The following is a 57,671-nucleotide window of genomic DNA, read 5'->3' on the forward strand; positions in this document are numbered from 1 at the left end:
CGCGTTTTTCCTGTGTGTGATCCAGGGCGCCGGCCCCGGCTTCGACCTGACGATCGCGCGCGATCGCACGATCGGCATCCTGCTCGGCAACGTCGTCGTGTATCTCGTGTTCACGCGCATCTGGCCCGTCAGCATCGGCAAGCAGATCGACGCCGGGCTCGCCGCGCTGATCGACCAGTGGCGGCGCCTCGTGCAGGTCGCGCAGCCGGCCGAGCGGCGCGCGCTCGCGGCTGAGGCGTTCGCGCGCCACGGCGCGATCACGCAGGAGCTCGGGCTCGTCCACTACGAACCGTCGTGGGTACGGCCGGCCGCGTCGTGGCTCGCCAGCCGACGCCGTGCGCTCGCGGAACTCGGCGCGCTCGAAGGGCCGCTGTTCCTGCTCGCCGAACGCAAGCCCGGCGACGCAGCGATCGGCGCGCAGCTCGCCCGCGTGACCGAACCGCGCGACGACGCCGCCGCGCCTCATCGAGAACCCTCCGCGCCGCCGGCCACCCCGCCGCGCGCAGCCCCCACCGACCCCGCGCGCGACGCGCTGCTGAACCTGATCGACACGCGGCTCGCGCACATCGCCGATGCCGCCCGTCAAGCCACACCGAAGGAGCCTGTTCCCCATGCGCCTACCTGAACCGCCGGCCGCCTCGATCGCCGCCGCCGCCGTCGCGACCGCCGTCGCGCTGGCCGGCTGCGCGACGTCGTCGATCGATCTGGCGCCGGAGGCGTCCGACCGCCCGTGGCAGCCGCAAACGTCCGCCGCAGGCGATATCGTGCCGGGCCCGCCGCGCGCGTCCGCGCAAGGTTCGCACGACTACACGCTGCCCGCCTCGCCGGCGCTCGCGTCGGTCTCGCCGCCGGCCGCGCTCGATGCCGCGCACGCGTACACGCTGCCCGAGCTGATCGATCTCGCCGAATCGGCGAACCCGTTGACCCGTATCGCGTGGAACGACGCGCGCAACGCGGCGCTCGCGGTCGGCCTGGCCAAGACGGCCTACCTGCCGAAGCTGTCCGCGACGGCCATGGGCGGGTACCAGGCAAACCACGGGTCGACGTCGTCGTTCCTCGGCGACTCGTCGAGCAACTCCACCGTGCACGGCACCGTCTCGGCGCTGTCGCTGCAATGGCTGCTGTTCGATTTCGGCGGCCGCGCGGCGCGCGTCGAAGCGGCCGAACAGGCGTCGATCGCGTCGAACGTCGCGTTTACGGCCGTCCACCAGCAGGTGATCCACGACGTGACCGTCGCGTACTACCGCTACGAAGCCGCACGCTCGCGCGCGCTCAGCGCCCAGCAGGGCCTCGCGAACGCGGACGCGATCCTCGCGGCCTCCCGCGCGCGGCTCAAGCACGGCGTCGGCACGGTCGTCGAACTCGCGCAGGCGACGCAGAACCGCGCGCAGGCCAACCTCGCGCTCGTGCAGGCGAACGGCACGGAGAGCGACGGCTATCTCGCCCTCGTCTCCGCGCTCGGCATCTCGCCGCTGTCGAAGCCGACCGTCGCCGCGCTGCCGAAGCGGCCGCTGCCACCCTCGCTCGGCTCGTCGGTCGACGCGATCGTGTCGGACGCGATCGCGCGCCGGCCCGACCTGCAGGGCGCGTTCGCGCTCGAAAAGGCCAATCGCGCGAAGATCAAGGCCGCGGAAGCCGCGTTCATGCCGAAGATTTTCCTGTCCGCGTCGACGTCGTACGCGAGCGGCGGCACGTCCATCTCCACGCTGCCCGCGATCGGCGACCAGGCGCCGACCGTCAACCTGAACGGCAGCCGCTACGGCGGCGGCGTGTTCCTCGGCGTGACGATTCCGTTGTACGACGGCGGCCTGCGCTCGGCGGTGCTGATGCAGGCGCGCAACGACGCGGAAAGCGCCTCCGCGCGCCTCACGCGAACCAAGGAGGAAGCGGTCCGCCAGGTGGTCGCCGCGCAGAACGCGGTACAGACGAGCCTGGCGTCGCACGACGCCGCACAGGCGCTCGTCGACGCCGCGCAGACGAGTTACGACGCGGCGCTGACCGCGTACCGGAACGGCGTCGGTTCGGTCACCGATGCGACGATCGCGCAAAGCCAGTTGCTCGCCGCCCGCAACGCGGAGGTCGACAGCTATGCCGGTGCGCTGTCGGCCGCTGCCGCGCTCGCGCTTGCGACGGGAACGATCGGCTCGGCGCAATAGCGCGGCCGCCGCGAGGCGGTTGACGCATGCGCTCGCCGCCTACTAGAATGCCGCCCATTCTTCCTTCAGGAACCATCGTGGACAGTTGCAGCACTCCGTTGCGTGCGCCGCTTGCCGCCTGAACGCCTGTCCGACGCAGTTCTCCTGCCCGGCTCGCGTTCCGCGAGCCGCACGCCACCCGTTTCACACTGAATGACGCATTCGCGCGGTACAGTACCGCGCGATGACGGCTATCTTCGTGTCGCCCTCGGCCTTGCGCCGCCGCGACGCGAAACGGCACGCGCTCCTTGCACGGCAGGACAACCATGACTTTCGATTTCGCACTTCGTCTTTTCACCGCGTTCGCCTGCGGCGTCGCCATCGGCATCGAACGCCAGATGCGCCAGCGCACGGCCGGCCTGCGCACCATCACGCTCGTCGCGAGCGGCGCGTGCCTGTTCGTCACGCTCGGCGTGCTGACCGGCAACGGCGTCGCGGGCGTCACGCAGATCGCCGCCTACGTCGTGTCGGGCGTCGGCTTCCTCGGCGGCGGCGTGATCATGCGCGACAAGGGCTCGATCCAGGGCATCAATACCGCCGCGACGCTGTGGTGCTCGGCCGCCGTCGGCGTGCTGTCCGGTTCCGGTCATTACGTGCCGGCGCTCGCCGGCACCGGCGTCGTGCTGCTCACCAATACGCTGTTGCGCAGCGTCAGCCAGGCGATCAACGCGACGCCGGTATCGAACGCCGATCTCGTGCGCGAATACCAGATCACCGTGATCTGTCTGGCCTCCGATGAAGTGCACATCCGCACGCTGCTGTCGAACTCGATGTATGCGAAGCCGCTGTCGTTCCAGAGCCTCACGAGCGAGGACGTGCCCGACCAGCCGGACCGGCTGAAGGTGACCGCGACACTGAAGCTGCATCCGAAGGATCAGCAGAAGCTCGAGCAGATCGCGAGCCGGATGAGCATGGAGAAGAGCATTTCCAGCGTGAGCTGGACCGCGAAGGAAGCGGAGCCGATGATGGAGTGAGCGGGCGGGCGGCAGCCGCAGGTCGCGCTGCCGCCTTCACGCCCTGTCAGGGCGTCTCGATCAGCCCGGCCGAGATGGCCTTGACGACCGCCTGGACCTTGTTCGTCGCGCCCAGCTTCTCGAGGATGTTGTTGACGTGGAAGTTGACCGTCCGCTCCGAGATGCTGAGGATCTGGCCGATTTCGCACGCGGTCTTGCCCTCGGCCGTCCAGCACAGCACCTCGCGCTCGCGCGCGGTCAGCGTGACGCCCGCCGCCGGCGCCAGCTTCGGCACCATGAAGCGGCTCATCAGCGAATGCGACAGGTTCGCGAGCCAGTTGGTCTGCAACGTCAGCATGTTGATCTCGGCCGGCGTCAGCCGGTCGGCATGGCGGGCGATGCTCAGCAGGCCGAACGCGCCGCGCGGCGCCCAGCTCGACTGCGCGACGCCCACCGACAACCCGCAATCACGTGCGTCCTGCCACAGCGGGCACGGCTCGATCTGGTCGACGTCCGGCCAGACGATCATGTTGGTGCTGAGCGCGCCGTCGCGAACCGTCGAGTCGATCTCGATGTAGTTCTGCGCCTGGTAGTGCGCCATCCAGCCGTCCGGATAGGTATCGAAGATCGCGACCGCGGGCTTCGAAACGGGCAGCGGGACACGAATGCCGTAACAGCAGTATTCGAATCCCAGCCGCTTGGAATAGGCGGCGATCCGCTGGAAGAGCTGCTGCTCGTCTTCCGCGGCGCTGAATTGTTGATAGGCATCCTGCCAGCGCAGTTCCATTCATTCTCCGACAACGTCACGCTGTCATACTTGTCAGGTTCCAGACCCGTTCGAGGCTGATACATTCCGCGCATGACTTCACCTTTGCTGCACTCGGTCCCCGGCCCGTCCCCGGACGGCTACGTACGCCTGTCAGAAAGCGCACTGGCCGTGCTTGCGCTCGACCATGTCGCAAGCGGCCTCGACGCATCGCTGCTCGAGGAATTGCGCGACAGCGCCATCGACGCACGCCTCGCCGGCTACACCGAATGGCATCGCCCGGCCAGTGCCGGCGTCGCTTACGTGACGATCGGCTGGGACTGGTACCTCGAACGCGCGACGGGCGCGTTCGTGATCGCGGGCGGCGACGTCCGCAGCAACGTGATGGTCACCGACGCCACGGGCGCCGACATCGGCATGCTCCGCACGGCCGCCGCGCTCGCCGCTCGGCTCGCGTGCACCGACTGGTCCGCCGCGGTCGCGTCGGCCCTGCTCGGGCACAACGACGCCTATCATGCCGGTCCGACGCTCCAGTGACAACTGGCTGCGCCTCTATTCCTCTGACTATTTCCGCCAAGCTGGCGCTCTTTATAAGCAAAAGCGCCACGGTTTTCAATCCCGTTGATCAAGAAACCGTTACCACGTCCTAAATGACGTCTTTCCGACGTCATCCTGTAAGAGTTACCAGTTACCGCCCCCTCGTGCTGCGCGATGTAATGCACGCATACAAAAGCACAGATCCGAGGACACCATGCGGACCTTCGTTCACGAGGAAGGGCGGTTGCCACACGAACTTGCGGCGGATCTCGGGCGCTATCGGCGCCGTGTGTTCGTCGAGCAGCTCGGCTGGGCACTCCCGTCGGCGAACGAAAGCTTCGAGCGCGACCAGTTCGATCGCGACGATACCGTGTACGTGTTCGCGCGGAACGCCGGCGGCGACATGTGCGGATGTGCGCGCCTGCTGCCGACGACGCGTCCGTATCTGCTGAAGTCGCTGTTCGCCGACCTGATCGCCGAAGACATGCCGTTGCCGCATTCGGCTGCCGTCTGGGAGTTGTCCCGGTTTGCGGCAACCGATGACGAAGGCGGGCCGGGCAATGCCGAATGGGCCGTGCGCCCGATGCTCGCGGCCGTCGTCGAATGCGCGGCACAGCTTGGCGCGCGGCAGTTGATCGGCGTGACGTTCGCGAGCATGGAGCGGCTGTTCCGCCGGATCGGCATACACGCGCACCGCGCCGGCCGGCCGAAACAGGTAGACGGACGTCTGGTGGTCGCATGTTGGATCGACATCGATCCGCAAACGTTTGCTGCGCTAGGAATCGAGCCGGGGCAGGCCGCCCGGCAAGCCATCGCCGCCTGAACCGGAACGCACGTTTCTGTCCGGGCGGTATCGTAACGAAGGAGAATCAACGTGGACCAGTCTCAGGTCTTTCGCGCGATGATGCCCGGGTTGACGAGCGCCAACGGCGCCCGCATCGCGGTCGCCTACCCGTCGTTTCCCCGGCCGCTGCCGCTCGTGCGGCTCGACCGTCGCGGGCTCGTGTTTCGTGCGGCCGGCGCCGCGCCGCTCGTCTGCGGGCTGCCGCGCGCGGCGACGCTGCTGGTCGCGGACGAGCCGCTCTGCTCGCTGCGCCTCGTGATCCGCGACATCGCGCCGGCCGGCGAAGGCCGGCATGACCTGACGATGCAGCCGTCCGGCGCCGCCGGCGACGAATTGCTGTGGCATGCGTTGCGTGATCGCGAGCCGTACCGCCAGATTCAGCAGCCGCTTGCGCCCGTCGACGCGTCCATCGCCACCGACGGCGACCCGCACGCGTCGGCCGGCGAAGCCGGGCCGCGCCCGTCGCGCAGCGCGGCCTTCCGGCTGCCGTGCCCCAGCGACGCGCTGTTCTTTGCCGACTGGCTCGAATATCACTTCGACGAACTGCGTGCGCTGTCGCAACAGCATGGGCCGCAACTGCAGCTCAACCAGCTCGAGCGGCAGGTGGCCGACGACGAGGTCGGCGTGCGCTTCGTCTACGACATCGATGGCCATGCGACGCGGCACGCGCTGACCGACTGCGCGCGCGAGGCCTGTGCATGGATCGAGACGGAGATGCGCGACAAGTACGCGCTACCGGTTGCGCAGGAGCGTTTCAGCGCGTTTGCGGCGCACGCGCGGGCAGGCGGCATGTGAGTGCGATGCAACACGAAGTTGTATCGATACAACTAGGGCTTGCCATGCCTCGGGTTTTCCCTTAAATTTACGTCTGTCTCCTCCATGTCTCCAAACATGGATTCAGCCCGCTCAATGTAGCGGGCTTTTTCTTGCCCGCGCGAATTACGGGGACAGACCATCTTCCGCTCGCTCAACCTCCCCGGCGCACACCAGACGGCCACGGCCAGAAGTGGTGCAGCGCAAATATCAGCACCACCACCCCGATCACGACCAGCAGCAGGTACAACCAGCCCTTTTTGGTCGTTGGCAGATCCGCCAGCGCGCTCACGTCGCCCGTCAGGGCCGCCAGCGCGACCATGCCGAGTCCGACCAGCACCATCGTTCCCTTGGCCACCCATCCAAAGGCTGTCTCCAACGCGCCCGCCCATCGCGACTGGCGATAAGGGCCGGTAACCGGCCGACGGAGATCGGGCTTACTCATTTGCGCCCTCTCGTATGGGATATGTGCATCCACTCATCGATCGACAGACTGAGGCGAAAACAGCACGTCGAAGGTTGTCCTGACAAGCACCGGATGCAACGGGTGCGCGCATTTGATCGGGAGCGTCATGTTTTTTCTTTCACGAGACGAGGGTCGACGGTTCGATTCGTTTGGCCGGAAGGAGCCCATATCGTTCGATACGATGGATCACGCCGAAACGCGCCTCGTTCGTCACACGCAATCCGGATCGGCCGGCTTATCATTGACCGGCCCGCCACTCGCCCCCGAGGCCATCTTGCACGCCCATCTGCGCATTGCCCGCCCGGTCAGCAACCTCGCCCGCACCGAGCGCATGTATCGCGACGCTCTCGAACTCTCCGTTCTTGCGCGCTTTGAAGATCACGACGGGTTTTCCGGCGTGATGCTCGGGCGCGACGGCCTCGACTATCACTTCGAATTCACGTACTGCCCCGACCACCCGATCGCGCCGTCACCGACGCCCGAAGACCTGATCGTGTTCTACCTGCCCGATCGGCCGGAATGGGAAGCTGCATGCGCGCGCGCCACGGAGCATGGCTTCATGCCGGTGACGTCGTTCAATCCGTACTGGGAAATATCCGGCCAGACTTTCGAGGATGCCGACGGCTACCGGATCGTGCTGCAGAACGGCACGTGGCGCTGACAGGCGAACACGCGTGAATCGTTACGCGCCGGCCACGCCGGCGGTGCGGGCGACATACACGACGTGCCGACGCAGCGCATGCCCTTCCGGCAACGCAGGATGGTCGAAATCGTGCGCGGGCTGACGCTGCATGCCGAGCCGCTGCATCACGTGCCGTGATCGCAGGTTGGTGTCGGCCGTCCACGCGAAGATCTCGCCGAGCCCGATCCGGTCGAACCCGTCGGCCAATGCGGCGGCGGCCGCTTCGACAACGTAGCCATGCACCCAGGCGTGACGCGCCTGCCGCCACACGATCTCGACGCACGGTGCCATCGGATGCGTTGCACGCGCTTCGTGCGACAGGCCGCACACCCCGATCAGCATCGCGTCGGCGCGGCGCTCGATGGCCCACGGGCCGAAACCGTGTGCATCGAAATGCGCGTCGAAGCGCGCGATGACGTCGCTCGCCTCGTCAACGGACATCGGGCCGCGCGCGAGCCATGCGGTCACGTCTGGATCCTCATGCATCGCCGATAGCGCACCCGCATCCGTCGGCCGCCAGCGACGCAGCGTCAAACGCTCGGTTTCGATCTTCGACGGTGTGGGCATAGGGGGCGATGGATCGTTCTGGCGGCGTAACGCGAGCGCCGTCACACACTCGAAAGCGGAACGGACGGAAGAGAGACGGAGGGTAAATGGAAATCGTCACCATTGCCGGCGACGATCCAGGGAACAGATGACGAAAAACGGGCGCCGGCGCGCTCGCTGCGATTACTCGTTTTCCTCGAAGTAATGCCCAAACTTCGTCTGCTTCGTGCGGATATAACGCTCGTTTTCCTCTCGCACGGGCACCGCAAGCGCCACGCGTTCGCAAACCGGAATACCGTGCTTCGCGAGCGTATCGAACTTCGCCGGGTTGTTGCTCATCAGCCGCACCGACGTCACACCGAGGATCCGGAGAATCGCGGCAGCCGAGTCGTATTCACGAGCGTCATCGGGCAGGCCGAGGTCGAGGTTTGCCTCGACGGTGTCGCGCCCCTGCTCCTGCAGCGCATACGCGCGGATCTTGTTGCTCAGGCCGATCCCGCGCCCTTCATGGCCGCGCAGATACAGCAGCACGCCGCGGTCTTCCGCCGCGATGTAACGCAACGCGAGATCGAGCTGCTCGCCGCAGTCGCAGCGGTACGAGCCGAATACATCGCCGGTCAGGCACTCGGAATGAAGGCGCGTCAGCACGGACTGCTCGCCGGCCACGTCGCCCATCACGAGCGCGAGATGTTCGGCATCGCTGCCCGATACGCGAAACGCGTATGACTTGAACGTACCGTAGCGCGTAGGCAGCGACGCGGTGGCGACGAGTGTCACGCATTCGTCGGCCTGGTCGTTGCCCGGCGTGGGCGATTGGGGACGCGAAGACATCATGAATTCAATCGAAACGTTCAGGAATGTAGGAGTTGTGTGGATAGTGCGTGACCGGAGTTTACCGCTAATCTGGAATCGTCACGCGACTGCCGCCACCTGCGCGGCTATACTGGGCTCATCGGGTGACAAGCATCACACCCTGCCTGCCCAGCATCGACCTGCACACGGAGAAAGCGAATGAGTACGACTGTCGCGCAACTTCTCAAGGCCAAGCCGGATTCGGGCCGCACCATCTACACCGTCACGAAGAGCGACCTCGTCTACGACGCCATCAAGCTGATGGCCGAAAAAGGCATCGGCGCGCTCCTGGTCGTGGACGGCGACGACATCGCGGGCATCGTCACCGAGCGTGACTACGCGCGCAAGGTGGTCCTGCAGGACCGCTCGTCGAAAGCCACCCGCGTCGAGGAAATCATGACGGCGAAGGTGCGCTACGTCGAACCGTCGCAATCCACCGACGAGTGCATGGCGCTGATGACCGAGCACCGGATGCGCCACCTGCCCGTCCTCGACGGCGGCAAGCTGGTCGGCCTCATCTCGATCGGCGACCTCGTCAAGAGCGTAATTGCCGATCAGCAGTTCACGATCAGCCAGCTCGAACACTATATCCACGGCACGCCCGCGGTCACGTCCGCCTGACCCGCCCAGCAAAAAAGGCCCAAACGCGCGAGCGTCTGGGCGGAAAGCCGCCGGAATGCGGCGACGGAGGTTCTGCTCCTGCGGGCGAATGACGCGCACAACGGATGCGCGTCTCGTCAATTAAGCGGTGCGCTCGGGCAGACCCGGGGACGTTCAGTTGCCGAAATAGACCGAGTTCACGGGATTCGGTGCTTCGCGCGTCATGCGGCGGCCGGCTTGGCCTGCACCCGTCGCCACGGCACCGTAGCCGCTCGTATCGGCTTGCGCGAGCGTCGGCTGGTTCGGTTGAATGCGTTGTTCAGCGGCCTGGATGTTGTCCGGATATTGCGAATCGCTCGCGAGCGGCTTGTAGCCGTTCTGTTCGAGTTGCACGAGCTCGGCCTTGACCTGGTCGCGCGTCAGCCCCTGCTCGGACTGTGCAAACGACGCGATCGGGGCGGCAAGGACGGATGCGGCGATAGCTGCGTAGATGACCGACTTCATGATTTACCTCCGGTATATGTTCTCGTTTGGCGTCGCCTCGGCAGGACTGTCTGAAGCGATTGAATTCAGTGTAGTTCTCGCCAATCCAAGGGGAAAACCTTAGTTTGAACATACAGCGTTGCGATTTTGACAAAAATCACTCGCACATCCCGGACGATATCGCGGCGACTTGCTTCACTCGCACAACAATCCCTGACAAAATGCCGACAACCGAATCACATATCCCGAAGGTTGTGTTGTAGAATCGTAAGGTTATATTCGCCTGTCGATCTTCCATCCACCATGTACGCGCTCACGCCCCTTTCGGTTTCGCCGTCCGGCCCGGCCGGCGTGTGCGCGCGCGCCGGTCATCCGGCGCATCCCCTCGCTCGACGCACGGCCCAGGCGCCGCTCGCCCCTGCCCGGCGCCTGATCTGACGGCTCGGTCTCCTCCCGGAGCCAGGTCAGACAGGCTCCGGGCGATCCCATAGGCACGCCACGCCTGCCCCTGCCGATCATTTGGAGAACTGCCATGAAACAACGCCTTTACCAGTTGACCGAACTCGACGTTGCTCGCCTAGAGAAGCACGCCGAACACAACCCGCGCTTCCAGACGATGCTCGATACGCTTCTCGAGCGCGCCGACATCGTCCAGGCCGATGCCATCAAGGCGAACGTCGTCACGATGAACTCGCAGATCACGCTGCTCGACGAAGCGACCCAGGAACAAGCCACCTGGACGATTGTTTATCCGGACGCCGCCAATCTCGAGCTCGGCCGCCTGAACGTCTTCTCGCCCGTCGGCATGGCATTGCTGGGCACCCAGCGCGGCCAGATGGTCAAGGTGATGCAGCCGAGCGGCGCCGAAAAGCAGATGAAGGTGGCCGCGATCGTGTTCCAGCCCGAAGCCAACGGCGAATACACGCGCTGAGCCCCCTGCCGTCGGCACCGCGCCGTAGCGGCGCACAGCAAAAAAGCGAGGCACCGGCCTCGCTTTTTTGCATCCGGACGACATGAATCGCCGACATCGCATTCCGCACACGAAAAAAAAGGCGCCCGAAGGCGCCTTTTTCGATGCTGCGTAGCGGGTTACCCCGCCGTCACGCTTAGAAGCGGTGACGCAGACCAACCGTTGCTGCGGTTTGGTTGATCGACGAGCTCGGCAGGTTGTCGCTGAAGTTGCTGCCGTTGTAGATCGATGCGCCGATGCCGTTCTTCGCTGCACGCTGGTACACAGCTTGTGCGTAGACGTCCGTGCGCTTCGACAGAGCGTAGTCAGCTTGCAGGCCGAACTGGTTCCAGTGCGTGCTGCCGTTGTTGATCTTCGCGTTCGTGTACGTGTAAGCAGCACCCAGGCCGAGAGCCGGCGTCAGGTTGTACTTTGCGTTGACTTCGTAGTTGTCGGTGCGCAGCGTGCCGACGCCAACTGCGTTGTTGTCGAGGCGAGCTTGCGTCCATGCAGCGCCGACTTGTGCCGGGCCGAATGCGTAGCCAGCAGCAGCACCGTACGTGCGGACGCGGCCTTGGCTAGCGATGCCACCGATTGCCGACGACGTTGCGCCGTTTGCGTTCGTACCGTCACCCAGGTTCGCTTGCGAGTATGCACCCGCCAGCTTCAGGCCTTGGAACTGGTATGCAACGCCTGCGCTGTACGCACGGTTGTTGCCGAAGTTCGTGTTGTTCGAGAACGAGTACGTGCCGCCGAATTGCAGGCCAGCGTAGTTAGCGCTCGTGAACTTGATCGTGTTGTTCTGAGCGACATCACCGTTCGTGCTCAGACGATCCAGGTTCAGCGGGTGCGCGAAGTACGTGCCGCCCCACGAGCCCGTTGCCGTCAGCGGCGCCAGGTAGTCTTGCGTTGCGTCATACTGCTTACCCAGCGTGACCGTGCCGTACTGGCTCGACAGGCCGACGAAAGCTTGGCGGTTGAACATGCCGTTGCTGTTCGCGAACTTGCCGTTACCGATGTTGAAGCCGCTTTCCAACGTGAAGATTGCCTTCAGGCCGCCACCCAGGTCTTCCGAGCCACGCAGGCCGAAACGGCTCTGGTCAATGCCCGAACCCATCGCCCAACGCGACTTGCCAGCTTGGCCGAGTGCCGGCTGGACGTTACTCGTGTAGGTGATGCCTGCGTCCAGCACGCCGTACAGCGTGACGCTGCTTTGTGCGTGAGCGACGGTAGCAAACGATGCTGCAGCTGCTGCAACGATCAGAGTCTTGTTCATTCGTGGAGCTCCCTTCTAAAAAGAGGCAGGTCTCGCGACCTTGTTCATAAACGGTCTGCAACCGCCCGGGAGCGCCATCGATCCTGCTGGCCGCGCCCGGATAGTTGCCCGTTTGGGAACCGTGAGTTTAGGGGTGTACCCTAGGGGAGCGATCCGCAAATAAAGAAATAAGCTTTTCCAGAACTAGAAATAATGAAAGTGGGGCCGAGTTATAAGTATTTGTTTTGACGTTTGTTTTTGACTTCTTGACGGAGGCTTTTTGGAGCCTTTCATCGCACCATTCTTACATGTCATCGTCTTGACGGTTGCATAGAAACAACAAACGAATTCGGCGCCACCCTCCGGAATCGGTAAATTTTACCCAATTTGATCTCGAATTTCTGGCCTCGGGCACCTAAAACGCATTCGTCGGCCAGTAAACAGGGCTCGACAATCGTTCAGCGGGTCACGTCCACCGGCAACATCCATATAGAAAGGCCGGCTTCCACCTGCCGACGGTTCACCCCACCTGCCGTGACACACGGTAACAGCGCTAACCGCTCGTGTAACCCGGCCGGCCGACTGGCAGGCTAATGTAAGGCAGCCTCGAATACAGAACAGGACACGCCATGAATCGACGCTCGTTGTTACGCGCCATCGGATTGACCGCCGCCTTCGTCGGCACCGGCGGCTGGCTCCGCGCCGCCTCGGCCCAGCCCGCGCCGCCCGTGTACCGGCCGTCCGGCCCGAATCGCGTGCCCGGCGGCCCGCCCTATCCGGACCGCCCGGGCTTCGCACCGCCGGCCGCCCGGCACGACCGCCGTCCGCCGCCGCCACGGCCGCATGGCTATATATGGACCGACGGCTACTGGCGCTGGCAGCGTGGCCGCTATATATGGATGCCGGGGCGCTGGGTCGCACGGCGCCCCGGGCGTCGGTGGGTGCCCGGCTACTGGCGCCGCCAGGGACGGGTATGGATCTACGTCGACGGTACGTGGCGATAGGCAGCCACCGGGCTGCCCGGCCGGTAGCACGCCCGGGGCGGGCAGCGCGAGCGAACCCGTGCCGTTCTGCCGCGACATCATCATCACGATGCCCGGCTGGCGCTCCCACGAATCCTGCCCGCCGCCCCAATGCCGACGGGCAAACCGGGGGATGCTTCCGGTCACGCAACCTCGACCTTCGACGTTACTCGCCGGTCTACCGCACACCATCCCGCCTCTACCGAACCCTGCCACGCCCTTCGCCGCCGTCTCGGTCGCCCCGTACCTGCCCTTGTTGAACGGAGCATCGCCAGCGCATTGCCGCATACGGGACGAATGGAGCGCACCGCAGCATCGGCGCCCTCGCTCAATCCGACGAAATCATTCGGACGACGAAATCATGCAATGGCGATGCACCGGCAACTACGCCACGCCTCGTCGCATCGCACCGAACACAGCACAACGCCCAGCGACAAGGCGGCGCAAGCGCCCCGCTCAGCACCCGCCGCCCTCCATTTCCCGCGCACGGCGTCGCGCGACGCAGATCGCGCGATGATGTTCGTCGGCCCACCGGATCATCGCCTGCATCGGCGTCAGGAACGAACGCCCGAGGTCGGTCAGCGCATATTCGACACGCGGCGGCACTTCGGCGTACAGCGTGCGACTGACGAAGCCGTCCTGCTCGAGCCGCTTGAGCGTGCGCGACAGCATCTGGTTCGACACATCGCCGATCGTACGGCCGAGCTCGTTGAAACGCATCGTCCCGCCGGACAACGTTTCGAGCACGAGCAGGCTCCACTGATCACCGATGCGGTCGAGCACATCGCGAATCGGGCATGGCTGATCGAGTTCGACGGATTCATCGGCGGGCGGGAACGGCATGACTGGATTCTCTTTCAAGGGCAACGCATGGTCAGCGCGGTGTGACCTGTTCACACCGCGCTGACTTCTTGTGACGGGTTCGCGGCAACTGTACCATTCGATCGGCCCGACAGCCGCGCGGATTCGCCAGTTCAACGAAGTATGACGAAGGCGCGCGGCTTCTACCGGCCCGTGTCGTCACGATACGGGCCGGGCGGAAAACCCCTCGCGGCGGCAACGCGCGTGTATCCGCAACCATGCACCGTCGCCCGCCGATCGCCGCGGCAGGCTCGACCCGCCGTCGCGCACCGCGCACCCACCCACGCTTCGTCAGACAAGGAACCCGCTACATGTCATCGCTCCGCTCCCCCGTTCGCGCCGTGGCCGCGCTCGTCCTGCTGGCCGCGTCGACGGCCGCGCTGGCCACTGGCCCGGCCACGCGCGACCTGGCCGCCGAGGAAGCCAACCGCCAGCTCGTGCTGACGTTCTACGACCGCTTCTTCAACAAGCACGAAGCCGTCGAAGCCGCCGCCGTCGTCGCGGACGACTACAAGCAGCACAACCCGCACGTGCCGGACGGCAAGAAGCCGTTCGTGTCGTACTTCGTCGGCGCGTTCCAGAAGAACCCGGCATCGCGCGCGCGCATCGTGCGCAGCGCAACCGACGGCGACCTCGTCTACCTGCACGTGCATGCGACCGAGCGTCCGGGCGACCGCGGCGAAGCGGTCGTCGACATCTTCCGCGTCAAGGACGGCAAGATCGTCGAACACTGGGACGTGATCCAGCCGGTGCCGGAACAGTCCGCGAACGCGAACACGATGTTCTGACGCGCAGGCCGACACGTGGTGCGCCACGATGCGCACCACCCGTCGACGGACGATCGGGCGCCCGCCGCGCAAGCGCGCATGCCTCGCGGCGGCGAACTCCCCTACAATCGAGCTTCGCCGCCGCGCCGGCCTCCGTCCCGCATGACCGCACCGCCAGCCGCCGCGCCGCCGGCGCGTCGTCATCCGCGAAGCACGGCCGGCACGGGCGGCCGTTCGCGCAGACGGTGTCAACGATGAGCCCCGCCCATATTTCCCTCAGCAATGCCGGCGACCTGATCGCCAGCCTCGGCAGTCCGCAGTTTCCCGCCCGGCTCTGGGCATGGCTGCGCGAAACCGTCGATCCGCAGTCCCATTACAGCGTCGCGACGCGCTACCGCCGCGATGCGCCGTCGCAGTCGGTCGACAGTGTCGACGTGCTGTTCTTCGCGGGCGGCGACGATCCCGACGGCACGCGCCACGCGCTCGATCTCTATACCCAGGGCGACTGGCGCACCGACACACTGCTCCCGCATATCGAGCGCGCCACCGATTCGCAGCTCGTGTTCTCGTGCAACGAGGACATCGATACGGCAACCGAATACGGCCGCCATTTCGCGCTCGGCGATCTCGGCGAAGACTGCACGCTGCTCGGCAGCGAGCGCGACTATGTCTATGCGTTCTCGTTGTTCCGCCGGCGCGGCCAGCCGTCCTATACGCTGGCCGAGCTGGCGCTGCTGCGGCAGCTCGGCGATTTCGTGCTGCCGCTCCTGATTCAGCATGCACGGCTCGCCCGCCTGACGCCGCGTTCGGACGACGGCGCGTTGCTGCAGCGGTTCGAACAGCGCCTGTCGGCCAGCGGCGCGGTGCTGTCGCAGCGCGAACGGCTCGTGTGCCGCGCGGTACTGCAAGGCCAGCCTGTCCCGCAGATCGCCGATACCCTCGCACTCAAGCCCAGCAGCGTGCGCACCTATCTCGGGCGCGCGCTCGCGAAGCTCGGCGTGGCGAACCGGGCCGGACTGTTCGCGTGGTGCGTGACCGAAGAGGAACCGCCGGGGGACCGCGGTCAATAGATGACACCTCCGCATCGCTGCACGCCTACTCACCGCCGCGTTCTTTGTCGCGTCTTGTCCTCAAAACGATGACAGACAGCCGCCCGCCCCGCTCCTAGTATCTGACTCACCCGACGACCGGAACGCGTCGGATATCACGGAGACACGGCATGCCGAATACCGGATGGACGCCGGCCCGCACGGCCGCGCGCGCGTCGCCCATCGATTCGCCGATTCAGACCTGGCGGCGCGATCGGCATGACGCTCCGGCGACAGCCGGCCTTCACCACGACGCATCGCCGCGCCCGCCGCGCAACACCGGCACCTAGCCGACCCGCATCTCATTCCAACCCGACCGGGTTCACGCGACCGGACGAGCCAGACGGCCCGCCCGCCGGACACGTGCGCCCGTCGAACCTTCCCCATCCGGAGGAGACACATGCAACACGCCGATACCGTCTATCTGAACGGCCTGCTTTACACGGGCGATGCGCAACGCCGCTTCGCTCGGGCGCTCGCCGCCAAAGACGGCAAGATCGTCGCCGTCGGCCGCGACGACGACATCCGCCCGCTGGCCGGCCCCGCGACGCGCATCGTCGACCTGGCCGGCAGGCTGATGCTGCCGGGCCTCATCGACGGCCACGTGCACCCGCTCGAAGGCCACCAGATCCTCGGTGACTTCGACCTGTCCGGCATCAACGATCCCGACACGATCCTGCAGCGCATTCGCGCATGCGCCGATGCGACGCCGAACGAACCGTGGGTCTATCTCGGCGGCGCCAACCTGGCCGCATTCGGCGCGTATCCGACCCGCGAGCTGCTCGACCGGATCGTGCCCGACCGGCCGCTGCTCGTGGTCGGCTTCGACGTGCACAGCGGCTGCCTCAACACGAAAGGGCTCGAAGCGGCCGGCATTTACGCCGATACGCCGGACCCGGCCGGCGGCGTGTACGAGCGCGACGCGTCCGGCGCGCCGAATGGCGTCGTGCACGAAGCGGCGTTCTACCGCGTGTGCCCGATCATTCCGCAACTGAGCCCGGCCGGCTACCCGAAGTCGCTTGCGAAAGCGCACGCGATGGCGCACGGTTACGGCATCACCGGCTGGTTCGACGCGCGCGTCGAGGAGGCTGAACTCAAGGCGTATGCCGACGCGCAACGCGCGGGCACGCTGAAGGTGTACATGAGCGCGGGCCTCTATGCGAACCCGCGCCGCGATCCGCGCGAGCAGATCGAGCGCTTCGCCAGATGGCGTCGCGAATACGAATGCGACAACCTGCGCCTGCATACGGTGAAGATCTTCGTCGACGGCGTGCCCGAATCGAAGACGGCCGCGCTGCTCGAGCCGTACGCCGGCACCGACGATTGCGGCCTCGCGCTGTGGAGCCAGGATGCGCTGAACGAGATCTGCATGCTCGCCGATACGGCCGGCTTCGACCTGCACTTCCACACGCTCGCCGATCGCGCGGTGCGCATGACGCTCGACGCGCTCGAATACGTCCAGATCCGCAACGGCATGCGCGACCGGCGCGCGCAGCTCGCGCACCTGCAGCTCGTCGATCCGGCCGACATGAGCCGCTTCAACCGGCTCGGCGCGATCGCCAGCGTCCAGACGCTGTGGACGGCCGCCCGCGAGGAGCAGCAGCAGCTCTATCGCGACCTGCTCGGCGCCGAGCGCACCGCCCGCAACTATCCGTTCCGCAGCCTGCGCAACGCGGGCGCGATGCTCGCGGCCGGCTCCGACTGGTCAGTCAGCACGATGGACCCGATGCAGATCATCCAGACCGGCGTCACGCACTTGCTGATCGACCAGCCCGACAGCCCGCCGTGGAATCCGCACGAACGCCTCGACCTGCTCACGATGCTCGAGGCCTATACGGTGAACACCGCGTATGCGCTGCGCTTCGACGACTGCACGGGTTCGCTCGAAGCGGGCAAGGACGCGAGCTTCGCGATCCTCGACCGCAATCCGTTCGCGCACCCGGTCGAGACGTTCGCGCAAACCCACGTGATCGAGACGTGCTTCCGCGGCGAAGTCGTATACGCCGCGCCAGGCTGGGCGGACTGAAGCACGCATCCGGCGGCGTGCCGTCAGGCGACGGCCAGCGCCAGCACCTGCTCGGTCGTCAGCACGTCGCCGAACGTGTCCGACAGCGCGGCCAGCGTCGCGCGATGGAGGTCGCGGTGCGATACCGTGCCGCCATTCGCGAGGTCGAGGTCGCGCGTCGCGCATGCGTCGTCGACGACGATCACCGCGTAGCCGAGCGGCACCGCATCGCGTGCCGCGCCGGCGACGCATGCATGCGTCATCAGCCCCGTGACGATCAGCGTGTCGACACCGGCCGCCTTCAGGCGCGCGTCGATGTCCGTCGTCGGGAACACGCTCACCGACGTCTTCTTCACGACCGTGTGATGCGCCGCCGGCTGCAGGTCCGCGTGAAAGCGGAAGCCGTCGCTGCCGTCGGCGAAGATCGGGCCGTCGGCCACATCGACGTGCTGCACGTGAAACACCGGCATGCCCGCGCGGTCGGCGAACGCGATCACGCGCTGCGCGTTGCCCAGCGCGCGCGGCCCGTCCGGAATCGGCAGGCGGCCGCTGAAATATTCATTCTGGAAATCGATCACCAGCAGCGCGGTGCGGGCGGCGGCGATCGATGTCGGCGCGCTCGCGCCCGCCAGGGTACGGATGGTCGGATGTTGCATGGGTAGCTCTCTCGGTTGGCATGTCGAAGGAACGGCGCGCCGGGCCAGCCGGCGCCGCCGGACGCGGCCCGGATGCTCCCGGGACGCGAGGCGCCAGTGTCGGGCCGCGCGGCCTGGCGCGACAGCGGTGCGCGGGACAACGTCCGACAGGATCGGGCCAACGTGCAAACCGCCTACGACAGCGCGGCTGTTCGCGCGCCCGGCTGCGTGCGGCCATACGCGACCATCATCGCGAAGCTGAGCAGGAAGCCCGCACCACCGATCAGTAGCAGGCCGATCTCGCCGAACACCGGCAGCAGGTTCGTGAGCGCGCCCGTCACGACCCACGCGACGGCCATCACCGAGCCCGCGACGCCGAGCGCCCAGCCTTGACGGCCCTCGCTGACCGCGTCGGAGAACGCCGTATACATCGTCGTGTACGCAACCATGTCGAAGCAGCCGACAACCATCGCGAGCGACCACAGCACCGGCTCGTGCGGGAACAGCGCGGACAGGACCTGGCCGACGCCCGCGACAAGCAGGCCCGTCTTCGCGATATCGACCACGCGCCACACGCGCAGCATTCGCCGCACGACGAACAGCAGCCCGAACACGAAGCAAAGGCCGATCACGCCGCTGAACAGCCCGAGCCGCGCGCTCGTGTAGCCGAATCTCGCCTGCAGCAGCAGCATGATGGTCTGCAGGTAGAGCCCGTAGCCGACCTGCATCAGGAAGAACACCACCGACAGGAACGCGACGTTGCGCTGGCGCACGGCCTCCCCGATGATCCGCAGCGGCAGCAGCGGATCGATGCGCGTGTCGCCGCGCGGTGCGGCCGAATCGCGGTACGACGCCCAGGTCCAGCACGCGCAGGCCAGCGACAGCGCGGCGACCAGCACGAACGGCGTGCCGTAGTCGAACAGCGGCGAAATCGTGCGATCGGACGTCACGCCGCCGAGCACGGGGCCGACGATCACGCCCGCGCTGAACGCGAGCGACATGACGCTCATGTTGTGCGCCTTGTTCTCCGGCGTGCTCAGGTCGGTGATCGCCGCCTGCGCGATGCCCTGGCAGCCCGCCATCAGCCCGGTGAGCCCGCGGCCCGTCAGCAGCAGCGCGACGCTCGCATGCCAGGCACCGGCCGCCATCATCGCGTAGCCGGCCGCGAGGCCGAGCACACACAGCAGCAGGATCCTGCGGCGGCCGTAGCGATCGGACAGGTCGCCCATCAGCGACGAGCCGAAGAACATGCACAACGGGTAGATCCCGTAGCCGAGACCGAGGTAGAAATTGCGCGCATGCGCGCCGGCGTCGGCCGGCAGGATGCCCGCGTGCGGATCGCTGAAGATCGCGGACATCATCGGATAGACGAGCCCGAAGCCCATCGCGTCGATCGCGATGGCGAGCAGGCAGGGGCCGAGCAGCGTGTAGTCGAGCCGGGACATGGCGACCTTCCGGACAGAGTGGATGATCGCCCAAGCGTAACGATGGGGCGGCGGCCGCGGTAGGCCGCTGCCCGCGATGCTAAGCATCGGCTCGCCCGATACCCGAACCGACGCGGCAACCGATCGATCGCGTCGACGCCCGGCTCCGGGCGCCCGGGGCCGGGCCGATCAGCCCCGCAGGGCGGCCTCGGAACCTGCCCGGAGACCCGCGTCGTCCTTCACGTCGACAGCCGGACGATCCCGTACGGATTGAACTTGAAGTCATCCTCGTCGTGAGCTCCGTCGTCGACCAGCCACGCATCGCGCGCGTGCAACGTCGCATCGATCCCCTCTTGCACCATTTCGTCGGCCACGGCATCCATGACGGCCACGGAGTCGCGATCGGTTCCGCGCGAGCGCGGCACCTGCACGTCCGGCAGCCCGACCAGATGAAAGCCCACGCTGTCGAAGTAACCGTCCGATCCCAGCGGGCGCCGCGCGAACGCCAGCCGGCATACCCGGTTCTGCGCAAGCGTGTCGTCGCGATCAGTCGCGACCGCGGCCATCCGGATCAGCTCCCGCCAGCGGTGCAGCCCGTGCGCCACGCCCGCGCTCTCGCCCTTGACCGCCACGGCACCGGCATCGATCAGCCGATCGACCAGGAACAGCGCACCGATCGACGCACGCACGGCGTTGTCCCGCGTCATGCGCGGGCCGAGCATATACAGCACCGACTGATGCGCGCCGACGGCTTCGGCGTCCGCCCGCGTCCATGCATCCGGTTCGACGCGGTCGCGGCAGATATCGAACGAAGGGCCCATCCGCTCGTCCGGCGCGGCGGCGGAATACGCGTCGTCGACGCCGAACCCCGTCGCGAATTCGGCAATTGCCGCGTGCGTCGCGTCGCGCAGGCGCTGCAGTTCGCGTTCCGCGCCGAGAAAGCACAGCACGTGCCGCGGCTGCACCGGCGATTCGCCCGACCAGGCGGCCCGCCGGTCCGTTTGCGGCACGGCGGCCTCTCGCGCCGCCCCGCCGCCGAGCCGTTTCTTCAACCTTGAAAACATCCGCCATCTCCCATGCCGACCTTGCGTGCCGCCATGATAGCGACCTGCGAAGTCACGGGAGCGACGGCGTCGACGCGTTCGACCACGGCATCCGTATCGGGCGGTGCCTGCCTGCGTGCCGGAATCGAACGGCAGCCGCCCGCGGGACAGCCGCATCCGCCGCTACTTGGCGCTCAACGGCTCGCCCCGAAACTGCCGGCGCGCGAGCACGCACGGCGCGCCGTCGTGCATGAACACGCTCGCGAGCAGCCCGATCGACGCCGCGAACAACACGTACCATGCGGGCGCGACGGGCGACCCGCTCGCGTGCGTCAGCCACGTGACGATGAACGGCGCGAAGCCGCCGAACACCATCACCGCGACGTTGTACGCGAGTGCGATGCCCGTGGAGCGCGAACGCGTCGCGAACTGCTCGGCGAGCGTGGTCGGCGCGGGCCCGTAGCAGATGCCGATGATCGTGCAGATCACGAGCTGCATCACGAGCAGTCGCCCGATGCCCGGCGCGGCAGCCAGCCACGTGAACAGCGGATACGTGACCGTCAGCAGCGCCAGCGAACCGGCGATCAGCACGGGACGCCGGCCGATGCGGTCGGACACGAGCGCCGCGAACGGAATCGTCACCGTCAGCAGCGCAACCGCCGCCATCTGCACCTTGAAGACCTGGTCGAGCGGCAGTCCGAAGGTCTTGTGCACGAACGTCGGCATGTTGACGAGCATCACGTAGAACACGGCCGTGCCGGTGATCGTCTGCCCCATCGACACCAGCACGCCGCGCAGGTTGTCACGCAGCACGCCCGACACGCTCGCCGGCGGCTCGATGGTCGACTTGCTCGCGGCAACGAACGCCTCGGTCTCCTCCATGTGCCGGCGGATCCACAGGCCGACCGGCCCGATCAGCAGCCCGAGCGCGAACGGCACGCGCCAGCCCCAGCTATGCAGCGCGGCGTCCGACAGCGACTGCGTGGCCCACGCGCCCATCGCGGCACCCGAGAACACCGCGAGACACTGGCCGATCAGTTGCCACGATCCGTACAGCCCGCGCCGGTTCTCCGGCGCGCTTTCCACGAGGAAAGCGGTCGCGCTCGCGTATTCGCCGCCCGTCGCGAAGCCCTGCAGCAACCGCGCGACGACGATCAGGATCGGTGCTGCCGGACCGATCACGGCGTACGACGGCGCGAACGTAATCAGCGCGATCGACAGCGTCATCAGGAAGATGATGAGCTGCATCGCGGCCTTGCGGCCCTTGCGGTCCGCATACAGCCCGAGCAGGATGCCGCCCACCGGGCGCATGAAGAAGCCGACGCCGAAGGTCGCGAGCGACATCAGCAGCGACGCGTACTGGCTCTCGGCGGGAAAGAACAGCCGCGCGATGATGCCGGAGAAGAAACCGTAAACGATGAAGTCGTACCACTCGAGGGTGTTGCCGACGACAGCGGCAACCACCTGCCGATGCCGCGAGTTCCGACGTGAGTCGCGCATGCTTGTCTCTCCTGCAGTCTCATGGCGCCGCGCCGCATGTGTGCCGTGTTGCTTGGCACGCATGGGCGAACCGGGTGTTCGTATCGCCGGCCGGCAAGGCGCGGGCACGGACCCGCACCATCGGAACCTCGCGGCCTGCCCGTACGGCCGGCGTGAAACGATCATAGGGACGCCGAAAACCCGCATCAATTAACGCCCGCGGCGGATGATTAGCCGGAGATTAAATGTTGCCGCGCCGGGGGCCACCACGCGGAAACCCCGGAAATCCGCGCATTGTTGCAGCCCCTGTTCTGCGGCAGAATCGTCGGCCGCCCTTCCCCTCGCCCGGACCATGCGCAACCGCATCAACGAAGAGATCACGTTCCGCAAGCTCGAGGTGCTGCTCGCCTTCTTGACGTCCTCCTCCGCCTAAAGGCGGAGGATTCCCACACCTGGCGATGCACGTCCGCATCGGAGAATGTTCAACGCAGCGTTGGTATCTCGATTATGCTCGGCACCACAGTCACTGCAGGTCCACTCTCTTATTCTCAGTCCCGCGATACCTTTCGGCCGCGTCGTGCTGTCTTTCGATCCGCACGCCGAACAGGACTGGGTCGAACCGCTTTCGTCGACTTCCTCGAACGTGACTCCGTGCGCGATCGCTTTGTAGCGGAGCCTGTTTCGGAAGGACGACCAGGATGCGTCGTAGACGCTCTTCGCCATCCTGGTTCTGGCGAGTTTGGCGGCCGGTACGTTGCCGACCGCGATGTAGTCAAAGCGTCGCACCAAATCGAGCGCGAGCTTGTGCTGGAAATCCGCACGGGCATTCGCCACCTTGGCGTGCAGCTTCGCGATATGTCGCTTGTGCTTTCGCGCCCGTTGCGCTTTCGCCAGCTTTTCCGCCGCGCGTCGGCCGAACCGATCGTTAGGCAGCTTCTCGCCCGTCGAAAGTGTGGCGAAGTCTTTCAGGCCGAGATCGATGCCCACACCGGAACGGACCGGGCGAGCCTGAACATCCAGCATCTCGATCACGATGTTCAGAAACCAGTTGCCGCGCGCATCCTGCGCAAAGTTGGTCCCGTCCTTGATCTTGCCTTCGGGAAGCGGTCGGCTGTTAAACACGCGAACCGTGTTGCCGGCGAAACGAAACGCGTCGCCCTCGCGCTTCAGGTCACGCCCCTTCAGCGGCACCCAGCCCAGCGATTTCCTGCCGCGATAGCGCAGGTAGGGCCGACGGTGCTGACTACGCGACTTCGCATATTGCTCGCACGTCGCGTTGATCGTGCCGGAGTGAATACCGAGTGCCTTGCTGCTGCCGGTCGTCAGCACGTTCAGGTCGAATCCTGTAGGCCACTTCTTGCCCCACTTGAGCGCGTGCTTCTGCGTGTCGTTGCAGAAGTTCCAGACGTAGTTCACCTCGCGGCTCTGCTTGTTAAGCAGTCCGTTGAGCGACTTCACGCGGTAGCGGTAGACAAGGATCATGCCGGTGATCCTAACCGGTGGAAGAAGCTGTCTGTCAACAGCATTCCTTTCGTTCCCGCCATCCGCCCCGAAGGAAGTCCCCTTGGGGGAAATGGCGGGGTTTCTCGGCGCAAATTCTGATGAAACGACTCGAAGGCAAGGTGGCGCTGATCACGGGCGGTGCCCGCGGCCAGGGCGAAGCGGAAGCGCGCAGGTTCGTCGCCGAAGGCGCGCGCGTAGTGATCGCCGACGTGCTGGACGAAGCCGGCCAGCGCGTCGCCGCCGAACTCGGCGACGCCGCACGTTTCCAGCATCTCGACGTGACCCGCGAAGCCGACTGGCAGGCTGCCGTCGATGCGACGCTCGCGCAGTTCGGCCGCCTCGACATCCTCGTGAACAACGCGGCGATCCTGAAGCTCGTGCCGATCGAAGCGTGCTCGCTCGACGACTATCGCAAGGTGATCGACGTGAACCAGGTCGGCTGCTGGCTCGGCATGAAGTCGGCGCTGGGCGCGCTGAAGGCGGCGGGTGGCGGCTCGATCGTCAATGTATCGTCGACGGCCGGGATGGAAGGCGTCGCGGGCGGCAGCGCGTACGTATCGAGCAAGTTCGCGGTGCGTGGGATGACGAAGGCCGCCGCGCTCGAATTCGGCCGCTACGGCATTCGCGTGAACTCGGTGCATCCCGGTGGCATCGATACGGTGATGGCGCGCCCGCCCGAGTTCGCGGACTTCGATCCGTCGTCGATCTACAGTGGCCTGCCGATCGCGCGCATCGGCAAGCCCGAAGAGGTGGCCAATCTCGTGCTTTTCCTCGCGTCCGACGAATCCGCGTATTGCACCGGGTCGGAATTCATCGTCGACGGCGGGATGCTCGCCGGCAGTTCGTTCCACTGAACCGCATTCAGGTCGACGCGCGCCCGCCAATCCGGCGGGCGTTTTCGTTTTTACGGCGCTGCGTGGAGCGTACAGCCGCTCCCTCTGGCAACCACACGCCCGAAAACGACAATGCCGCCGGCGGCTGTCCCGCGCGGCGGCATCGTCATGGGCGGCGCTACGCACCACGCGCCGCGCTTACCCCCTCGACTGGATCGCCGGCGCGCCATTGCCGCGCGCCGCCTGCCTGCCGCCGCCACGCACGAAGCGTCGCCCGTGCGGACCGTACACGCCATCCGGCTCCGGATACAACATCAGCAGCACGAAATACAGTACGCCGCCCACCACCAGCGACACCGGCACGCTCAGATCGAGCCCGCCCGCGAGGTTGCCGAGCGGCCCGACGAACTGCCCCGGCAGGTTCACGAACGACAACCCGACGAACGCGGCCGGCAGCCACGCGCCCATCGCGCGCACGTTCCAGCCGTGCGTGAACCAGTAGTGGCCGCCGCGCAGCCCGCGGTTGAACACCTGCAGGTCGTCCGCGAGATAGTAGCCGCGCCGCGTCACGTAGCCGATCACCATGATCGCCATCCATGGGCAGCTGAACGTATCGATCAGCGTCGAGAACGTCGCGACGCTTTCGACGAGGTTGAACCAGAAGCGCCCGACGAAGATGAACGCGATCGCGATCGTGCCGATCAGCAGCGTCGCACGCACGCGGTTCAGCAGGCGCGGGAACATGCTCGACACGTCGAGGCCGGTGCCGTACAGCGCGGTCGTGCCGGTCGACATCCCGCCGATGATCGCGATCAGGCACATCGGCAGCAGGAACCAGCGCGGCGAGATCGCGAGCAGCCCGCCGACGTAGTCGTTCGACGCGATGAACGCGGGCGCCTTCGTCGCGATGATCGTCGCGGTCGCGAGGCCGAAGAAGAACGGTACGAAGGTCGCGATCTGCGCGGCGAACACGGCGCCCATCACGCGATGCTTCGGTGTGCGCTGCGGGATGTAACGCGCCCAGTCGCCGAGCGTCGACGCGAACGACACCGGGTTGCTGAGCGCCACCAGCACCGCGCCGACGAACGCGGCCCAGAAGCCCGCGCTGCCCTGCTGCACCGTGCCGGCATAGCTCACGTCGAACAGGCCGGCGAACGCGAACAGGCCCGCGACGAACAGCACGCTCGCGGCCCACACGGCGATCTTGTTGACCCACAGCATGAAGCGGAAGCCGTAGATACAGACGATCAGCACGAGCACCGCGAACACCATGTACGCCGCGCCGAGCGTGAAGCCGTTGACCGGCACGCCGACCATGTCGTGCGCGCCGCCGACGAGCGCGTCGCCCGAGCTCCACACCGCGAGCGAGAAGAACGCGATCGACGTGAGCAGCGCGAGGAACGAGCCGACGATCCGGCCGTGGATGCCGAAATGCGCACCGGACGACACCGGGTCGCTCGTCCCGTTGCGCGGGCCGAACAGGCTCATCGGCGCGAGGATGCAGGTGCCGGCGAGCACGCCGAGCACGATCGCGCAGACCCCCGCCTTGAACGATAGCCCGACCAGCACGGGAAAACTGCCGAGCACCGACGTGGAAAAGGTATTGCAGCCGCCGAACAGCAACCTGAACAGATCGATCGGCCGCGCGTAGCGCGATGCATCGGGAATGCGCTCGAAACCGAACGACTCGACCTGCGTAATCCTGCCTTCACTCATTTGTCTCCTACTCCTCTGGTGCGTCTGTACCGCCCGGGACTGCGGCGATACGACACATCGTCATCGATTCGCGGCCACTCTAAACCGTATCGCGCGGCGCAAATATCACGCATTCGAGACGTTTACGACGAAGGAGAACAATGTTTCCCGGCAGGCCGGCGGGCGGCGCCCGAGCCATCCGTCCGGCGCGGGCAATGCGAGGTCAGTGCGCGCCCTCCTCCGCCGGCGCGCGGCAGGCGATCAGGCCCCGCTGAACGGCTTGCCGCGCCTCGATGCCGGCGAGCCAGCGCTCGACGTGCGGGTAGTCGGCCAGATCGAGATCGAGTTCGGGCGCCGCGCGCAGCCACGGAAACGCGGCGATGTCGGCGATCGAGTAGCGCGGCGACGCGAGATACGCCGATTCCGCCAAACGGACGTTCACGACCCCATAGAGACGCCGCGCCTCGTTCCGGTAGCGCTCGAGCGCTTGCGCATTGACCGTCTTCGATGCATGCAGGAACCACCAGAGCTGGCCGAGCATCGGCCCGATTCCGCCGATCTGGAAGTGCAGCCATTGCTGGACGGCCGTGCGCTCGGCCAGCGTGTCGGGATGCAGAACGCCCGTTTTCGCGGCGAGATAGCTGAGGATCGCGCCGGATTCGAACACGGTCAGCCCGGCGTCGTGGTCGACGATGGCCGGGATCTTGCCATTCGGGTTGATCGCGAGGAACGCCGGGCTGCGCTGCTCGCCGGCGGAAAGATTCACGTGCACGCAGTCGTAGGCGAGCCCGGCCTCTTCCAGGTAAATGGCGACCTTGTGCCCGTTCGGCGTGTTGGCCGTATAAAACGTGAGGGGATGCGTCGAGATCATGGTGGTCCTTGTCTTCGGGTTATTGTTGCAACTACAATCGTTGCAATTGCAATCCTATGCCGGAACCGATAGACCCGGCGACATGCCAGTACTCGAAGGAGGGACATGCAGACTGCGCGATCCGGTCCGCCCGTGCGGACACCCGACACCCGCCGCGCCGCGGCGGCCTGCCTCGACAGGCTGATCACGCAGCGGCTCGCGCCGCGTGGCCGAGCGGTGTCGCCGCTCGCCGCGATGCGCGCGGCCGCCGATTGCCTCGAACGCGATGCGGCGACCGCGGAACGTGTCTGGATCGTGCGAGCCGATGCGCGGGAGCCGTCCGCGGACGTGGGGGCACATCGCCGCATCAGCGCGTGGCCGCTACGGTTTCTCGATGCGCGCAAGCGGTTCGAGAAGCCGCTGCTGTACCTGCTGCATGCGCGCGCGACCGACCGGTTGCGGCTGGCGTCGATCGAAACCATCGATCGCGGGATCTTCGTCAACGATGCCGAAACGGTCGCATCGTGCTGGCCGAAAGGCGTGACGCCCGACGTCCCGCACTGGCTCGCCGCGAACGCCGCGTGCACGCCGTACGATCCGGCGTCGGGCCATGAGGCGATCGCGATCCTGCGCCACGCGCTGCGCACGCTCTATGTCGCCGGCCAGCCGGGATTCTGCTACCTCGCGAGCCACGACGACCTCGTAGCCGATGCGAAACCGCTGTCGGCCACCGCGGCCCGCGATGCGTTCAGCGGCATGGTGCGGGCCGGCCGGCGCACGGCGGCCGGCGCGGCTGCACAGATCCGGCTGTGCGGCGCGGGCAGCACGCTCGCGCAAGTGCTGGAGGCGGCCGACCTGCTGCGCGACGAATGGCGCATCGATGCGACGATCTGGAGCTGCCCGAGCTACACGCAGCTCGCCCGCGACGGTCATGCAGCCGACCGGTGGAACCTGCTGCATCCGCACGACGAACCGCAGATCGCGCATGTGCGCCGATGCCTCGGCGACAGCCGCACGCCGGTGCTCGCGGTGACAGGCTATGCGCGGCACGTCGCCGCGCAGATCGGCGCGTTCGTCCCGGCCCGCTTCGCGGCGCTCGGCGCGGACCTGGCCGGCCCGGGCCCCGGCACACGCGCGCCGAATGCCCGCTGGATCGTCGCGGTCGCGCTCCGGCTGCTGGCCGACGACGGCCGCGTGCCGGCCGACTGGGCCGCGCAGGCGATGCGCCGCTGTGCGAGCGGCTGACGTGCGGGCCGGCCGCCGCTACTTCGCGTCGGCGCCCGCGTCGCGCGCCGCGGCGGTCGCACGGTCGAGCGCGGCGGCCATCGCCGCCTGCTCCTTGCCGCCGAACTGGTCGAGGAAGAGCTCCGACACCGTCGACTGGTACACCTTCCACATCTTCTTGCGCAGCGTCCGCCCCTTGTCGGTGATGCTCGCATAGGCGGCGCGGCCGTCGTCCGCCGAACGGGCCCGCGTGACGAGCCCCTCCTGTTCGAGCCGGTCGACGAGCCGCGTGAGGTTGTAGCGTTCGATCGCGAGCACGTCGGCCAGCTCGTGCATGCGGCGCGTGCCGTCGGGCCCGCTTTCGAGCCCCCACAGCGCGTCGTACCACGCATAGGCCGGCAGGCCGGCCGCCGCGAGGCGGCGCTCGATCTCGCGAATCATCGTCCGGTGCGCGCGGACGAACGAGAACCACAGATCGGGTTCGGGTGCGCTCATGTCAGGTCGTTCCTCTCGTTGAATTGCAGTTGCAATTAAATTCTACCTCGATAACAATTGCCCTCATACGATTGCAATTGCAACCATCTGCCTGCCGATCGGCGGGCGTTCCATCGCGCGTCGCGGCGCCACGACCGTCGCCCCGCGCAGCCTTATGCTTCTGGAGACATTGCATGACCGCACCGCTCGCGCTACCCGACATCGACCCGCAGGAAACCCGCGAATGGCTCGATGCGCTCGAATCCGTGATCGCGCTCGAAGGCCGCCCACGCGCGCACTACCTGCTCGACCAGCTTTCCGATCTCGACGCGGCACGCCACGGCGACCTGCACGGCCGCGTGACGACCGCGTACGTGAACACGGTGCCGCGTGAACGGCAGCCGCCCTACCCGGGCGATCTTGCGCTCGAACGGCGCCTGAGCGCGATGATCCGCTGGAACGCGATGGTGATGGTGTTGCGCGCCGGACGGCACTCGAACGTCGGCGGGCATATCGCGACCTACCAGTCGGCCGCGGTGCTGTACGACGTCGGCTTCGATCACTTCTTCCGCGGCCGCACCGACACGTTCGACGGCGACATGGTCTACATCCAGGGCCATTCGGCGCCGGGCATCTATGGGCGTGCGTACCTGGAAGGCCGCATCACGGACGCACAACTCGACAACTTCCGCCGCGAGACCGGCCGGGAAGCGGGACGCGACGGGCTGTCGTCGTATCCGCATCCGCGGCTGATGCCGGATTTCTGGCAATTCCCCACCGTGTCGATGGGCCTCGGGCCGCTCACGGCCGCGTATCAGGCGCGCTTCACGCGCTACCTCGAATATCGCGGGCTGAAAGCGCATCAGGGCCGCAAGGTCTGGGCGTTCCTCGGCGACGGCGAAATGGATCAACCGGAATCGCTCGCCGCGATCTCGCTCGCCGGGCGCGAACGGCTCGACAACCTGATCTTCGTCGTCAACTGCAACCTGCAGCGCCTCGACGGCCCCGTGCGCGGCAACGGCAAGGTCATCCAGGAACTCGAAGGCACGTTCCGCGCCGCGGGCTGGAACGTCATCAAGGTGATCTGGGGCGCCGGCTGGGATCGCCTGCTCGAACGCGACACGACGGGCCTGCTGCGCCAGCGCATGATGGAATGCGTGGACGGCGACTATCAGACCTTCAAGTCGCAGAGCGGCGCGTACGTGCGCGAGCATTTCTTCGGCAAGTATCCCGAGTTGCTCGACCTCGTCGCGGACCTGTCCGACGACGACATCTGGAAACTGGCACGCGGCGGCCACGATCCGGAAAAGGTGCATGCGGCCTATGCGCAGGCGATGCGCGCGGACGGACGGCCGACCGTCGTGCTCGCGAAGACGGTCAAGGGCTTCGGGATGGGCGAAGCCGGCGAAGGCCAGAACGTGAACCACCAGTTGAAGAAGATGAGCGCGGATGCGGTACGCGCGTTTCGCGACCGCTTCGCGCTGCCGGTCAGCGATGCGCAGCTCGACGAACTGCCCTACCTGAAGCCGGAGCCGGGCAGCGCCGAGGCACGCTACTTCGCCGAACGCCGTGCCGCCCTCGGCGGCCACGTGCCGGCCCGCTTCAGCACCGTGGCGCCGCTGCCGGTACCGCCGCTCGCCGCGTTCGACGGTCAGCTCAAGGACAGCGGCGAGCGCGGGCTGTCGACGACGATGGCATTCGTGCGCATCCTCGGCACGCTGCTGAAGGATCCGGCACTCGGCAAGCTCGTCGTGCCGATCGTGCCGGACGAATCGCGCACGTTCGGGATGGAGGGCCTGTTCCGCCAGATCGGCATCCACTCGCATCTCGGCCAGCTCTATACGCCGCAGGACGCCGGCCAGCTCAGCTACTACAAGGAAGCGAAGGACGGGCAGATCCTGCAGGAAGGCATCAACGAATCGGGCGCGATCGCGTCGTGGATCGCGGCCGGCACTGCATACAGCAACCACGGCCTGCCGACGATCCCGTTCTACATCTTCTATTCGATGTTCGGGCTGCAACGCGTCGGCGATCTCGCGTGGGCGGCCGGCGACGCGCGTACGCGCGGCTTCCTGCTCGGCGCGACGTCGGGCCGCACGACGCTGATGGGCGAAGGGTTGCAGCACGACGACGGGCACAGCCACGTGTTGTCGTCGGTGATTCCGAACTGCGTGTCGTATGACCCGACCTATGCGTACGAACTCGCGGTAATCGTGCGCGACGGGCTGCGGCGGATGTTCGCGGAACAGGAGGATGTCTACTACTACATCACGCTGCTCAACGAGAACTACCCGCATCCGGCGCTGCCGGACGGCGCGGAGGCTGGCATTCTCAAGGGGCTTTACCTGCTGCGCGAAGGTACGTCACACACGGCCGATGCGCCGCATCTGCAGTTGATGGGCAGCGGTGCGATCCTGCGCGAAGTGATCGCCGCGAGCGACCTGCTCGCGCAGGACTTCGGCGTATCGAGCGACGTGTGGAGCGCGACGAGCCTGAACGAGTTGCGCCGCGACGGGCTTGCCGCGGAACGCTGGAACCTGCTGCATCCCGAGCAGGCGCCGCGCGTGCCGTACGTGCAGCAATGTCTCGACGGCCGCACGGGGCCGGTGGTGGTCGCGACCGACTACATGAAGATCGTCGGCGACCAGATCCGCGGGTTCGTCGACGGCCGGCGCTTCGTGTCGCTCGGAACCGACGGTTTCGGCCGCTCGGATACGCGCGACGCGCTGCGCACGTTCTTCGAGGTCGATCGGCACTTCATCGTGATCGCGGCGCTGAAGGCGCTCGCCGACGACGGCGCGATTCCGCGTGCACGCGTCGGCGAAGCCATCCGGCGCTACGGCATCGACATCGACAAGGTCGATCCGGCCAGCGTGTAATCAAGCGGCGTGCGGCAGGCGGGATTGCTCCGGCCTGCCGCGCCGCCGCCCCGTCCGCGCTACTGCGCCGGCTGCCCCGCCTGCGCGAGCGGGCCTTGCTGCGGGCCCTGCCCCGTTCCCGACGGCCAGCCGCCCGCCAGCGCCTTGTACAACGCCACCGTCGACGCCGCGCTGCGCATCTGCCCGTCGGCCGCCGCATCCTGCGCCTGCAGCAGCGTGCGTTGCGCGTCGAGCACTTCGTAATAGTCGATCGCACCCGCCGAAAACCGCGCCTGCGCCAGTTGCGCGGCACGCGCGCTGTCGGTCGCGGCCTGCACCAGATGGCCCGTCTCGTCACGCGTGCGGGCGGCGCGCAGCAGCGCGTTCTCCGTTTCCTCCAGCGCCCCGAGCACGGTCTGCCGGTACTGCGCGAGCTGGCCGGCCGCTTCCGCATCGCTCGCGGCGATCCGCGCCCGCACGCGGCCGACGTCGAGGAACGACCAGTCGATGCCGAGCGCGATCAGGTTCGTGTCGCTGCCCGCGCGGAAGAACCCGTAGCTGCTCGTCGCACTGCCGAGCAGCCCCGACAGCGTGAAACGCGGAAACAGGTCGGCCGTCGCGACGCCCACGCGTGCGGTCGCCGCGTGCAGCCGCGCTTCGGCCGCCGCGACGTCGGGCCGCCGCCGCAGCAGGTCGCCCGGCGTGCCGGGATCGATGTCGGCGGCCAGCGCCGGCAGCGGCACCGGCGTGCCCGCCGACGCGGCGACCTTCGGGAGATCGAAGCGGCCGATCAGCGCGTCCGGCGTCTGCCCGGTCAGCACCGCGAGCCGGTGCTCGTCGACGCCGATCGCCGCTTCGTACACGGCGATCCGCGACGTCGTCGATTCGTACTGCGCGCGCGCCCGCGCGGCATCGAGTTCGGAGCCTCTCCCCGCGCCGACACGCGCATTGATCAGCGCGAGCGTCTGCTTCTGGTTGTCGGCGTTCTCGCGCGCGATCCGCAGCCGCTCCTGCGAGCCGCGCAGATCGACGTACGTGCTCGCCACTTCGCCGGCGATCGCGACGCGCACCGCGCGCACGTCCGCCGCGCTGGCGGCCGTTTCCGCACGCTGCGACTCGATCGAACGACGCACGCGGCCGAACAGGTCGAGCTCCCACGCGGCATTGATCCCGACGCTGGACGTCGGCGTATCGCGCTGGCTGCGCGGCGCGCCGAACGCCTGGTCCTTGCTCATCAGCCGATGGCCGATCTGCCCGCTCGCGGTGATCGTCGGGTAGCGATCGAACGTCGCCTGCGACAGCAGCGCATTCGATGCGTCGTAGCGCGACACGGCGACCTGCAGATCCTGGTTCGCCGCGAGCGCCGTGTCGATCAGCTGCGTCAGCACCGGATCGCCGAAGCCCCGCCAGAACGCGGCATCGGCATCGGCCGACGCGTCGGGCGGCATATCCGGCGTCTCCGGCGTCGTACCAGCCGACTCCGCCGGATGCGCATCGCGCGCGAACCGCGCGGCCGTGGCCGTGTCGGGCCGCTTGAAATCAGGGCCGACCGCGCACGCGGCGAGCGCCACCGACATCGCGAGCGCGGAAAGACGGAAAGCGGCGCTCATCGGTTTTCTCCTTCGAGGGTGCCGTGGTGTTCGCTCCACACGGCCGGCGTGCCGCCCGCGAGCTTGCGGATCGCCACATAGAACACGGGCGTCAGGAACAGCCCGAACAGCGTGACGCCCAGCATCCCCGCGAACACGGTGATGCCGGTGGCCGCCCGCACTTCGCTGCCCGCGCCGCCGCCGATCAGCAGCGGCACCGAGCCCGCGATGAACGCGACCGACGTCATCACGATCGGGCGCAGCCGCAGCTTGCACGCTTCGAGCGCGGCGTCGATCACGCCCTTGCCCTGGATTTCGAGCTCGCGCGCGAACTCGACGATCAGGATCGCGTTCTTGCACGCCAGCCCCATCAGCACGACGAGACCGACCTGCACGAACACGTTGTTGTCGCCGCCCGACAGCCACACGCCGAACAGCGCGGCGCAGATGCACACGGGCACGATCAGGATCACCGCAAGCGGCAGCGTCCAGCTCTCGTACAGCGACGCGAGCACCAGGAACACGAGCATCACCGCGAGCGGGAACACGACGATCGCCGCGTTACTCTGCGTGACCTGCTGGTAGCTGAGATCGGTCCATTCGAGCGTGATGCCCGGCGGCAGCACGTCCTTCGCGATCTGCTGCAGCTTCTCGATCGCCTGCGACGACGACATCACCTTCGGATCGGCATCGCCGATCAGGTTCGCGGCCGGATAGCCGTTGTAGCGCACCACCGGGTCGGGCCCGTACGCCGGCGCCACCGTCACCATCGAGCCGATCGGCACCATCTCGCCCTTCGCGTTGCGCGTGCGCAGGTTCGCGATGTCGGCGGCCGTCTGCCGGTGGCCGGCATCGGCCTGCGCCATCACGCGGTACACGCGGCCGAACAGGTTGAAGTCGTTCACGTACATCGAGCCGAGATAGACCTGCAACGTGCTGAACAGGTCGGTCAGCGCGACGCCCTGCGCCTTCGCCTTCAACCGGTCGACCTTCACCTCGAGCTGCGGGATGTTCGCCTGGTACGAGCTGACCGGGTAGCTCATCCCCGGCGTCTTCGCGACCGCGCCCTGGAACGCGGTGAGCGCATTCTGCAAGGCGCCGTAGCCGAGGCCGCCGCGATCCTCCAGATACAGCGAATAGCCCGAGCCATTGCCGAGGCCCTGGATCGGCGGCGGCATCAGCGCATAGGTGATGCCGCCGCCGATGGCCGAGAAGCGCGCGTTCAGGTCCGCGTTGATCTGCGCGGCGCTGCGGTGGCGCTGGTCGAACGGCTTCAGGATCACGTACGAGTTCGTGATGTTCGGCGTGTTCACACCCTGCAGCGCGTTCAGCCCCGCAAACGCCGGCACCATCTCGACACCCTCGGTGCCGAGCGCGATTTTCGTCATCTGCTCGGTCACCTCGCTGGTGCGCGCGAGCGACGCGCCTTCCGGCAGCTTCGCCCCCGCGAACAGGTACAGCTTGTCCTGCACGGGGATGAAGCCGCCCGGCACCGCGTTGAGCAGCAGCGCGGTGGCCGCGAGCAGCGCCGCATAGACCGCGAACACCACGCCGCGCCGCTTCAGCGTGCGGCCGACGAAGCCGTGATAGCGATCGGAACTGCGGTCGAAGAAGCGGTTGAACGGATGGAACAGCCAGCCGAACGCGCGATCGAGCCCGCGCGTGAGCGCATCCTTCGGCGCATCGTGCGGACGCAGCAGCTTCGCGGCGAGCGCGGGCGACAGCGTCAGCGAGTTGATCGCGGAGATCACCGTCGAGATCGCGATCGTCACCGCGAACTGCCGGTAGAACTGGCCCGTGACGCCGGACATGAACGCCATCGGCACGAACACCGCGCACAGCACGAGCGCGATCGCGACGATCGGCCCCGACACCTCGCGCATCGCCTGGTGCGCGGCGTCGCGCGGGCTCAGGCCCTGCGCGATGTTGCGCTCGACGTTCTCGACGACCACGATCGCATCGTCGACGACGATCCCGATCGCGAGCACGAGCCCGAATAGCGTCAGCGTGTTGATCGAATAGCCGAGCAGATAGAGCCACGCGAACGTGCCGACCACCGACACGGGCACCGCGACGAGCGGGATGATCGACGCGCGCCACGTCTGCAGGAACAGGATCACCACGAGCACGACCAGCACGACGGCCTCGATCAGCGTGTGCTGCACCGCGCGGATCGATTCGCGCACGAACACCGTCGGATCCCACACGGGCCGGTACGCGACGCCGGGCGGGAAGCGCTTCGACAGTTCGTCGAACTTCGCATACACGGCCTTCGCGACCTCGAGCGCGTTCGCGCCCGGCGACAGGAAGATGCCGACCACCGCCGATGGCTTGTCGTTGAAATACGAGCGCAGCGTGTAGTCGCCCGCGCCGAGCTCGATGCGCGCGACGTCGGACAGCTTCACCACCTGCCCGTCGTCGCCGGTGCGCAGCACGATGTCGCCGAACTCCTGCACCGTGCGCAGCCGGCCGCGCACGTTGATCGACAGCAGGAAGTCGTTCTTCTTCGGCGACGGCTCCGCGCCGAGCTGCCCGGCCGACACCTGCACGTTCTGCTCGCGCACGGCGGCGATCACGTCGCTCGCGGTCAGCCCGCGCGACGCGAGCCGGTTCGGGTCGAGCCAGAGCCGCATCGCGTAGTCGCCGGCCCCATACACGCCGACGTCGCCGATCCCGGTGAGCCGCGACAGCTCGTCCTTCACGTGCAGCGTCAGGTAGTTGCGCAGGTACAGCGAATCGCGGCTGTTGTCCGGCGAATAGAGGCTCACGTACATCAGCGGCGTGGGCGACTGCTTCTGCGTGGTCACGCCGTACTGGCGCACCTCGTCGGGCAGGCGCGACAGCGCCTGGCTCACGCGGTTCTGCACGCGCACGGCGGCCGTGTCGGGATCGACGCCCTGCAGGAACGTGACGACCACCTGCAGGCTGCCGTCGGAACCGGCGACCGACTTCATGTACATGATGCCTTCGACGCCGTTGATCGCCTCCTCCAGCGGTTCGGCGACCGATTCGGCGATTTCCTTCGGGTTCGCGCCCGGATACGTCGCTCGCACGACGACGCTCGGCGGCACGACTTCCGGGTATTCGCCGGCGGGCAGCATCGGGATCGAGATCAGGCCGATCGCGAAGATGACGATCGACAGCACGACCGCGAAGATCGGCCGGTCGATGAAGAATCGGGAGAAATCCATTGGCTGTCTCCCGTCACTGCGCGGCCGGCGCGCCGGCATCGGCGACGGCCTGCGTGCCGTTGCCCGCGCCATTGCCGGCACCGGCGTCGGCGCGTGCGGGCAGCGTCTTCGGCTTCACCTGCGCGCCCGGATAGTAGATCCGCTGCATGCCGTCGACGACCACGCGGTCGCCCGCCTGGATCCCCTTCTCGATGATCCGCTCGCCCTCGACCCCGCGGCCGATCGTCACGTCGCGGCGCAGCGCCTTGTCGCCGGGCCCGATCACGTACACGTACTTGCGGTCCTGGTCGGTGAGCACGGCCTTGTCGTCGACGAGCAGCGCATCCTGGTCGCGGCCGCTGACGAGCTGCACGCGCGCATACAGGCCCGGCGTAAACGTATGGTCCGCATTCGGCAGCCGCACGCGCGCGCGGATCGTGCCGGTTTGCGGATCGAGCCGGTTGTCGAGGAAATCGACGGTGCCCGCATGCGGGAAGCCCGTCTCGTTCGCGAGGCCCACGCGCACCGGATCGGCACCGATCGCGCGATGTTTCGGATCGGCGCGCCGCGCGTTGTAGCGCAGGTAGCTCTGTTCGTCGCAATCGAAATACACGTAGACGGGGTTCTGCGACACGACGGTCGTCAGCAGCGTGTCGTCCGCGCGCGCCAGGTTGCCGACGGTGGCGACCGCGCGGCCGACGCGGCCCGCGATCGGCGCGCGCACTTCGGTGAAGCCGAGATTGAGCTTCGCATCGGCGACGGCCGCGTCGGCCGCCTGCAGGTCCGCACGCGCCTGCTCGGCGGTGGCGCGCGCGTTGTCGAGTTCTTCCTGCGACGTCGCATGCGCATCGATCAGCGTCTGCACGCGCTTGAGCTGCACGTTCGCGAGGCTCGCGGCCGCACGCGCCCGCTGCAGCTGCGCATTGGCGCGATCGAGCGCGATCCGGTACGGGCGCGGGTCGATCTCGAACAGCAGCGCGCCCTGCGCGACCAGGTCGCCCTCCTTGTAGGCGACGCGCTGCAGGTAGCCGCTCACGCGCGGCCGCAGTTCGACCGCGTCGACCGCTTCGACGCGTCCGTTGAATTCGTCCGCGAGGCGGATCGTGCGGGGCGCGATGGTGGCGACGCCGACTTCGGGAAGGGATTGAGCCGACGATGCGCCTTTGCCGTCGTGACAGCCCGACAACGCCAGCAGCAGTGCGCAGGCCGCGCCCAAAGGCGACGTCCTGCGTAGGGAAAAGGAGAGCATGATGCCTCGCGACGGGTTAAACTGCCGCGTAGCATAAAAGTTGAAGTTAACTTCAAGTCAAGCTTTCCCGGAGGGGCGACATGGGTATCCAGGAAACACCGCAATGGCCGCTGATGTCGATCCGCGAAGTGGCCGCGCGCAGCGGCGTGCCGGCATCGACACTGCGGTTCTACGAGACGCGCGGGCTCATCAAGTCGCACCGCAATGGCTCGAGCCATCGCCACTACTCGCGCGCGGTGCTGCGGCTGATCGCGTTCATCGTGTTCGCGCAGAAGATCGGCTATTCGCTCGACGAGATCGCCGAGCAACTCGTCAGCCTCCCCGAGGACACCGCGCCGAGCAACAAGGACTGGCAGCGGCTGTCGCGCGGCTGGAAGCAGCGCGTCGCGAGCCGGATCGAGGAGTTGCAGCGCCTGTACATCAACCTCGACGAATGCATCGGCTGCGGCTGCCTGTCGCTGAAGCGTTGCAAGCTGACGAACCCGGAGGACCGCGCGGGCCGCAACGGGCCCGGCGCGCGCCGCTGGCTCGGCGACAAGCCGCCCGTGGATATCGAATGACCGGCGGGCCGGACGGGGCGCGCTGATGCCACGCCTGTTCGTGCCGATGCAGCCGCAAGGCATTACGTTCCGCGAACTGAAGGATGCAGGCAGCCCGCTCGCGTACGAGCTGGCGATCGCGTACCGGACGCCCTCGCCACTCGTCGATGCGTTGCGCGAGACCGCGCGAAGCGCGGTGCGCGAACTGGGGCTGGCGCTGGCGACGTGACCGCGCGCGTCACGCGCGGCGCTCAGCCGCCGACGACGTTGAACGCAATGTCCACCACGGCCTGCCGGAACGCGTCCTGCCGCGTGGGCAGCGACGTGTACTCCAGCATCATGTGACTGTATGACACAGTGGTGCCGATCGCGCTCGCGATCATGAAGAACAGCACCGTCGGCTCGACCGGGCGAATCACGCCGGCCTCAACCGCCTCCGACAGCAGCGGGAACATCACGTCGTAATACGGGCGCACGAGCCGCTCCTGCAACCGGTCGAGCCGCCCGCCCTCCTCGGTCGCCGCCGTCGAGAAAAACATGCCCAGGTCAGGCTCGTCGAACTCGTGCTCGACGCACAGCTCGATCGCGCGCCGCACACGCTCGCGATGTGGCAGCGACGACGTGCGCAGCGCGCGCATTGCGTCGAACATCGGCTCGGCCAGCTCGGCGATCTGCTCGACGACCGCCAGCCACAACGTTTCCTTCGTCCCGAAATGGTGCGCGATCAGCGCCGCGTCGACGCCCAGCTCGCGCGCGACTTCGCGCACGCTCGTGGCGTCGTAGCCGCGCTTCGCGAACGTGCGGCGCGCGGCCCGCAATATCACGTCCGGCCCCACGGACGCCCCGGCCAGCGGCCGCCCTCGCATACGCCGCTTGGCCGGCGCGCGCTCAGTGACTTCAGCCACGTCTTCCTGCTCTCCTTGAATGACTCGAATACCCCTGTTCCGGCCCCGCTCGAGCGACGCCGAACACCGGGTGACCTGCCCCGCTCCGTTGACACGCGAAGCCGGGAAGCGCTAGGATCATACCTTATTCATCATGTGATGATTTATCCATGACAACCCCTACACGCATCGTCATCGTCGGTGGCGGGATCGCCGGCCTGCAGCTCGCCACCCGCCTGGGCGAGCGCCTCGGCCGGTCCGGGCGCGCCCAGGTGACCGTCGTCGACCGCAGCCCGACCCACATCTGGAAGCCGATGCTGCACACGATCGCGGCCGGGACGCGCGACGTGCAGCAGCAGCAGGTGATCTTCCTCGCCCATGCACGTGATCACGGTTACACGTACCAGCCCGGCGAACTGACGGGGCTCGATCGCGCGCGCCACCGCGTGCAGCTCGGCGAGATCCGCTCGCAGGACGGCGAACTCGTGCTCGACGCGCGCGAACTCGAATACGACGTGCTGATCTTCGCGCTCGGCAGCCAGGCCAACGATTTCGGCGTGCCGGGCGTGCGCGAGCACTGCTACTTCATCGACAGCCAGAAGCAGGCCGAGACCTTCAACGAAGCGTTGCGGATGCGCGTATTTCGCAGCATCGCGCGCGACGAGCCGTTCCGCGTCGCGATCGTCGGCGCGGGCGCGACCGGCGTGGAACTCGCGGCGGAGCTGAGCCGCTTGCTGGAAGTGGCGCAGGCATACGGCGACGCGACGGTGCGCGAGCGGCTGCAGCTCACGCTGCTCGAGAGCGGCCCGCGCATCCTCGCCGCGTTTCCGCCGCGGATTTCCGCGTCGGCGCAGCGGCGGCTCGAACAGATCGGCTTTCATGTGCTGACGTCCACCCGCGTCACGTCGGCCGACGCAAACGGCTTTCACTACGGCGATGGTTCGTTCGCGGAAGCGGACCTGATGGTGTGGGCAGCCGGCGTGAAGGCGCCCGATTTCATGCAGGCGCTCGACGGACTCGACACGAATCGCGCGAACCAGATCGTCGTCGGGCCGACGCTGCAGGCCACCGGCGACGAGCACGTGTTCGCGATCGGCGACTGCGCGAGCCTGCTGCCCGACGGCCAGGAACGGCCGCTGCCGCCCACCGCGCAAGTCGCGACGCAGCAGGCCGAGCATCTCGCGAAGCACCTGCCCGCGTGGCTCGACGGCCAGCCGATTCCGCCGTTCGCGTTCCACGATTTCGGCGCGCTCGTGTCGATCAGCGACTACGACGCGTTCGGCACGCTCGGGCAGTTCGGGTTCTTTCGCGGCGGCTTCATCCAGGGGCGTTTCGCGCAGTTCAGCCACCTGATGCTCTACCGGCGGCACCAGCAGGCGCTGCACGGCTTCTCCAAGGCGACCCTGCTGTGGATCGCCGAACGGATCAACGGCTGCGTGCAGCCGCGCATCCGCCTGTCGTGATACCGCACGTGGCGGTGTCGCATAACGTTTCGAGGAAAACCGACATGAACAACCGTTTAGCGCCCTGGCTCATGACCGTTGCCGCGATCAGCAGCTTCGACATGCCGTCCGTCTCGTGGGGCGCGCCGCGGCGGCGCAGCGTCACGCGCGACCGGCTGCCGTCGTGGGACATGACGAGCAAGCCGTCCATCAGCGTGCTCGAGCGGCCCACGGCCGACACCGTGATGATTTCATGGCGCGACGCCTGCACCGGGCACTACGGTTATCAGAAGTGGCGGCTGTTCACCACGCGCAAGCGCGGCGTGTGCGCGCTGTCGGGGCAGCCGATCGAGATCGGCGACAGCGTCTATGCGCCGCAATTGCTCGGCTCGACGCCGGGCAACGCCGCCGCGATGGTGCTGGCCGCGTGCATCGACGCGGCCCGCCCCGCCGAGGCGGCCTGACAGCCCGGGAGTCGACCCGGAGCTCCGCTTCAGCCGGAGGTGACGCGATCCGTATCGCGAACCGCCTCGTTCATGCGTGCTTCGGCTTCCGCATCCAGCCGTGCCGCATTCGCTTCGGCTTCTGCTTCCGGCATCAGCTCGCCTTCCCATTTCGCGACCACCGCGCTGGCGATCGAGTTGCCCACCGCGTTCGTGGCCGAACGGCCCATGTCGAGGAACGTATCGACGCCGAGAATCAGCAGCAGCCCGGCTTCCGGGATGTTGAACTGGTGCAGCGTCGCGGCGATCACGACGAGCGACGCGCGCGGCACGCCGGCCATGCCTTTCGACGTCAGCATCAGGATCAGCAGCATCGTGACCTGCGTGCCGAGCGACAGGTGAATGCCGTACGCCTGCGCGATGAACAGCGACGCGAACGTGCAGTACATCATCGAGCCGTCGAGATTGAACGAATAGCCCATCGGCATCACGAAGCTCGAGATCTTGCGGCGCACGCCGAAACGGTCGAGCGCATCGAGGATCTTCGGATACGCGGCTTCCGAGCTCGCGGTCGCGAACGACAGCATGAACGCTTCCTTGATCAGCACCAGCAGCCTGAACACGCGGCGGCCGAGGAACAGCAGACCGGCCGCGACGAGCGTGCCCCACAGCAGGAACAGGCTCAGGTAGAAGTCGCCCATGAACACCGCGAACTTCAGCAGGATCGACAGGCCGTTGATCGCGACGGTCGACGCCATCGCCGCCAGCACCGCGAGCGGCGCGAGCTTCATCACGTAGCCGGTGATCTTCAGCATCACGTGCGCGAGCTGGTCGATCGCCGCGACGAGGATCTTGCCGCGTTCGCCGAGCGACGCGAGCGCCACGCCGAAGAACATCGAGAACACGACGATCTGCAGGATCTCGTTGTTCGCCATCGCCTCGGCGATCGATTTCGGCACCATGTGGCCGACGAAATCCTTCAGCGTGAACTTGGACGTCGCCAGATGCGCGGACGCGCCGATATCCGGCAGCGGCAGCCCGAGGTTCTCGCCCGGACGCAGCAGGTTCGCCATCAGCAGGCCGAGCAGCAGCGAGATCAGCGACGCGGTGATGAACCAGCCGAGCGCCTTCACGAACACGCGGCCCACCGACGACGCGTCGCCCATGTGCGCGATGCCGACGACCAGCGTCGAGAACACGAGCGGGCCGATCACCATCTTGATCAGCCGCAGGAACACGTCGGACACCAGCGAGATGTAGCCGGCGATTTCCGCCGCCGACTGTTTGTCCGGCAGCTGCGTGTAGATCATGTAGCCGATCAGGATGCCGGCCGCCATCGCGAGCAGGATCCAGCCTGCCGCGGACATTCGTTTGTTCATATCGGAATTGGATGCACGGGAAGAAGTTGACGGATGAAAGGCGCGCACGCCCGTGCCGTGCCAGGGTGCGCGCGTGGCGAACCGGTCGTGCCCGGTGTATCGGGCACGGTCGCCGGCGCCGGTCGGCTCGCGGATCTCCACGAACCGACGTGCTGCCGCCGCAACGGCATTCGCGCGAGGGCGAGCGCCGTTGCGGAGCAGCGATTCAGCATGATGCGACCAGGTCGGCTCGGGTCAGTAACCGATTGCCGAGCCGGCCGGACGGCGCGGGTCGTTGTAGCCGTAGATGAAGCCGACCCGCACGTTCCCGGACACCGACGAATCGTTCCCCGAACTCTGGCGGCTCGCCGCTTCGGTGCCCGGCAGGCCGACCATGATCAGCTCGGCGGCGCCCCACGGCGTCTGTTCGACCATCTTGTAGCCCATGTTGCGCAGGATCGCGAGCGTGTCGGGCGACAGGCCGTAGGTTTCGTAATAGACCTCGTCGGGCAGCCACTGGTGGTGGATGCGCGGCGCCGTGACCGCGTCCTGCGGCGTCATCCCGTAGTCGATCACGTTCAGCACCGTCTGCAGCGTGATCGTGATGATGCGCGAGCCGCCCGGCGAGCCGACCACCATGAACACCTTGCCGTCCTTCTTCACGATGGTCGGCGCCATCGACGACAGCGGACGCTTGCCCGGCGCGATCGAGTTGCGCGTGCCCTGCACGAGACCGAACAGGTTCTGCGCGCCGACCTTCACGGTGAAGTCGTCCATCTCGTCGTTCAGGAAGAAGCCCGTGCCCGGCGCGATGACCACGGCGCCGAAGCGGCCGTTGACCGTATAGGTCGTCGACACCGCGTTGCCGTCGTGGTCGACGATCGAATAGTGGGTCGTCTCCGGCTTCTCGTGCACGCCGACGCCCGGCTGCACGTCGACCGACGGCGTCGCCGTATCCGAATGGATGCTCTTGCGGATCTGCGCCGCATAGTCCTTGCTCGTCAGCTTCGCGACCGGGTTGTCGATGAAGTTCGGGTCGCCGAGCAGCGTGTTGCGATCTTCGTATGCGTGGCGCATCGCTTCGGTCATGTAATGCACCGCCGCGGCCGAATGGTAGCCAAGCTTGCGCATGTCATACCCTTCGAGGATGTTCAGCGTCTCGCACATCGTCACGCCGCCCGAGCTCGGCGGCGGGGCCGACACGAGCTCGTAGCCGCGATACGTGCACGTCAGCGGCGCCATGTCCTGCGCACGGTACGACGCGAAGTCGGCCGCCGTGATCAGGCCGCCGCCCTTCCTGGCCGCCGCCTCGACGATTTTCGGAATCTCGCCGTGATAGAACGCGTCGGGACCCTGCTCCGCGATGCGCTCGAGCGTGCGCGCCAGGTCCTTCTGCACCAGGCGATCGCCCGGCTGCAGCGGCGTGCCGTCCGGACGCAGGAAGATGCGGGCCGCTTCCGGATCCTTCTTGAAGCGGTCGATCGTCGTGTCGAGGATGTCCGTATCGGCACGCGTCAGCACGAAGCCGTCGCGCGCGAGCCGGATCGCCGGCTCCATCACCTGCTTGCGCGTGAGCTTGCCGTACTTGCGCTGCGCGAGATCGAGGCCCGCAACCGTGCCGGGCACGCCCACTGCGCGATAGCCGTACAGGCTGTCGTCCGGAATGACGTTGCCCTTCGCATCGAGATACATGTTCGCGGAAGCCGCGGCCGGCGCGGTTTCGCGGAAATTGATGAAGCGGTCACGGCCGTCGGCCAGGTGGACGGTCATGAAACCGCCGCCGCCGATGTTGCCGCAGCACGGATTGGTCACGGCCTGCGCGTAGCCGACCGCCACCGCGGCGTCCACCGCGTTACCGCCTTCCTTCAGGATGTCGACGCCGATTTGCGACGCGAAGTGCTGCGACGAAACGACCATGCCGTTCTTCGCTTCGACCGCGGGGTCCGACGCGGCGAACGCGCAAACGCTCATGGCCGACAACAGGGTGAGTACTACGAGCCGCCTCATGACGGGATCCTCCAGACAAATAAAACCGTGGCATGCCGGAACGCGACGCCGCATCGGGGTATGTCGACGCGCCAATCGAGTGTGTAATAAACAATACATTCCAGCGAGGCCGCGATCATAGCACTCACTTTTTTGCACCAAAACCTAGGGTTATCACTAGACCAAGAACGAATATCAGCCGAATGGATCGTTTCTCAATGTTTGTTTTATTACAATGGTGAATGAGCCGGTCCACCGAGCGATGCGTCCCTCTAATTTCGGAGCGTGCACGGCCCGCCTGACGTCGATCGGCTAACATGCGTGGAGTCGCCGGCAGACACCCGTCTGCCGTTTGTTATTCAGATACGAGAGTTGGAGTGCCCGATGGGGACGAGCATCAGGGCGTTGCTGTTATCCCAGATGGATAGCTTCACGCCGTCGGAACAGAAGGTCGCGCAGGCGTTGCTGGACCGCTACCCGAGTCTAGGGCTCGGGCCGATTGCGAGCTTCGCCAAACAGGCGGAAGTGAGCGATCCGACCGTGTTTCGCTTCGTCGTCCGGATCGGCTTTCCGAATTACTCGTCGTTCCAGCAGGCGCTGTACGGCGAGATCGACACGGCGATGAATTCGCCGCTCGCGCGGATGGATGCGTTCCATTCGGCCGGAGGCATGCGCGACAGTCATGCGGCAATCTTCCAGCGACTGTCCGAGTCGCTGGCGACCACGATCGAAGGGCTCGATGCGGCGGCGTTCGACGCCGCGGTGGCGCTGCTGGCCAATCCGGATGTGCGTGTCTTTTGCGGTGGCGGGCGTTACACCGCGCCGCTCGCATCGCTGTTTTCGTTCACCCTCGCGTATGCGCGGCCACATGTTCAGTATGTCGAACCGAATGTGAACCTCGCGTCGGTCGCGCTGGCGGACATGGGGGCCGGTGACGTGCTCGTTATTTTCGATTTTCGACGTTATCAGCGGGACAGTATTCGGTTCGCGCAGGCCGCGCATCGGCTTGGCACGCGTGTGCTGCTGATCACGGACGAATGGCACTCGCCGATCGGCGAGTTCGCGGAGATCGTGCTGCGGATCCGGGGGCAGCCGTTCGCGATGCTGCAGACCAACGTACCGGCGCTCGCGCTCGCCGAAGCGCTCGTGATCGGCGTGACGAATCAATTGCCGGAGATGGCAAGGCAGCGGATGGAGAAGATCGAGCATCTCAATTCCGGGGGGAGCGAACCGGATATCAGTCAGCGGGATTTGCCGGAGTGAGGGGTGGTCGAAGCAGCGCAACGCGCCTCAATCGTCTTCTACGACCGAACGGAACCAGGATGGCACGCCTGCTCCGTCTCTGACTGGCCCCCCATCCGGGGCCGTTCGCGATTCGACGTCCATCTTGGCAGGCCAAACCACTTTCGGCGCAAGACGCATGGCGAGATTCATACTGGATGCGTTTTTCCAACTCACATCGCCTTGGCCGACTGAAAACGCCCCGGTCTCCTTCAGAATATCGGCACCATAAGCCATGTAGGCTTCACATACATGCCAGAAATCCTCACTCACCCCACCAGCAAAAAGATCGATTTTGATCAATGCATCAGGAATGCTGCACGTGAAGATGGTTTTGTTCGTGGCTGGTTTGACCGCGATGATCTCGATACCCGAGTGACCGCGGGCCGTTGACCATGTCCTCATGCACAACTGCCCCCACGCATAACCTCGAGCAATGACCCTGCTCCGCCGCAGCGCGCATGGGCGATCCTTATAGTAGTAGAAGTAAACTTTCCCACGCGCCCGATTGAAACGAATCGGCTGATCTTGCGGCCTGTGAAAAATCCGATAGGCTTCCACACACAAAATGGCGCCCAAAAAGACAGACATTAGAAGCAAGAAAAAGAAAAACTCCGCGTTACCGGAAAAGATCCCGAACACCGGCAGAGCCAATATAAGCGGCGAAATCGCGACGTATCCACATAGCTCGATCATTCTCCGGATCGGTGTCGCGAACGACACCTCCATATAGACATCGTCCAGATGCGTGATGTTCAGGGATCGAACGGCGTCCCACTCATCCACCTCCAGCGACGGGATCGATGCGTTGTCATCCCGTGGCATGTCGAATTCAAGTCTTTCCATCTCAGTCAAATCACCCCGTATATAAAAGCGGCCCAGCCACATCATCACCAGGTAGTCGGTAAGATCGGCATCTTTTGTCTGTACGCTTTTCGCATCAATTCGAGACGATCACTTCAACGCGACGGTTCCTTGCCCGCCCCGAAGCGGTATCGTTGTCCGCCAACGAATCGGCATCTCCGCGCCCCTCCACGCTGATGCTCGGCACGGGCACACCAGCCGCAACAAGAATCTGGGCAACATGTCGGGCACGTGCTTCAGAAAGCGCCTGGTTGGAAACCTGACGCGCTGAACTGGTCGGCGCACTGTCCGCGTATCCCGCCACTCGAACAGTCGCACCGTCGGCCATCGTCGCGATTTCCCGACCAGCCGATGCCACGACGGAAGCGCCCCACGGGGCCACCGTGACACCACCGGGAACGAACATGCCGCCAAAGCGAAGCGTCAAGGTGTTAAGCGCAGGATCTCGGATCAGTTCAACATTCCCTGCGACAACCTCGTCACGGAGTCGCTGATCCAGATCGCGCGCCAGCAAGTCGAACGACGACACGCGCTGGACCTCCTTCAGACGGATCCAATAGTCCACAGCGGCATATCCGGCAGCCCCCGCCAGCAACGCAATAGTCAGGCCGACGACGGCTCCGACACGTGATCGGCGTATGACCACCGGGCGTACCCACGGATCGACCCTCCGTTGCATTGATCTGTCAGGCTCGCTTACATCACGCATGCCCAGCCCGCCGGTCACAACCACGTCGTGCACGCGCTCACGAATGACCTTCAGGCGCTTGCTGCCATCACGCCCGAATCGGTAGCGACCGCGAAAACCGAGATCGAGTATGTTCTGGTACAACTCGATCAGATCGAGATGCTCACGCGGGCTGCGCAACGCTTCGTCGATCAACTGGAAGACACGGTCACCACCCTGTCGATCGTGACCCATCGCCGCAGCCAGCCCATTGACTTGCCATTCGACACCGGTTGCTTCACCTTTTCCCCAAGTCGTCTGCATCGCGGCCTCGTCGAGCGCGGAGCACAGGCAATAGCTTGCGCTGCGGACGTGCTCCGGGCGAAGGCCGAGTTCGCCACACATTCGCGTGAAGAGCCGGATTTCATGCTCCAGCCAACGTCGGCGGCGGATCACCGAATCTGCGTCGAGCATTTCAGGGCTGTCTGCCAGCGCGCTCAGCAGAATGCGCGCTCCTTCGAGCAGCGGGTTGATCGACTGCTCCGCCACCCTGAGCCTTGTTGCGATAGACGGCGACGCCAATGCCCCTGCGCGGCTCAGCGGATCGGCTGTTGAAAGACTCATCTTGAACGCCCCTCTCGATTCAACGGGAAACGCTTCCCGCGTTTATCGGCAACATGCCCTGAGGCAATCCCGGCGGTGGACCGCTATCCGGCAAATTGAACATCGCCATCGAGGTCGGGCACCGGAACGTCTTCAGCACATCGCTCGTCAACGGATTCGCGACACTGCCGGCGCTCGCGATGTCGAGCGCCGCGTCGCGCCCGTCAAAACTGAACGCGACTCGTGTGCGCCCCGGCGTAGCCGTTCCAATCACCTGACCCTTCTGAAGCAGCCGCATCAATGCCCACGGACCATCGGTTGAAATCGTCGACGTGTCGGGCCGAATGCGTGGGCTGGCCGTGATCTCCGCATGGACACCGCCGCGCGGTCCAGGCCAAGTGACCGTGAACGGCGCGACCGGACCGTGCTGGTAGCGCGTCGTCTGTCCGTCGATGTCGAGCGCGAGACTCATGATGGTCGGTGCGAGCTCGGGAATCCTGATATCGGCCGTCCACGTCATCTGCTTGCGGCCAGGATCGTTGAAGAAAATGTCGCGAATCGCCTTCGCATGCTCGAACGGCTCAAGGCTCGGCCCCTGTACGGGCTCCGTCGCCCCCGGCAGGGTTCGGTAGCGCCACGGATTTGCGGACGTATCGACAAACGGCGCCAGCGTTTTCACGAAGAAATCGTCAATCACGCCACCCTGCGCAAACACGCGCGTAAAGTCGTCAATGCCGACATCGCGCTTGCTGTCGGGCGAGAACGGGTAGTTTCCTTCGACCGTCAGCCGACAGGTGTCGCCAACCACCGCCTGCATCTGCCGCGACAGCAGTTGACCGATTCCCTGATTGACCTCGCGTGACCCATCAGCAGCGAGCTTGAGTAACGTCGCGCGGAACGGTGCAGGCATCGTGTCGGCGGCCATCTTAAGCTTCGCGGCCGCGTCGCTTGCGGGCGGCATGCTGTTGTTCGACAGCGCGTTATCTGCGACGGTAAGCGCCGTGTAGTAGTCGTTCAGCAGGTTGGCAACGCCGTCCAGCCCCGTCTTGTCCGACTGCGCCGTAGCCGATTGCGGATCGAGCTGCGCATCCGCGTTTCCTGTAACGACCTCGCGTAGTGCCGCGAAACGATTGTCGACGAGTTCCCGTTCGACACGCTCCGACGCCCGAATACCCAGCGCCTTGTCGGTCTTCTGGTTCAACTGGTCGGCGGCCTTCTGCAGCAGCGAACCATTCGACGCGGTCGACTGCTGCGTGAGCGTCGTCTCGCGCACTGCCGCACGAGCAAGCCGTGCGAGCGGAGAATCGGGTGCCGCAAAGCTGCGTAGCACTTTCAAATTGAACGCCAGACTCGTGCCGCTAACGGTCCGAATGTCGTTAAGAAACGCATCCCACTGCTGCGCGTACTCCATCAGGTATTCGCGACGGACTGCGTCGGTCAACGCATCGTCCGTGCCGGCGGCGTTACTCACAATCTCAGCCGTTTTTTTTTGAGCCTCACCCAAGTACGATCGGCCCATCACCCACGCGTCATCATCGCGGGCAATCTGTATGAACTCGGGCAGCCGCTTGTCGAACAGATTCCGATAGCCGTCGAACGTGAAAAGCCCCGACACGCCACGCGACAGCGGTGCGTCGCTCGCTCGCGTGAACACCGTGCCGGCTTGCGGGCCTACCGCGCGCAGCAACGTAAACTCATCGGGCGCCTCCTTGAGCATGGCCGCCTTCGCGCGCTGATAAAGACGGTCGGTCGCATTGCTGCCGTCGAGAAACGCGCGTGTTTGCTGCACCAGCGCGTCGTTGCGGATCAGCGGAGACTGCACAACACGCTCCCCGGAGAAGAGCTGCTGCACGTGGTCGATCATCGACGCTCTTCCACCGAAAGCAGCCGCGCTGTCGGTCTTCGCCCAGTCGTCGAGCACCCACGCCTTGACGTCACCTGCATTGAACTTCGCCTTGTCGTACAACATCAGGTATACGCGCAGTGCATCGTAGGCGGACTTTGGATCCTTGTTGGCAATCGCACCGGACATGACGTCTTCCAGACGATGCACGATCTGAGGCAACAGCAGGTTGTCCTCGAGTGCATCGTAGGTGTGGCGACTTTCGGCCGCAATTCCCGCCGGCGTGTAGAGGCCGTAGCGCCACGCGCTATCCGGATCGGACAAGTCGAGTCCAGGGTGGGTCGGCAGATTGCGCGCTTCCGTCAGCGTGTCGGGCACGGCTTGCAATTTAGGCGTCTTGTAGAACGACGTGACGCGCGTGGTAAGCGCCTGCACCTTGCGGCCAATTGTGTCGAGATAGTCGCTGTTGTTGCCGAAGCTCACGCGCAATCCAATTGCCAGCCACACGAACAACAACAGCGCCAATGTGTGGCCTACCAGGCGCAAAAGCCGGTATCGATATTCCCAACGCAGGTTGGGACTCACGAGATGCGCTTCCGGGAACACGACACGGGTCAGAAGATCGTGCAGGAAGTAACCCTGGTTGCCTTCGGCGCGAGCCGGCACGACAGGAGCACTATCCTGAGCCGACAGAAGACGTTGAACGACCGTATGGCGTTGCGCGACGATCTCGCCACCCTGTTGCCGGGCACTCGTGAAGTACACCCCGCGCAACGTCGAATGGAGTTGCGTATCGTCGTAGCGCGAATCGAGGAATACCCGGTCTATCAGGTCGAGCAACGGCCCGAGCAGTGCGGAAAATTCCTCGGGTAACGCAGCAAGCTTTCGTCGCTTGTCTAAATCGTATTCGTCTTGCAGATGCGTATCGATCGAACCCGTCAGACGTTCTACCAGTTGAGTGAGCTCGTGGTGACAACGCGCACGCAGCCCCTCCTTCGCGACCGTTTCCTTGCCGTACGGAAGCGTGAAACCCCATGCCTGAGCCCGCCCCTCGGACGTGAGCGCCCCAAAATACTCGGCAAAACCTGCGAGGCGATCCATCTTCGTGATCGTCACGTAAACAGGGAAACGGATACCCAGCTCCTGCCTCAATTCGGCCAGCCGGGCGCGCAATGCAGTGGCTTCGGAGATACGCGCCTGTTCATCAGCACTCGCCAGCGTCGCGAGATCGACGGTCAGCAACGCGCCGTTGATCGGTGCGCGAGGCCGGTTCCGGCGCAATATACCGAGAAACCCGAGCCACTCGGCGCGGTCGATCTCCGGTGGACTGTCACGTTCGACCGAAGGACTCTGAACAGTATGGGCACTCGATTTCGATGCGGTGGCCACGTTCGACCGCCGGGCGGCGTCCTGCTTCGTGCCCGCGTTTGAACGTTCCGTGCTCGCCTGGGTGTTCGCCGCATCCTTATCGGAAGCGTCGATTGCGGTCTTGTCCGGTTCGGCCGCGAGCGCATCGGCACCGCCGACCATCGAGGTTCGATGGCGCGTGTAGTAACCGGTCGTATCGATCAGCACCGCATCGTTCGTCAACCACCAGTCCACCGCGGCCGCATCGCCGGCGGGCCTCCCGGCAGCGCGCTGCATCTGCTCGCCAACGGGAAACGCCAGACCGCCGTTCATCAGGACGCTGGTCTTGCCGGATCCTTGCGAACCGAGCGTGATGTACCAAGGCAACTCGTACAAATAGCGCTTGCCCTGGAACAACTTGCCAAGACCTCGTGCGCCAGTACGCATCGATTTCAGGCGCGCGAGTGCGCTCGTAACACCCCCTTCAACTTTCCGAAGACGGGCAGCAGCCGGCGAATCCTCCCGCTTGCGGTCCAGACGCAGCACCTTCTTCAGGAACGCATCGTCTTCGCGCATTTTCTGCCATAGGCGGAACATCCCGAAAAGAACGAAGACGCCCACTACCAGCGCGATCGCGGTAAACCGGGCCGATGCCGGTTCAAGCGGTACCGTGTGGCCAAGCGAAAGCAGCGGCCCCGCGTACCAGATCAACAGACAAAGCAAAGCGGCGAATACGATGCTGATCGACCACCCCACGAGCCAGAACAGCACACCGGCGAGCAACAACGCGATCAGCAGCACACGCATGCCCGCCCCGGCAAGCGGCTTGAGCCCGCCGAACGCGAAAAACGGGCCGACGAACCAGATCACCAGTGCAACGACAATCAGTGCGAGGAACGCGAGAAACTGGCGCGAGGCCAGAAACGACAGGAACTGGAACTTCTTCATGTGTTATTCCGGAAACGGATCTGGCTTATCGTGCGACGTCGATTTCGACGCGCCGGTTTTGCGCGCGCCCCTGCGCGGTACGGTTGTCGCCGACAGGATCGGCCTCGCCCTTGCCGACGGCTTCGAGACGGTTTGCCGGCACCCCTGCGGCTTGCAGCATCTGCATGACCTGGATGGCTCGCTCTTCCGACAGCGCCTGATTCGATGCGAAATGACGGCTTCGAATCGGCGCGTTGTCCGTATAGCCGATAACCGTTACCTTGCCGGGCACTTTGGCGATCTCGGCCGCGATCTTCGAAATCAGCGGATTCATCGATGCCTGAACCGAAGCGCCACCGGGGCGGAACATCGCGTCACCGCGGAAGGTGACGGCGCTGTGGCGAGCGTCCTCGTCGACGCTGACGGTGCCGGCAGCGATTTCATCCTTGAGCAATTGCTTGAGATGCAGTTGCTGCGGCGGCTGCACAGGTGGCGGTGTCATGCGGGCGATGTCTGCAATCTGCTTCTGAACGTCCGCGCTACGACTGAACAGTTCGTATCTGAACCATCCGAAAAGACCAATCAGGGCCACCGATAAGACGGTCACGGTGATCCATACTGGAAAATCAGTGAACGACAGGCGCTTGCCTTTCGCAGTCGACCGCCAGTGGGGCGATAGCGTCAACGGAACGGGGTCGCGCTGAGACGCAATCACGTTGTAGAGCCGCTGACGAACCGCGTCATGCTTGCGCTTGCCATCGGTGACGCCACGGTAGCGCCCCAGAAAGCTAAAACTGAGAACCCGGTAAATCACTTCCAGCAGGTCCCGATGCTCGTGAGGATCCTCCAGCAATCGGCCGATTAGTAGGTAGACCTTGTCGCCGCCCTTGATATCTCCGTGGAACGTGATCGCAAGACCATCTGTCATCCATTCGATCGCCGATGATCCCTCCTTGCCCCAAGCAGATTGCGCTACCGCTTCGTCAAGCGCCGTGCACAGGCAGTAGCTCGCGCCGATCATGTGATCGCGACGAATATTGGCCTGTTCGCAAAGCCTCTCGAACACGCGGACTTCCTCCATGAGGAGCCTACGCAACAACACGATTGCGTCTTTCGACTCAAACGTTCCTGGCATGTCCGCCTGCGCACGCAGCAAGACGCGCGATGCCTCGAGTAACGGGTTTCTCGCGACTATGATCGCATTCAGTCGCTGCGACTCTCCTTCACCCAGCGGGATGAAGTAAGTCTTCAGATTTCGATCAGGGTCGACGGTATCGGCAAACGTTGGAGCATCGACGGGAATCGATACGTCCTGCTTCTGGCCACCCAGATATTTCGCACGATCCATCATCCAATCCTCGCAACGGTATTGCTGACTAGTGCACATCCACACTCGGTTCGATGTCCGTGCAAAGCCACGCGAATCCCACCAACCGCCAGCGTCGGATGAGCTTCGATAATCCTGTTCACTCCGTGCGGACGGCCATCCGGATAACGTTGCGGACAATCAACCAGATCGTGAAGTCGCGCGATAGGCTTGCCGTCAATCGTGTGCGTGGCGGAACCCGTAATGATCTGGCCTCCGTGATCGGTATCGTCACCTAGTACTGCGATGGGAAGGGACATGAAATCGCCTTTGGTCATTATTCAGCCATATTGGTACTTTTAAATTAATTATTTCGATGAAGCTATGCCTTCATATCGGCTCCATCGGAATTTTCTCGGGATTGCACGATGCATCGCGAAGATACGGATCAAAAGGATCCACCTGGCATGCAGACTCAACTTCAGCAGGCCATACCGGAATCTTGCTCGTGCGCATCACGAACCATCGGCCCAACGACGCTACAAAGAAAACTGGAAAAAGCAATATCTGGCCGAGAGGCTGACCATTTAGCGAAAAGAACATGTACCTGAGACCAACCCTGTATTTTTCGCGCCGCTCCGCAATATCGTGGCACCAGTAGACGTCGCGATAGACCGTGGCCGGACCTTCCTCCATGTATCGGCGGACGAACTCCCAACTGTGCTTCAACTGATCCACTAGCGTCGTGTCGCCTGGCAAAGCGAATGTCTCTCGTACTGTTTCCCCATCCTTGTCGAGGATATGGCCGCGAATATCCCAATTCTGTCGGCCTGCCGTTCGTTCACAACGTCCGAGGGTGAAAAATATTTCATCCCACTTAGCTTCCAGCACCGTTCCATTTCGGCGGAATACATACACCAGACGATTCCTATAATTAAATCTGATCGGGAAATGCGTCCACGAAAATGCCTCTTTTAGCAACAACCATACTATCAACGCCCAATATGGAATAGAAATGCCAAAAAATATCAAAATCGCACGAAACTCGATCCCAACCTTCACAAGAAGCGGAATGAAAAATGAATAAATTGGCACCATCAAACCAAACAAACAAATGGCCGCCATTGCCCCCCTATAAACAAACCAACGATCAACACACTCCAGATATTTTGAATTCATCGAAACAACTGAAATGTTATAAAACGGCACAACATCGACCCTCATTTTTTGTCTAAATTGATTAACCCTTTCCTCATCAGTCAACTTTCGATTGATGCGGTATTTTTTTGCATAGAGTCCCGTGTAGTCCATTTCACCCACCAGTCGCGACCGCCAAGTCGCTCATTTCTGCATCTACATTTTGATAGCGGTCTTTAGCCTCCAAGACACCCCAATAACAACGTTTCAACCACTTATCAATCTTGTCATCCTGCAAAAATGTAGCGACAACCCCTGATCCAATGAAAGCGATAATCGCAAATATCGCTCCAACTACTGACCCGGCAGCCAGTAGGGCCGCAGCAGCAAAACCCGACAAAGCTGACACGCCTAGAGCTACAGCCAACGGATAATTTCGCTGTTGAATGGCTTCCACAGCATTCTTCCCGTCCCAAAATGCGCTAATTCCAGCGGCCAAGATTCCCAGTGCCTTCGATGCAATCCCGAACAGACGCCCAGTCACCTCCAGCAGCACTGCCCGCCCTCTCTGCAAAGTCGTCTCAGCCAAACCGCCAGCAGCCCTCGCTATGGAGTCGGCCACCGTGGACCCCAACGCGATCACTGCGCTACCCAACCTGTACTGACTCTCTAGCATGTCGCCTTTCATCGAACCCGCCAGATCTTTCGACACCTTTTGATATGCAGCCCACTGAAAGAGTCCCGCTAGGGAAACGCTGATCAATGGACCAACTTCCGAAGTTGCAGGCGAGATGGCTTCAAATTTTCTGGATGACGAAGCGAATCGGCGCTCAATTCAGTGAATTTGGCGCGTAAGCGAGCCTCCCCTGCTCGCATTTTTCATACGCATGACGGACTGCTCCCATGGACCGATCGCAACAGATTTCGCGCAATCACCAGATTCGCCAGAGCGAACAGGCTGAACAGTTGCGCGGTGTTCTTGGCCAAGCCCTTGTATCGGGTCTTGCGATGCTGAAACAGATTCTTGACGATATGAAACGGATGCTCAACCCGCGAACGGATCTGCGCCTTGGTTCGCTCGAGCGCGATCACCAGGTCCTTCAGCGCTCCTTCTTGCATCGCCTTGATCTTTCCCCGCCTGGCAGCGACGTGCCACTTCACGGCCTTGCCCGCCATTTCCTCGCGCTTGTCGACGCCAATGTAGCCCGCGTCGGCGAACACCTGCTCTTCATGCCCGTGCAGCAGGGCATGAGCTTGCGATACATCCGACACGTTGGCCGCCGTGCCAACCACACTGTGAATCAGGCCCGAGTCGGCGTCGACGCCAATGTGGGCTTTCATGCCAAAGTGCCATTCGTTGCCCTTCTTCGTTTGATGCATTTCCGGGTCACGGCTCTTCCCGGCATTCTTGGTCGACGGCGGCGCTTCAATGATCGTCGCGTCAACCAGCGTGCCTTCCTTCATCATCAGCCCACGCTCGCACAGCGAGATGCCAATCTCGTCGAACAACTTCCGTGTCAGTTCGTGTTCGATCAGCAGGCGCCGGAACTTCAACAGCGTGGTTGCATCAGGCACGTTCTCGATCGCCAGATCGATGCCGGCGAAGGCTCGCAGCGTGATGCTGTCATACAGCGCGTCTTCCAGTCCTTCGTCCGACAGTCCGTACCACTGTTGCACGAAGTAGATTCGCAGCATCCGCTCAAGGCCAATCGGCGGGCGACCTCGCGTGCCCTTCGGATAGTGCGGTTCGATGGCCGACAGCAAGCGCTGCCACGGAACGACCTTCTCCATCTCTTCCAGGAAGCGTTGGCGCCTCGTCACTCGCTTCTTGCCTGCAATTTCCGCTTCCGCGAAGCCGATCTGCCTCTTCATCGTCGTGGGTCCGTTCCGTGAGCTGTCTTCTAAACGTCCTCGGCTACGTCTGCGATGACCGCCGAGCCGAATAAATCAGCGTTTCCCTAGCATGCTGCCAATAAACGGTATCGATTTACCCGCCGTTGCTACTCTCTGCGACAGGTTGATCTGCTCCCGCCAAGCCGACAAATTCAGTCTCTCGATCTCCTCGGCGGAACGAATCGAGTTCGCGAGCCATTTGGCCTGTTCGGTCTTGCTCAGTCCTTTGGGCACGCCTTTGATCGACTCGTCGTCGATCATCACCAGGAACTTCGACGAGACAACGGTACTCATCGGCTCACCCCGAATCTGGAGACGGCGCAAGGCGAGTGACACCTCTCTCTGGAGAGCATTTTTGCCAATATTCTTGATGCCCGATGATTGCAAGAGTTGGCGGATAAGCGACGCGCGATATGTCTTGTACGAGCCAGTCAACTCGACCGGCACGACCGCTCGACCGCTAACCACGCCGCACGCGACCAGGGCATGGCGGACAGGCCCATCCGCTCCACTTTGCAGCACCTGAGTGATTGACCCGCCGAGCGATGCCAGCAATTTACCCAGCACCTCCGGTGCCTGCTTGGTTACGCCATCGATGGAATTGTTGAACGCCAGCATCAGGCCGTCCCAGCCAACTGCCTGCCACGTGACCTCAGGCTTAAGGCTTTCCGAAAATTTCTTCTTGTTGCTTTCAAGATTCAGTACGATGCCGCGCAACACGATATTCTTGTCATCGGAAATCACACCGTTAAGCCAGCGCGCATACAACTGCGCGCAAGGCTTGAATTGCTCCGTGCCTTGGATGCACGCGGTGAGAACGCGAGCGTAGACGAGCCCAACTTCGGCCGAAGTGTCGTCGTGCGTGCACTCCAGATAGTTCCGCATCTGGTTGCTTGTCATCCACTGAACGTGAGACGCTGCCAAAGGATGCAGCGTCTCGTCGCGGAACCGACCATACTCTTTGTTGAACTCAACCTGCCATTTACCACGCGCATCTTCGTCGTAGTCGAGCGCATACTTCGCCCACGATTTCGATGAAACTTTGCGTAGATCCGCCACCGTGGTATCAGGAAGTTTCGGTGGGTTGGCCACGTAAGTGATACGCCCAAGCCCATCCGGAACGTAGTGTCCGTCTTGCTCGAGTTCGTCGGCCGCCACAATCTCATTCATCTCCGACCGATCGGCAACTGCACCCTGAAGGCTCAGAATTGCGGTAGAGACGTTCAATTTTCTCGATCGCTCGGCAACGGCCATAAAGCTGTCATGAAGCTCGATGGTTCGGGCGCCGATCTCTGCAGCCACACTTGCCGGATCATCGATGACCAGCATGGCCGCAGGTTGAGGCCCCAGTGACGACGCGGCGCGCAACAGGCCGTCAGTCGTCGATGCCCGAGAGTTGAACCCGTAGGGTGAAAAAGCAAAGGTTTCGACCTTTGCTTTC

At 65.0% G+C, this 57,671-nt stretch carries 50 protein-coding genes and 1 pseudogene (2 of these 51 cut by a window edge); 21 read left to right on the forward strand and 30 right to left on the reverse strand.

Annotated features, from left to right (window positions below):
- The 3 genes from CFB34_RS13210 to CFB34_RS13220 all read left to right on the forward strand — a co-directional run.
- Positions 1-625, forward strand: partial view of an FUSC family protein gene (locus CFB34_RS13210; protein WP_242808607.1) — the end only. 1,562 nt of this gene lie to the left of the window's left edge; only the last 625 of its 2,187 coding nucleotides appear in the window; its start codon lies off the left edge, out of view; its stop codon occupies positions 623-625.
- Entirely contained in the window at positions 612-2,156 is a 1,545-nt protein-coding gene (locus tag CFB34_RS13215; protein WP_089442104.1) for a TolC family protein, read from the forward strand. The genes CFB34_RS13210 and CFB34_RS13215 overlap by 14 nt, the downstream gene beginning before the upstream one ends.
- Before the next feature lie 305 nt (positions 2,157-2,461).
- Positions 2,462-3,169: an MgtC/SapB family protein gene (locus CFB34_RS13220; protein WP_011354660.1), complete on the forward strand. Its 708-nt coding sequence runs from the start codon at positions 2,462-2,464 to the stop codon at positions 3,167-3,169.
- A 46-nt stretch (positions 3,170-3,215) separates the two neighbouring features.
- On the opposite strand, the gene CFB34_RS13225 is transcribed toward CFB34_RS13220, so the two are convergent.
- Positions 3,216-3,935, reverse strand: coding sequence for an autoinducer binding domain-containing protein (locus tag CFB34_RS13225; RefSeq protein WP_089442103.1), 720 nt, complete (start codon positions 3,933-3,935; stop codon positions 3,216-3,218).
- A 72-nt stretch (positions 3,936-4,007) separates the two neighbouring features.
- On the opposite strand from CFB34_RS13225, the gene CFB34_RS13230 reads away from it, so the two are divergent.
- The 3 genes from CFB34_RS13230 (at position 4,008) to CFB34_RS13240 (ending at position 6,090) form a co-directional block, all read left to right on the forward strand.
- A complete protein-coding gene (locus CFB34_RS13230) occupies positions 4,008-4,451 on the forward strand; it encodes a DUF4902 domain-containing protein (protein ID WP_089442102.1) in 444 nt (147 codons plus the stop codon).
- A gap of 214 nt (positions 4,452-4,665) precedes the next feature.
- On the forward strand, positions 4,666-5,274 hold the full coding sequence (locus tag CFB34_RS13235) for an acyl-homoserine-lactone synthase (RefSeq protein WP_089442101.1): 609 nt from the start codon (positions 4,666-4,668) through the stop codon (positions 5,272-5,274).
- 51 nt (positions 5,275-5,325) lie between these two features.
- Entirely contained in the window at positions 5,326-6,090 is a 765-nt protein-coding gene (locus CFB34_RS13240) for a hypothetical protein (RefSeq protein WP_089442100.1), read from the forward strand.
- Positions 6,091-6,262: 172 nt separating this feature from the next.
- Here the strand turns inward: CFB34_RS13240 and CFB34_RS13245 are convergent, their stop codons facing one another.
- Positions 6,263-6,553, reverse strand: a complete 291-nt coding sequence (locus tag CFB34_RS13245; RefSeq protein ID WP_089442099.1) for a hypothetical protein — start codon at positions 6,551-6,553, stop codon at positions 6,263-6,265.
- Positions 6,554-6,848: 295 nt separating this feature from the next.
- Here CFB34_RS13245 and CFB34_RS13250 point away from each other — a divergent pair, with 295 nt between their 5' ends.
- Entirely contained in the window at positions 6,849-7,235 is a 387-nt protein-coding gene (locus CFB34_RS13250; RefSeq protein WP_089442098.1) for a VOC family protein, read from the forward strand.
- 21 nt (positions 7,236-7,256) lie between these two features.
- On the opposite strand, the gene CFB34_RS13255 is transcribed toward CFB34_RS13250, so the two are convergent.
- Together CFB34_RS13255 and ribA are read right to left on the reverse strand one after the other, a co-directional pair.
- Entirely contained in the window at positions 7,257-7,823 is a 567-nt protein-coding gene (locus tag CFB34_RS13255; protein WP_089442097.1) for a GNAT family N-acetyltransferase, read from the reverse strand.
- 162 nt (positions 7,824-7,985) lie between these two features.
- The gene (gene ribA / locus CFB34_RS13260) at positions 7,986-8,636 is read right to left on the reverse strand and encodes a GTP cyclohydrolase II (RefSeq protein WP_071332315.1); all 651 of its coding nucleotides are present in this window, start codon (positions 8,634-8,636) and stop codon (positions 7,986-7,988) included.
- A 177-nt stretch (positions 8,637-8,813) separates the two neighbouring features.
- Between ribA and CFB34_RS13265 the strand changes: the two genes are divergently transcribed.
- A complete protein-coding gene (locus CFB34_RS13265) occupies positions 8,814-9,275 on the forward strand; it encodes a CBS domain-containing protein (RefSeq protein WP_069252006.1) in 462 nt (153 codons plus the stop codon).
- 153 nt (positions 9,276-9,428) lie between these two features.
- On the opposite strand, the gene CFB34_RS13270 is transcribed toward CFB34_RS13265, so the two are convergent.
- Positions 9,429-9,758 (reverse strand): DUF4148 domain-containing protein, encoded by a 330-nt coding sequence (locus CFB34_RS13270; RefSeq protein ID WP_089442096.1) that lies wholly within the window; start codon positions 9,756-9,758, stop codon positions 9,429-9,431.
- Positions 9,759-10,269: 511 nt separating this feature from the next.
- Here CFB34_RS13270 and CFB34_RS13275 point away from each other — a divergent pair.
- A complete protein-coding gene (locus CFB34_RS13275) occupies positions 10,270-10,668 on the forward strand; it encodes a GreA/GreB family elongation factor (RefSeq protein WP_089442095.1) in 399 nt (132 codons plus the stop codon).
- A gap of 175 nt (positions 10,669-10,843) precedes the next feature.
- Here the strand turns inward: CFB34_RS13275 and CFB34_RS13280 are convergent, their stop codons facing one another.
- Entirely contained in the window at positions 10,844-11,962 is a 1,119-nt protein-coding gene (locus CFB34_RS13280; protein ID WP_089442094.1) for a porin, read from the reverse strand.
- Between the two features lie 608 nt (positions 11,963-12,570).
- Between CFB34_RS13280 and CFB34_RS13285 the strand changes: the two genes are divergently transcribed.
- Positions 12,571-12,945 (forward strand): YXWGXW repeat-containing protein, encoded by a 375-nt coding sequence (locus CFB34_RS13285; protein ID WP_089442093.1) that lies wholly within the window; start codon positions 12,571-12,573, stop codon positions 12,943-12,945.
- Positions 12,946-13,419: 474 nt separating this feature from the next.
- Here CFB34_RS13285 and CFB34_RS13290 read toward each other — a convergent pair whose 3' ends face one another.
- Positions 13,420-13,806: a helix-turn-helix domain-containing protein gene (locus CFB34_RS13290; protein WP_089442092.1), complete on the reverse strand. Its 387-nt coding sequence runs from the start codon at positions 13,804-13,806 to the stop codon at positions 13,420-13,422.
- A gap of 329 nt (positions 13,807-14,135) precedes the next feature.
- On the opposite strand from CFB34_RS13290, the gene CFB34_RS13295 reads away from it, so the two are divergent.
- The 3 genes from CFB34_RS13295 (at position 14,136) to CFB34_RS13305 (ending at position 17,705) form a co-directional block, all read left to right on the forward strand.
- Positions 14,136-14,612 carry a nuclear transport factor 2 family protein gene (locus CFB34_RS13295; RefSeq protein ID WP_089442091.1) on the forward strand — a complete coding sequence of 159 codons (477 nt, stop codon included), beginning with the start codon at positions 14,136-14,138 and terminating at the stop codon, positions 14,610-14,612.
- Between the two features lie 233 nt (positions 14,613-14,845).
- Complete coding sequence (locus CFB34_RS13300) at positions 14,846-15,661, forward strand: helix-turn-helix transcriptional regulator (protein ID WP_089442090.1); 816 nt, start codon at positions 14,846-14,848, stop codon at positions 15,659-15,661.
- A gap of 418 nt (positions 15,662-16,079) precedes the next feature.
- On the forward strand, positions 16,080-17,705 hold the full coding sequence (locus tag CFB34_RS13305; protein WP_089442089.1) for an amidohydrolase: 1,626 nt from the start codon (positions 16,080-16,082) through the stop codon (positions 17,703-17,705).
- Between the two features lie 23 nt (positions 17,706-17,728).
- On the opposite strand, the gene CFB34_RS13310 is transcribed toward CFB34_RS13305, so the two are convergent.
- The 5 genes from CFB34_RS13310 to CFB34_RS13330 form a co-directional block, all read right to left on the reverse strand.
- Complete coding sequence (locus CFB34_RS13310; RefSeq protein WP_089442088.1) at positions 17,729-18,340, reverse strand: cysteine hydrolase family protein; 612 nt, start codon at positions 18,338-18,340, stop codon at positions 17,729-17,731.
- 173 nt (positions 18,341-18,513) lie between these two features.
- Entirely contained in the window at positions 18,514-19,764 is a 1,251-nt protein-coding gene (locus CFB34_RS13315; protein WP_089442087.1) for an MFS transporter, read from the reverse strand.
- Positions 19,765-19,982: 218 nt separating this feature from the next.
- The gene (locus tag CFB34_RS13320; protein WP_218828642.1) at positions 19,983-20,807 is read right to left on the reverse strand and encodes a hypothetical protein; all 825 of its coding nucleotides are present in this window, start codon (positions 20,805-20,807) and stop codon (positions 19,983-19,985) included.
- 162 nt (positions 20,808-20,969) lie between these two features.
- Positions 20,970-22,286 (reverse strand): MFS transporter, encoded by a 1,317-nt coding sequence (locus CFB34_RS13325; protein WP_089442086.1) that lies wholly within the window; start codon positions 22,284-22,286, stop codon positions 20,970-20,972.
- A gap of 408 nt (positions 22,287-22,694) precedes the next feature.
- Entirely contained in the window at positions 22,695-23,747 is a 1,053-nt protein-coding gene (locus tag CFB34_RS13330; RefSeq protein ID WP_089442085.1) for an RNA-guided endonuclease TnpB family protein, read from the reverse strand.
- 119 nt (positions 23,748-23,866) lie between these two features.
- Here CFB34_RS13330 and CFB34_RS13335 point away from each other — a divergent pair, with 119 nt between their 5' ends.
- Positions 23,867-24,622, forward strand: coding sequence for a glucose 1-dehydrogenase (locus tag CFB34_RS13335; protein WP_089442084.1), 756 nt, complete (start codon positions 23,867-23,869; stop codon positions 24,620-24,622).
- A 177-nt stretch (positions 24,623-24,799) separates the two neighbouring features.
- Here CFB34_RS13335 and CFB34_RS13340 read toward each other — a convergent pair whose 3' ends face one another.
- Both CFB34_RS13340 and CFB34_RS13345 read right to left on the reverse strand, forming a co-directional pair.
- Positions 24,800-26,317, reverse strand: a complete 1,518-nt coding sequence (locus CFB34_RS13340; protein ID WP_089442083.1) for a cytosine permease — start codon at positions 26,315-26,317, stop codon at positions 24,800-24,802.
- A 202-nt stretch (positions 26,318-26,519) separates the two neighbouring features.
- Positions 26,520-27,167, reverse strand: coding sequence for a glutathione S-transferase N-terminal domain-containing protein (locus tag CFB34_RS13345; protein WP_089442082.1), 648 nt, complete (start codon positions 27,165-27,167; stop codon positions 26,520-26,522).
- A 105-nt stretch (positions 27,168-27,272) separates the two neighbouring features.
- Here CFB34_RS13345 and CFB34_RS13350 point away from each other — a divergent pair, with 105 nt between their 5' ends.
- Complete coding sequence (locus tag CFB34_RS13350; protein WP_089442081.1) at positions 27,273-28,391, forward strand: pyruvate dehydrogenase; 1,119 nt, start codon at positions 27,273-27,275, stop codon at positions 28,389-28,391.
- Between the two features lie 18 nt (positions 28,392-28,409).
- Here CFB34_RS13350 and CFB34_RS13355 read toward each other — a convergent pair whose 3' ends face one another.
- On the reverse strand, positions 28,410-28,865 hold the full coding sequence (locus CFB34_RS13355; protein WP_089432930.1) for a MarR family transcriptional regulator: 456 nt from the start codon (positions 28,863-28,865) through the stop codon (positions 28,410-28,412).
- A 173-nt stretch (positions 28,866-29,038) separates the two neighbouring features.
- Between CFB34_RS13355 and aceE the strand changes: the two genes are divergently transcribed.
- Complete coding sequence (gene aceE / locus CFB34_RS13360) at positions 29,039-31,723, forward strand: pyruvate dehydrogenase (acetyl-transferring), homodimeric type (protein WP_089442080.1); 2,685 nt, start codon at positions 29,039-29,041, stop codon at positions 31,721-31,723.
- Between the two features lie 59 nt (positions 31,724-31,782).
- On the opposite strand, the gene CFB34_RS13365 is transcribed toward aceE, so the two are convergent.
- From CFB34_RS13365 to CFB34_RS13375, 3 genes are read right to left on the reverse strand one after another with little or no spacing between them, the layout of a single operon-like run.
- Complete coding sequence (locus CFB34_RS13365) at positions 31,783-33,312, reverse strand: efflux transporter outer membrane subunit (RefSeq protein ID WP_089442079.1); 1,530 nt, start codon at positions 33,310-33,312, stop codon at positions 31,783-31,785.
- Positions 33,309-36,482: a multidrug efflux RND transporter permease subunit gene (locus CFB34_RS13370; protein ID WP_089442078.1), complete on the reverse strand. Its 3,174-nt coding sequence runs from the start codon at positions 36,480-36,482 to the stop codon at positions 33,309-33,311. Before CFB34_RS13370 ends, CFB34_RS13365 begins: the two co-directional genes overlap by 4 nt.
- A gap of 13 nt (positions 36,483-36,495) precedes the next feature.
- Positions 36,496-37,710: an efflux RND transporter periplasmic adaptor subunit gene (locus CFB34_RS13375; protein ID WP_089442077.1), complete on the reverse strand. Its 1,215-nt coding sequence runs from the start codon at positions 37,708-37,710 to the stop codon at positions 36,496-36,498.
- An 80-nt stretch (positions 37,711-37,790) separates the two neighbouring features.
- Between CFB34_RS13375 and soxR the strand changes: the two genes are divergently transcribed.
- Positions 37,791-38,270, forward strand: coding sequence for a redox-sensitive transcriptional activator SoxR (gene soxR / locus CFB34_RS13380; RefSeq protein WP_089442076.1), 480 nt, complete (start codon positions 37,791-37,793; stop codon positions 38,268-38,270).
- Positions 38,271-38,289: 19 nt separating this feature from the next.
- Positions 38,290-38,478 (forward strand): annotated as a pseudogene (locus CFB34_RS13385) (LysR family transcriptional regulator); the annotation flags it as partial.
- A 22-nt stretch (positions 38,479-38,500) separates the two neighbouring features.
- On the opposite strand, the gene CFB34_RS13390 reads toward CFB34_RS13385, so the two are convergent.
- On the reverse strand, positions 38,501-39,154 hold the full coding sequence (locus CFB34_RS13390) for a TetR/AcrR family transcriptional regulator (RefSeq protein WP_089442075.1): 654 nt from the start codon (positions 39,152-39,154) through the stop codon (positions 38,501-38,503).
- A gap of 149 nt (positions 39,155-39,303) precedes the next feature.
- On the opposite strand from CFB34_RS13390, the gene CFB34_RS13395 reads away from it, so the two are divergent.
- Positions 39,304-40,596: an NAD(P)/FAD-dependent oxidoreductase gene (locus CFB34_RS13395; protein ID WP_089442074.1), complete on the forward strand. Its 1,293-nt coding sequence runs from the start codon at positions 39,304-39,306 to the stop codon at positions 40,594-40,596.
- A gap of 44 nt (positions 40,597-40,640) precedes the next feature.
- The gene (locus CFB34_RS13400; RefSeq protein WP_089442073.1) at positions 40,641-41,039 is read left to right on the forward strand and encodes a DUF3331 domain-containing protein; all 399 of its coding nucleotides are present in this window, start codon (positions 40,641-40,643) and stop codon (positions 41,037-41,039) included.
- A gap of 29 nt (positions 41,040-41,068) precedes the next feature.
- On the opposite strand, the gene CFB34_RS13405 is transcribed toward CFB34_RS13400, so the two are convergent.
- Together CFB34_RS13405 and ggt are read right to left on the reverse strand one after the other, a co-directional pair.
- Entirely contained in the window at positions 41,069-42,397 is a 1,329-nt protein-coding gene (locus CFB34_RS13405) for a dicarboxylate/amino acid:cation symporter (protein WP_089442072.1), read from the reverse strand.
- A gap of 234 nt (positions 42,398-42,631) precedes the next feature.
- A complete protein-coding gene (gene ggt, locus CFB34_RS13410; RefSeq protein WP_089442071.1) occupies positions 42,632-44,383 on the reverse strand; it encodes a gamma-glutamyltransferase in 1,752 nt (583 codons plus the stop codon).
- 363 nt (positions 44,384-44,746) lie between these two features.
- Here ggt and CFB34_RS13415 point away from each other — a divergent pair, with 363 nt between their 5' ends.
- Positions 44,747-45,625: a MurR/RpiR family transcriptional regulator gene (locus tag CFB34_RS13415; RefSeq protein WP_089442070.1), complete on the forward strand. Its 879-nt coding sequence runs from the start codon at positions 44,747-44,749 to the stop codon at positions 45,623-45,625.
- A 27-nt stretch (positions 45,626-45,652) separates the two neighbouring features.
- On the opposite strand, the gene CFB34_RS13420 is transcribed toward CFB34_RS13415, so the two are convergent.
- The 9 genes from CFB34_RS13420 to CFB34_RS13460 all read right to left on the reverse strand — a co-directional run.
- Positions 45,653-46,534: a DUF6708 domain-containing protein gene (locus tag CFB34_RS13420; protein ID WP_089442069.1), complete on the reverse strand. Its 882-nt coding sequence runs from the start codon at positions 46,532-46,534 to the stop codon at positions 45,653-45,655.
- Positions 46,535-46,583: 49 nt separating this feature from the next.
- Positions 46,584-47,798 (reverse strand): type IVB secretion system protein IcmH/DotU, encoded by a 1,215-nt coding sequence (gene icmH / locus CFB34_RS13425; RefSeq protein ID WP_089442068.1) that lies wholly within the window; start codon positions 47,796-47,798, stop codon positions 46,584-46,586.
- A 19-nt stretch (positions 47,799-47,817) separates the two neighbouring features.
- Positions 47,818-51,915 (reverse strand): type VI secretion system membrane subunit TssM, encoded by a 4,098-nt coding sequence (gene tssM, locus CFB34_RS13430; RefSeq protein ID WP_089442067.1) that lies wholly within the window; start codon positions 51,913-51,915, stop codon positions 47,818-47,820.
- Between the two features lie 25 nt (positions 51,916-51,940).
- Positions 51,941-53,245: a type VI secretion system protein TssL, long form gene (gene tssL, locus CFB34_RS13435; RefSeq protein WP_179243743.1), complete on the reverse strand. Its 1,305-nt coding sequence runs from the start codon at positions 53,243-53,245 to the stop codon at positions 51,941-51,943.
- Positions 53,242-53,520 (reverse strand): PAAR domain-containing protein, encoded by a 279-nt coding sequence (locus CFB34_RS13440; protein ID WP_179243744.1) that lies wholly within the window; start codon positions 53,518-53,520, stop codon positions 53,242-53,244. Before CFB34_RS13440 ends, tssL begins: the two co-directional genes overlap by 4 nt.
- 70 nt (positions 53,521-53,590) lie before the next feature.
- On the reverse strand, positions 53,591-54,511 hold the full coding sequence (locus CFB34_RS13445; RefSeq protein ID WP_089442065.1) for a DUF6708 domain-containing protein: 921 nt from the start codon (positions 54,509-54,511) through the stop codon (positions 53,591-53,593).
- A 1-nt stretch (position 54,512) separates the two neighbouring features.
- Positions 54,513-55,049: a hypothetical protein gene (locus tag CFB34_RS13450; protein WP_242808608.1), complete on the reverse strand. Its 537-nt coding sequence runs from the start codon at positions 55,047-55,049 to the stop codon at positions 54,513-54,515.
- Positions 55,050-55,216: 167 nt separating this feature from the next.
- A complete protein-coding gene (locus CFB34_RS13455; protein WP_006412423.1) occupies positions 55,217-56,209 on the reverse strand; it encodes an IS5-like element ISBmu2 family transposase in 993 nt (330 codons plus the stop codon).
- A gap of 75 nt (positions 56,210-56,284) precedes the next feature.
- On the reverse strand, positions 56,285-57,671 hold the 3' portion of the coding sequence (locus CFB34_RS13460) for a T6SS effector BTH_I2691 family protein (RefSeq protein WP_242808609.1). Its footprint extends 611 nt past the window's final position; the window shows 1,387 of its 1,998 coding nt (coding positions 612-1,998); its start codon lies beyond the right edge, outside the window; the stop codon is at positions 56,285-56,287.

It is taken from the genome of Burkholderia sp. HI4860, from assembly GCF_002223045.2.
GTDB lineage: Bacteria > Pseudomonadota > Gammaproteobacteria > Burkholderiales > Burkholderiaceae > Burkholderia.

Coding starts and splice junctions, on each gene's coding strand:
- aceE (WP_089442080.1), top strand. CDS start 29,039: ATGACCGCACCGCTCGCGCTACCCGACATCGACCCGCAGGAAACCCGC.
- CFB34_RS13365 (WP_089442079.1), bottom strand. CDS start 33,312: ATGAGCGCCGCTTTCCGTCTTTCCGCGCTCGCGATGTCGGTGGCGCTC.
- CFB34_RS13275 (WP_089442095.1), top strand. CDS start 10,270: ATGAAACAACGCCTTTACCAGTTGACCGAACTCGACGTTGCTCGCCTA.
- icmH (WP_089442068.1), bottom strand. CDS start 47,798: ATGAGTCTTTCAACAGCCGATCCGCTGAGCCGCGCAGGGGCATTGGCG.
- CFB34_RS13315 (WP_089442087.1), bottom strand. CDS start 19,764: ATGTCCCGGCTCGACTACACGCTGCTCGGCCCCTGCCTGCTCGCCATC.
- CFB34_RS13335 (WP_089442084.1), top strand. CDS start 23,867: ATGAAACGACTCGAAGGCAAGGTGGCGCTGATCACGGGCGGTGCCCGC.
- ggt (WP_089442071.1), bottom strand. CDS start 44,383: ATGAGGCGGCTCGTAGTACTCACCCTGTTGTCGGCCATGAGCGTTTGC.
- CFB34_RS13245 (WP_089442099.1), bottom strand. CDS start 6,553: ATGAGTAAGCCCGATCTCCGTCGGCCGGTTACCGGCCCTTATCGCCAG.
- CFB34_RS13265 (WP_069252006.1), top strand. CDS start 8,814: ATGAGTACGACTGTCGCGCAACTTCTCAAGGCCAAGCCGGATTCGGGC.
- CFB34_RS13270 (WP_089442096.1), bottom strand. CDS start 9,758: ATGAAGTCGGTCATCTACGCAGCTATCGCCGCATCCGTCCTTGCCGCC.
- CFB34_RS13300 (WP_089442090.1), top strand. CDS start 14,846: ATGAGCCCCGCCCATATTTCCCTCAGCAATGCCGGCGACCTGATCGCC.
- CFB34_RS13375 (WP_089442077.1), bottom strand. CDS start 37,710: ATGCTCTCCTTTTCCCTACGCAGGACGTCGCCTTTGGGCGCGGCCTGC.
- CFB34_RS13280 (WP_089442094.1), bottom strand. CDS start 11,962: ATGAACAAGACTCTGATCGTTGCAGCAGCTGCAGCATCGTTTGCTACC.
- CFB34_RS13285 (WP_089442093.1), top strand. CDS start 12,571: ATGAATCGACGCTCGTTGTTACGCGCCATCGGATTGACCGCCGCCTTC.
- CFB34_RS13400 (WP_089442073.1), top strand. CDS start 40,641: ATGAACAACCGTTTAGCGCCCTGGCTCATGACCGTTGCCGCGATCAGC.
- CFB34_RS13345 (WP_089442082.1), bottom strand. CDS start 27,167: ATGATCTCGACGCATCCCCTCACGTTTTATACGGCCAACACGCCGAAC.
- ribA (WP_071332315.1), bottom strand. CDS start 8,636: ATGATGTCTTCGCGTCCCCAATCGCCCACGCCGGGCAACGACCAGGCC.
- CFB34_RS13325 (WP_089442086.1), bottom strand. CDS start 22,286: ATGCGCGACTCACGTCGGAACTCGCGGCATCGGCAGGTGGTTGCCGCT.
- tssL (WP_179243743.1), bottom strand. CDS start 53,245: ATGATGGATCGTGCGAAATATCTGGGTGGCCAGAAGCAGGACGTATCG.
- CFB34_RS13355 (WP_089432930.1), bottom strand. CDS start 28,865: ATGAGCGCACCCGAACCCGATCTGTGGTTCTCGTTCGTCCGCGCGCAC.
- CFB34_RS13215 (WP_089442104.1), top strand. CDS start 612: ATGCGCCTACCTGAACCGCCGGCCGCCTCGATCGCCGCCGCCGCCGTC.
- CFB34_RS13440 (WP_179243744.1), bottom strand. CDS start 53,520: ATGTCCCTTCCCATCGCAGTACTAGGTGACGATACCGATCACGGAGGC.
- CFB34_RS13225 (WP_089442103.1), bottom strand. CDS start 3,935: ATGGAACTGCGCTGGCAGGATGCCTATCAACAATTCAGCGCCGCGGAA.
- CFB34_RS13320 (WP_218828642.1), bottom strand. CDS start 20,807: ATGTTTTCAAGGTTGAAGAAACGGCTCGGCGGCGGGGCGGCGCGAGAG.
- CFB34_RS13405 (WP_089442072.1), bottom strand. CDS start 42,397: ATGAACAAACGAATGTCCGCGGCAGGCTGGATCCTGCTCGCGATGGCG.
- CFB34_RS13290 (WP_089442092.1), bottom strand. CDS start 13,806: ATGCCGTTCCCGCCCGCCGATGAATCCGTCGAACTCGATCAGCCATGC.
- CFB34_RS13235 (WP_089442101.1), top strand. CDS start 4,666: ATGCGGACCTTCGTTCACGAGGAAGGGCGGTTGCCACACGAACTTGCG.
- CFB34_RS13395 (WP_089442074.1), top strand. CDS start 39,304: ATGACAACCCCTACACGCATCGTCATCGTCGGTGGCGGGATCGCCGGC.
- CFB34_RS13415 (WP_089442070.1), top strand. CDS start 44,747: ATGGGGACGAGCATCAGGGCGTTGCTGTTATCCCAGATGGATAGCTTC.
- CFB34_RS13420 (WP_089442069.1), bottom strand. CDS start 46,534: ATGATGTGGCTGGGCCGCTTTTATATACGGGGTGATTTGACTGAGATG.
- CFB34_RS13455 (WP_006412423.1), bottom strand. CDS start 56,209: ATGAAGAGGCAGATCGGCTTCGCGGAAGCGGAAATTGCAGGCAAGAAG.
- CFB34_RS13445 (WP_089442065.1), bottom strand. CDS start 54,511: ATGGACTACACGGGACTCTATGCAAAAAAATACCGCATCAATCGAAAG.
- CFB34_RS13350 (WP_089442081.1), top strand. CDS start 27,273: ATGCAGACTGCGCGATCCGGTCCGCCCGTGCGGACACCCGACACCCGC.
- CFB34_RS13370 (WP_089442078.1), bottom strand. CDS start 36,482: ATGGATTTCTCCCGATTCTTCATCGACCGGCCGATCTTCGCGGTCGTG.
- CFB34_RS13340 (WP_089442083.1), bottom strand. CDS start 26,317: ATGAGTGAAGGCAGGATTACGCAGGTCGAGTCGTTCGGTTTCGAGCGC.
- CFB34_RS13310 (WP_089442088.1), bottom strand. CDS start 18,340: ATGCAACATCCGACCATCCGTACCCTGGCGGGCGCGAGCGCGCCGACA.
- CFB34_RS13330 (WP_089442085.1), bottom strand. CDS start 23,747: ATGATCCTTGTCTACCGCTACCGCGTGAAGTCGCTCAACGGACTGCTT.
- CFB34_RS13295 (WP_089442091.1), top strand. CDS start 14,136: ATGTCATCGCTCCGCTCCCCCGTTCGCGCCGTGGCCGCGCTCGTCCTG.
- CFB34_RS13230 (WP_089442102.1), top strand. CDS start 4,008: ATGACTTCACCTTTGCTGCACTCGGTCCCCGGCCCGTCCCCGGACGGC.
- tssM (WP_089442067.1), bottom strand. CDS start 51,915: ATGAAGAAGTTCCAGTTCCTGTCGTTTCTGGCCTCGCGCCAGTTTCTC.
- soxR (WP_089442076.1), top strand. CDS start 37,791: ATGGGTATCCAGGAAACACCGCAATGGCCGCTGATGTCGATCCGCGAA.
- CFB34_RS13220 (WP_011354660.1), top strand. CDS start 2,462: ATGACTTTCGATTTCGCACTTCGTCTTTTCACCGCGTTCGCCTGCGGC.
- CFB34_RS13305 (WP_089442089.1), top strand. CDS start 16,080: ATGCAACACGCCGATACCGTCTATCTGAACGGCCTGCTTTACACGGGC.
- CFB34_RS13255 (WP_089442097.1), bottom strand. CDS start 7,823: ATGCCCACACCGTCGAAGATCGAAACCGAGCGTTTGACGCTGCGTCGC.